The sequence below is a fragment of the Pseudomonas sp. BP01 genome, from assembly GCF_022760795.1.
GTDB lineage: Bacteria > Pseudomonadota > Gammaproteobacteria > Pseudomonadales > Pseudomonadaceae > Aquipseudomonas > Aquipseudomonas putida_Q.
Map to the genome: position 1 here is coordinate 57,672 of NZ_JAFBKA010000019.1, position 57,503 is coordinate 115,174.

Annotated in this window: 48 protein-coding genes and 1 tRNA gene (1 of these 49 only partly in view); 19 read left to right on the forward strand and 30 right to left on the reverse strand. The window is 62.6% G+C overall.

Going from position 1 to position 57,503, the window contains the following annotated elements; translation table 11 throughout:
• Positions 1-144: 144 nt before the first annotated feature.
• Both JOY50_RS17980 and JOY50_RS17985 read left to right on the forward strand, forming a co-directional pair.
• Complete coding sequence (locus tag JOY50_RS17980) at positions 145-1,425, forward strand: aspartate aminotransferase family protein (RefSeq protein ID WP_132843024.1); 1,281 nt, start codon at positions 145-147, stop codon at positions 1,423-1,425.
• Between the two features lie 152 nt (positions 1,426-1,577).
• Entirely contained in the window at positions 1,578-1,736 is a 159-nt protein-coding gene (locus JOY50_RS17985) for a YqaE/Pmp3 family membrane protein (protein ID WP_003177654.1), read from the forward strand.
• 32 nt (positions 1,737-1,768) lie between these two features.
• Here the strand turns inward: JOY50_RS17985 and JOY50_RS17990 are convergent, their stop codons facing one another.
• From JOY50_RS17990 to JOY50_RS18030, 9 genes are all read right to left on the reverse strand, one after another.
• A complete protein-coding gene (locus JOY50_RS17990) occupies positions 1,769-3,592 on the reverse strand; it encodes a S9 family peptidase (protein WP_132843026.1) in 1,824 nt (607 codons plus the stop codon).
• The gene (gene pqqE / locus JOY50_RS17995; RefSeq protein WP_132843028.1) at positions 3,558-4,718 is read right to left on the reverse strand and encodes a pyrroloquinoline quinone biosynthesis protein PqqE; all 1,161 of its coding nucleotides are present in this window, start codon (positions 4,716-4,718) and stop codon (positions 3,558-3,560) included. The genes JOY50_RS17990 and pqqE overlap by 35 nt, the downstream gene beginning before the upstream one ends.
• The gene (pqqD, locus tag JOY50_RS18000) at positions 4,690-4,965 is read right to left on the reverse strand and encodes a pyrroloquinoline quinone biosynthesis peptide chaperone PqqD (RefSeq protein WP_132843030.1); all 276 of its coding nucleotides are present in this window, start codon (positions 4,963-4,965) and stop codon (positions 4,690-4,692) included. The genes pqqE and pqqD overlap by 29 nt, the downstream gene beginning before the upstream one ends.
• Complete coding sequence (pqqC, locus tag JOY50_RS18005) at positions 4,962-5,717, reverse strand: pyrroloquinoline-quinone synthase PqqC (RefSeq protein ID WP_012270176.1); 756 nt, start codon at positions 5,715-5,717, stop codon at positions 4,962-4,964. Before pqqC ends, pqqD begins: the two co-directional genes overlap by 4 nt.
• A gap of 155 nt (positions 5,718-5,872) precedes the next feature.
• The gene (gene pqqB, locus JOY50_RS18010) at positions 5,873-6,784 is read right to left on the reverse strand and encodes a pyrroloquinoline quinone biosynthesis protein PqqB (protein ID WP_063424396.1); all 912 of its coding nucleotides are present in this window, start codon (positions 6,782-6,784) and stop codon (positions 5,873-5,875) included.
• A gap of 79 nt (positions 6,785-6,863) precedes the next feature.
• Positions 6,864-6,935, reverse strand: coding sequence for a pyrroloquinoline quinone precursor peptide PqqA (pqqA, locus tag JOY50_RS18015; protein WP_008365141.1), 72 nt, complete (start codon positions 6,933-6,935; stop codon positions 6,864-6,866).
• A gap of 170 nt (positions 6,936-7,105) precedes the next feature.
• Positions 7,106-9,394 carry a pyrroloquinoline quinone biosynthesis protein PqqF gene (gene pqqF, locus JOY50_RS18020; protein WP_243055596.1) on the reverse strand — a complete coding sequence of 763 codons (2,289 nt, stop codon included), beginning with the start codon at positions 9,392-9,394 and terminating at the stop codon, positions 7,106-7,108.
• Between the two features lie 143 nt (positions 9,395-9,537).
• Complete coding sequence (locus tag JOY50_RS18025) at positions 9,538-10,332, reverse strand: carbon-nitrogen hydrolase family protein (RefSeq protein ID WP_132843035.1); 795 nt, start codon at positions 10,330-10,332, stop codon at positions 9,538-9,540.
• 14 nt (positions 10,333-10,346) lie between these two features.
• On the reverse strand, positions 10,347-12,029 hold the full coding sequence (locus JOY50_RS18030) for an NAD(P)/FAD-dependent oxidoreductase (protein WP_132843037.1): 1,683 nt from the start codon (positions 12,027-12,029) through the stop codon (positions 10,347-10,349).
• 341 nt (positions 12,030-12,370) lie between these two features.
• Between JOY50_RS18030 and JOY50_RS18035 the strand changes: the two genes are divergently transcribed.
• Positions 12,371-12,535, forward strand: coding sequence for a hypothetical protein (locus JOY50_RS18035; RefSeq protein ID WP_238342125.1), 165 nt, complete (start codon positions 12,371-12,373; stop codon positions 12,533-12,535).
• Between the two features lie 4 nt (positions 12,536-12,539).
• Here the strand turns inward: JOY50_RS18035 and JOY50_RS18040 are convergent, their stop codons facing one another.
• Entirely contained in the window at positions 12,540-13,001 is a 462-nt protein-coding gene (locus tag JOY50_RS18040) for an Lrp/AsnC family transcriptional regulator (RefSeq protein WP_012270181.1), read from the reverse strand.
• Between the two features lie 159 nt (positions 13,002-13,160).
• Here JOY50_RS18040 and JOY50_RS18045 point away from each other — a divergent pair, with 159 nt between their 5' ends.
• On the forward strand, positions 13,161-13,727 hold the full coding sequence (locus JOY50_RS18045) for a serine acetyltransferase (RefSeq protein ID WP_132843042.1): 567 nt from the start codon (positions 13,161-13,163) through the stop codon (positions 13,725-13,727).
• On the opposite strand, the gene JOY50_RS18050 is transcribed toward JOY50_RS18045, so the two are convergent.
• The 7 genes from JOY50_RS18050 to rpsU all read right to left on the reverse strand — a co-directional run bounded on the left by JOY50_RS18050 (position 13,704) and on the right by rpsU (position 26,495).
• Positions 13,704-14,996 (reverse strand): carbohydrate porin, encoded by a 1,293-nt coding sequence (locus JOY50_RS18050; protein WP_132843044.1) that lies wholly within the window; start codon positions 14,994-14,996, stop codon positions 13,704-13,706. The genes JOY50_RS18045 and JOY50_RS18050 overlap by 24 nt on opposite strands.
• A gap of 117 nt (positions 14,997-15,113) precedes the next feature.
• Positions 15,114-17,471, reverse strand: a complete 2,358-nt coding sequence (locus tag JOY50_RS18055; protein ID WP_243055597.1) for a membrane-bound PQQ-dependent dehydrogenase, glucose/quinate/shikimate family — start codon at positions 17,469-17,471, stop codon at positions 15,114-15,116.
• 601 nt (positions 17,472-18,072) lie between these two features.
• A tRNA-Ile gene (locus tag JOY50_RS18060) sits at positions 18,073-18,149 on the reverse strand.
• A gap of 16 nt (positions 18,150-18,165) precedes the next feature.
• A complete protein-coding gene (locus JOY50_RS18065; protein ID WP_132843046.1) occupies positions 18,166-21,909 on the reverse strand; it encodes a bifunctional diguanylate cyclase/phosphodiesterase in 3,744 nt (1,247 codons plus the stop codon).
• A gap of 166 nt (positions 21,910-22,075) precedes the next feature.
• The gene (gene rpoD, locus JOY50_RS18070; protein WP_019471277.1) at positions 22,076-23,926 is read right to left on the reverse strand and encodes an RNA polymerase sigma factor RpoD; all 1,851 of its coding nucleotides are present in this window, start codon (positions 23,924-23,926) and stop codon (positions 22,076-22,078) included.
• A gap of 67 nt (positions 23,927-23,993) precedes the next feature.
• Complete coding sequence (gene dnaG, locus JOY50_RS18075) at positions 23,994-25,976, reverse strand: DNA primase (protein WP_138736506.1); 1,983 nt, start codon at positions 25,974-25,976, stop codon at positions 23,994-23,996.
• A gap of 303 nt (positions 25,977-26,279) precedes the next feature.
• A complete protein-coding gene (rpsU, locus tag JOY50_RS18080; RefSeq protein WP_003255575.1) occupies positions 26,280-26,495 on the reverse strand; it encodes a 30S ribosomal protein S21 in 216 nt (71 codons plus the stop codon).
• 204 nt (positions 26,496-26,699) lie between these two features.
• On the opposite strand from rpsU, the gene tsaD reads away from it, so the two are divergent.
• The gene (gene tsaD, locus JOY50_RS18085; RefSeq protein WP_132843050.1) at positions 26,700-27,725 is read left to right on the forward strand and encodes a tRNA (adenosine(37)-N6)-threonylcarbamoyltransferase complex transferase subunit TsaD; all 1,026 of its coding nucleotides are present in this window, start codon (positions 26,700-26,702) and stop codon (positions 27,723-27,725) included.
• 17 nt (positions 27,726-27,742) lie between these two features.
• On the opposite strand, the gene plsY is transcribed toward tsaD, so the two are convergent.
• Positions 27,743-28,312 carry a glycerol-3-phosphate 1-O-acyltransferase PlsY gene (gene plsY / locus JOY50_RS18090; protein WP_019471280.1) on the reverse strand — a complete coding sequence of 190 codons (570 nt, stop codon included), beginning with the start codon at positions 28,310-28,312 and terminating at the stop codon, positions 27,743-27,745.
• A gap of 74 nt (positions 28,313-28,386) precedes the next feature.
• On the opposite strand from plsY, the gene folB reads away from it, so the two are divergent.
• Entirely contained in the window at positions 28,387-28,743 is a 357-nt protein-coding gene (gene folB / locus JOY50_RS18095) for a dihydroneopterin aldolase (protein ID WP_019471281.1), read from the forward strand.
• Positions 28,734-29,243: a 2-amino-4-hydroxy-6-hydroxymethyldihydropteridine diphosphokinase gene (gene folK, locus JOY50_RS18100; RefSeq protein ID WP_019471282.1), complete on the forward strand. Its 510-nt coding sequence runs from the start codon at positions 28,734-28,736 to the stop codon at positions 29,241-29,243. Before folB ends, folK begins: the two co-directional genes overlap by 10 nt.
• Before the next feature lie 109 nt (positions 29,244-29,352).
• Here the strand turns inward: folK and JOY50_RS18105 are convergent, their stop codons facing one another.
• The 11 genes from JOY50_RS18105 to JOY50_RS18155 form a co-directional block, all read right to left on the reverse strand.
• The gene (locus JOY50_RS18105; protein ID WP_132843052.1) at positions 29,353-30,459 is read right to left on the reverse strand and encodes a multifunctional CCA addition/repair protein; all 1,107 of its coding nucleotides are present in this window, start codon (positions 30,457-30,459) and stop codon (positions 29,353-29,355) included.
• A 55-nt stretch (positions 30,460-30,514) separates the two neighbouring features.
• On the reverse strand, positions 30,515-32,083 hold the full coding sequence (locus JOY50_RS18110) for a SpoVR family protein (protein WP_019470206.1): 1,569 nt from the start codon (positions 32,081-32,083) through the stop codon (positions 30,515-30,517).
• Positions 32,080-33,354: a YeaH/YhbH family protein gene (locus JOY50_RS18115; RefSeq protein WP_019470207.1), complete on the reverse strand. Its 1,275-nt coding sequence runs from the start codon at positions 33,352-33,354 to the stop codon at positions 32,080-32,082. Before JOY50_RS18115 ends, JOY50_RS18110 begins: the two co-directional genes overlap by 4 nt.
• A 131-nt stretch (positions 33,355-33,485) precedes the next feature.
• Positions 33,486-35,408 (reverse strand): PrkA family serine protein kinase, encoded by a 1,923-nt coding sequence (locus JOY50_RS18120; RefSeq protein WP_016497703.1) that lies wholly within the window; start codon positions 35,406-35,408, stop codon positions 33,486-33,488.
• Between the two features lie 284 nt (positions 35,409-35,692).
• Complete coding sequence (glpE, locus tag JOY50_RS18125) at positions 35,693-36,025, reverse strand: thiosulfate sulfurtransferase GlpE (protein WP_019470208.1); 333 nt, start codon at positions 36,023-36,025, stop codon at positions 35,693-35,695.
• A 14-nt stretch (positions 36,026-36,039) separates the two neighbouring features.
• Positions 36,040-36,906 carry a symmetrical bis(5'-nucleosyl)-tetraphosphatase gene (locus JOY50_RS18130; protein ID WP_132843055.1) on the reverse strand — a complete coding sequence of 289 codons (867 nt, stop codon included), beginning with the start codon at positions 36,904-36,906 and terminating at the stop codon, positions 36,040-36,042.
• Positions 36,906-37,286 carry a Co2+/Mg2+ efflux protein ApaG gene (gene apaG / locus JOY50_RS18135; protein WP_019470210.1) on the reverse strand — a complete coding sequence of 127 codons (381 nt, stop codon included), beginning with the start codon at positions 37,284-37,286 and terminating at the stop codon, positions 36,906-36,908. Before apaG ends, JOY50_RS18130 begins: the two co-directional genes overlap by 1 nt.
• Before the next feature lie 205 nt (positions 37,287-37,491).
• Positions 37,492-38,292, reverse strand: a complete 801-nt coding sequence (gene rsmA, locus JOY50_RS18140) for a 16S rRNA (adenine(1518)-N(6)/adenine(1519)-N(6))-dimethyltransferase RsmA (RefSeq protein ID WP_132843057.1) — start codon at positions 38,290-38,292, stop codon at positions 37,492-37,494.
• A complete protein-coding gene (pdxA, locus tag JOY50_RS18145) occupies positions 38,289-39,278 on the reverse strand; it encodes a 4-hydroxythreonine-4-phosphate dehydrogenase PdxA (protein ID WP_132843059.1) in 990 nt (329 codons plus the stop codon). Before pdxA ends, rsmA begins: the two co-directional genes overlap by 4 nt.
• Positions 39,275-40,594: a peptidylprolyl isomerase SurA gene (gene surA, locus JOY50_RS18150; protein WP_243055598.1), complete on the reverse strand. Its 1,320-nt coding sequence runs from the start codon at positions 40,592-40,594 to the stop codon at positions 39,275-39,277. Before surA ends, pdxA begins: the two co-directional genes overlap by 4 nt.
• Positions 40,575-43,379 (reverse strand): LPS-assembly protein LptD, encoded by a 2,805-nt coding sequence (locus JOY50_RS18155; protein ID WP_243055599.1) that lies wholly within the window; start codon positions 43,377-43,379, stop codon positions 40,575-40,577. The genes surA and JOY50_RS18155 overlap by 20 nt, the downstream gene beginning before the upstream one ends.
• A 130-nt stretch (positions 43,380-43,509) precedes the next feature.
• On the opposite strand from JOY50_RS18155, the gene JOY50_RS18160 reads away from it, so the two are divergent.
• From JOY50_RS18160 to JOY50_RS18170, 3 genes are read left to right on the forward strand one after another with little or no spacing between them, the layout of a single operon-like run.
• Entirely contained in the window at positions 43,510-44,529 is a 1,020-nt protein-coding gene (locus JOY50_RS18160) for an aminoglycoside phosphotransferase family protein (protein ID WP_019470215.1), read from the forward strand.
• Positions 44,526-45,197: an N-acetylmuramate alpha-1-phosphate uridylyltransferase MurU gene (gene murU, locus JOY50_RS18165; RefSeq protein WP_243055600.1), complete on the forward strand. Its 672-nt coding sequence runs from the start codon at positions 44,526-44,528 to the stop codon at positions 45,195-45,197. The genes JOY50_RS18160 and murU overlap by 4 nt, the downstream gene beginning before the upstream one ends.
• A gap of 1 nt (position 45,198) precedes the next feature.
• On the forward strand, positions 45,199-45,966 hold the full coding sequence (locus JOY50_RS18170; protein WP_132843121.1) for a TerB family tellurite resistance protein: 768 nt from the start codon (positions 45,199-45,201) through the stop codon (positions 45,964-45,966).
• A 138-nt stretch (positions 45,967-46,104) separates the two neighbouring features.
• Here the strand turns inward: JOY50_RS18170 and JOY50_RS18175 are convergent, their stop codons facing one another.
• Complete coding sequence (locus tag JOY50_RS18175; protein ID WP_132843065.1) at positions 46,105-47,103, reverse strand: alpha/beta hydrolase family protein; 999 nt, start codon at positions 47,101-47,103, stop codon at positions 46,105-46,107.
• A 95-nt stretch (positions 47,104-47,198) separates the two neighbouring features.
• On the opposite strand from JOY50_RS18175, the gene JOY50_RS18180 reads away from it, so the two are divergent.
• The 9 genes from JOY50_RS18180 to trpE all read left to right on the forward strand — a co-directional run.
• Positions 47,199-49,586, forward strand: coding sequence for a PAS domain S-box protein (locus JOY50_RS18180; RefSeq protein WP_132843067.1), 2,388 nt, complete (start codon positions 47,199-47,201; stop codon positions 49,584-49,586).
• 7 nt (positions 49,587-49,593) lie between these two features.
• Entirely contained in the window at positions 49,594-50,226 is a 633-nt protein-coding gene (locus JOY50_RS18185; RefSeq protein WP_192902526.1) for a response regulator transcription factor, read from the forward strand.
• A gap of 297 nt (positions 50,227-50,523) precedes the next feature.
• Positions 50,524-51,648, forward strand: a complete 1,125-nt coding sequence (locus tag JOY50_RS18190; RefSeq protein WP_132843071.1) for an ABC transporter ATP-binding protein — start codon at positions 50,524-50,526, stop codon at positions 51,646-51,648.
• Positions 51,649-51,688: 40 nt separating this feature from the next.
• Positions 51,689-52,723 (forward strand): ABC transporter substrate-binding protein, encoded by a 1,035-nt coding sequence (locus JOY50_RS18195; RefSeq protein WP_132843074.1) that lies wholly within the window; start codon positions 51,689-51,691, stop codon positions 52,721-52,723.
• 202 nt (positions 52,724-52,925) lie between these two features.
• The gene (locus JOY50_RS18200; RefSeq protein WP_132843076.1) at positions 52,926-54,173 is read left to right on the forward strand and encodes an ABC transporter permease; all 1,248 of its coding nucleotides are present in this window, start codon (positions 52,926-52,928) and stop codon (positions 54,171-54,173) included.
• An 11-nt stretch (positions 54,174-54,184) separates the two neighbouring features.
• Positions 54,185-55,012 (forward strand): ABC transporter permease, encoded by an 828-nt coding sequence (locus JOY50_RS18205; RefSeq protein ID WP_016497719.1) that lies wholly within the window; start codon positions 54,185-54,187, stop codon positions 55,010-55,012.
• Between the two features lie 240 nt (positions 55,013-55,252).
• Positions 55,253-55,927: a ribulose-phosphate 3-epimerase gene (rpe, locus tag JOY50_RS18210; RefSeq protein ID WP_132843078.1), complete on the forward strand. Its 675-nt coding sequence runs from the start codon at positions 55,253-55,255 to the stop codon at positions 55,925-55,927.
• A complete protein-coding gene (locus JOY50_RS18215; protein WP_132843081.1) occupies positions 55,924-56,742 on the forward strand; it encodes a phosphoglycolate phosphatase in 819 nt (272 codons plus the stop codon). The genes rpe and JOY50_RS18215 overlap by 4 nt, the downstream gene beginning before the upstream one ends.
• 69 nt (positions 56,743-56,811) lie before the next feature.
• Positions 56,812-57,503, forward strand: the 5' end (the start) of a protein-coding gene (gene trpE, locus JOY50_RS18220) for an anthranilate synthase component I (RefSeq protein WP_243055601.1). Its footprint extends 790 nt past the window's final position; the window shows 692 of its 1,482 coding nt (coding positions 1-692); the start codon lies at positions 56,812-56,814; the stop codon falls past the right edge of the window.

A 57,503-nucleotide genomic window follows, 5' to 3' on the forward strand; every position in this document is an offset into this window, starting at 1 on the left:
CGCCGTATTCCAACGGGTTACAGCGGTCATTAGGCCGATTGTTACCCCGGATGAAAAACACTTTTGATAGGCAAGGCAAAATATCGAGTGTCGGCACCAAGACCGCACCGTAGCCGCCCTTTACCGTGATTGGTTGGAGCCCTGATGAACCTGTTCAACCTGCGCCGCTCGGCCCCTGCCGCTGTCGCCGAGCCCAAGCGTGCGCCGGTGATGGTGCCGCAGGCTGATGAGTTGTCGCGTGATCGCCTGATGCCCAGCGCCGAACGTGCAGCGCAAGTGTTCGTGCGTGGTCAGGGCTCGTGGTTGTGGGACAACGAAGGGCATGCCTACCTGGACTTTACCCAGGGTGGTGCGGTCAACAGCCTCGGCCACAGCCCCAGTGTGCTGATAAAAGCGCTGGGCAACCAGGCCCAGGCGCTGATCAACCCGGGCTCGGGCTTCCACAGCCGTGGCCTGCTGGGGTTGGTGAACCGCCTGTGCCAGAGTACCGGCAGCGAGCAGGCCTACTTGCTGAACAGCGGTGCGGAAGCCTGTGAAGGTGCGATCAAGCTGGCGCGCAAATGGGGCCAGCTGCACCGCAACGGCGCCTACCACATCATCACTGCCAGCCAGGCCTGCCACGGCCGCAGCCTGGGCGCGCTGTCGGCGTCCGACCCGTTGCCGTGCAACCGCTGCGAGCCTGGCCTGCCGGGCTTCAGCAAAGTGCCGTTCAACGACCTGGCCGCCCTGCACGCCGCGGTGGACTCACGCACCGTGGCCATCATGCTTGAGCCAATCCAGGGCGAGGCGGGTGTTATCCCCGCCACGCAGGAGTACCTCAAAGGTGTGGAAACGCTGTGCCGTGAACTGGGCATCCTGCTGATCCTCGATGAAGTGCAGACCGGTATTGGCCGCTGTGGCGCGCTACTGGCCGAGGAGCTGTATGGCGTGCGCGCCGACATCATTACCTTGGGCAAGGGCCTGGGCGGCGGTGTGCCACTGGCTGCCTTGCTCGCCCGGGGCACAGCATGCTGCGCCGAACCTGGCGAACTGGAAGGCAGCCACCACGGCAATGCGCTGATGTGCGCCGCCGGCCTGGCTGTGCTGGACACCGTGCTGGAGCCTGGCTTCTTCGCCCAGGTGCAGGATAACGGCCGCCACCTGCGTGAAGGCCTGAGCCGCCTGGCTGGGCGCTATGGCCAGGGTGAAGTACGCGGGCAAGGCCTGCTGTGGGCCCTGCAACTGAAAGAAAACCTGGCCAAAGAGCTGGTGGCAGCGGCCCTGCACGAAGGCCTGCTGCTCAATGCACCGCAAGCGGATGTGGTGCGTTTGTCGCCAGCGCTGACCGTGAGCAAGGGCAACATCGATGAAATGCTGTTGCGCCTGGCCCGCGCCTTTGCCCGCCTGCATGCCCAGCAGCAGGCCCGCCGCGAAGTACCGGCTTAGCGGTATAGCAAGACTGAGAATTCTACGAACCGTCTGGCGTTCCTGCGCATCGCCCCTGGCCTGTTTCATTCGGCCCGGGGCGTTTTTTTTTGCCTGTGGAACCTCTGTGGCGGGCGGCTAGTCTTTGATGTAACCCTTCAGGAGAGACTCGCATGGACTTTATTCGCATCATCATCGCCATTCTTCTGCCACCGCTGGGTGTGTTTCTGCAGGTGGGGTTTGGCGGGGCGTTCTGGCTGAATATTCTGCTGACCTTGCTGGGTTACATTCCGGGGATCGTGCACGCGGTGTACATCATCGCCAAACGGTGAGGCCATTGGGGCCGCAAAGCGGCCCCAAAATCTCAGCCCTCCAACACCCGGCAATAGAATTTCCACTCTTCTTCCAACGCATGCGCCAGGTTCTGAGCCTGGCGGAACCCATGCCGCTCACCCGCATAGAAGTGCCCTTCAGCCTCGATCCCGTTGGCCTGCAACGCCGCCAGCATGGCGCGGGTCTGCTCTGGCACCACCACCGCATCCAGCTCACCCTGAAAGAAAATCACCGGGACCTTGATCTGCCCTGCATGCAGCAGCGGCGTGCGCTGGCGATAGCGTTCGGCATCCTGCTGCGGGTCGCCGATCAGCCAGTCCAGGTAATCCCCTTCGAACTTGTGGGTGGCACGGCCCAGGGCAACCGGGTCGCTGACCCCGTACAGGCTGGCGCCGGCGCGGAACACGTCACGGAACGCCAAGGCGCACAGGGTGGTGTAGCCACCGGCGCTGCCGCCGCGGATGAACGCCTTGTGCTTGTCGACCAGGCCTTGAGCAGCCAGGTATTCGACCGCCGCGCAAGCATCGGCCACATCAGTCTCACCCCAGCGCAGGTGCAATGCCTGGCGGTATTCCCGGCCATAGCCAGTGCTGCCCCGGTAGTTCAGGTCGGCCACGGCAAAGCCGCGTTGGGTCCAGTACTGGATGCGTGGGTCCAGCACTGGATAGCAGGCCGACGTCGGCCCGCCGTGGATGAACACCACCAGCGGAGCGGCGCCTTGCGACTGCGCAGGCGGGTAGAAGAAACCATGGGCCTGCTCGCCGTCACTGCCATAGTGGATCGGCTGCGGCAGGCTGATCTGCGCTGCCGGCAGCATCTCGGCACCACCGGCCAGCACGCGGACCTCGTGGTTGCGGCGGTCAATGGCAATCACTGCCGGCGGGCTGATGGGCGAGGCGGCAATGGCATACAGGTGCTCGCAGTCCATGGCCAGGCTGCGGAAACGTGTGTAGGCACTGGCGTAACGCGCCATGCGGCCATCTTCAGCACGCAGCCCCAATTGCCCGAAACCGTCCTTGAACCAGCTGGCCAGGTAGCTTTGCGGCCCCAGCGCCAACCAGGTACAGGTGCCCAGTTGCCAAGGCGCAGCCGCGTGGTCGGCAAGCTCCGCAGGCAGCGCCTGCCAGTGGCCATCGACTTCACCCCAGGGCTGCCAGAAGCCGTTGCGGTCGGACAGGCAGTAGAGCCGGCCTTCTTCATCGAAGCGCGGCTGTTGCAGCGACTCATCATCGCTGGCCACGCACTGCGCGGGCCCCCAGTGGCCACTGCTGTCGCGTACGCGGCACATCAATCGGGTCAGGGTCCAGGGCTGTGCCGGGCGGTCCCATTCCACCCATGCCAGGCGTTGGCCATCGGCACTCACAGTGGGTGAGGCATAGAAATCGGCGCCCTCGGCCAGCACCTCGCGGCTGCTGTCACCCAACGCAACCAGACGATGCTCGACCTGCTCGGCATGGCGTTCCTCAACGGCCAGCACCTGACCATCGTGCCACTGCACATCGCCGTAGCGGCAGCTGGCATCCTGGGTCAGCGCACGCGGTGGCAAATCGTCCAGCGGCTGGGTGTAGACCTGTTGGTCCTTTTCGTTGACGAACACCAGCCCGTCGCCACCCAGGCAGAAGCTGCCACCGCCATACTCGTAGACCCGGCTGCGCACGCTGAAGCCATCCGGGGTCAGGCAGCGGGCCTGGTGGTACAGCCAGTGCCAGATACGGCAAGCACCGTCGGCGGGGCGAAATTCGACCCAGAACAGCCCGTCGGCACTGACTTTGAGTTCGGCGAAGTCGGTACCGGCGGCAACTGCCCGGGCCGCGCTGAATTCAGCCGCGGGCGATGACACGGGAGTTTCGATCATTGCGGAAGGTCATCTGTTCAATGGCGAGCTGGGCGGTTTCCGCCTCCTCGCGGGCCTTGAGGATGATGCCGTGGTCGACCGACTTGGCGCACACAGGGTCGGCGTTGCTGGCATCGCCGGTCAGCATGAAGGCCTGGCAGCGACAGCCGCCGAAGTCCTTTTCTTTTTCGTCACACGAGCGGCACGGTTCGCGCATCCACTCATAACCACGGAAGCGGTTGAAGCCAAACGACTCATACCAGATATGGTGCAGGTCGTGGTCGCGGACATTGGGGAACTGCACCGGCAGTTGGCGGGCACCGTGGCAGGGCAGCGCGGTGCCGTCCGGGGTGATGGTGAGGAACAGGTTGCCCCAGCCGTTCATGCAGGCCTTGGGGCGCTCTTCGTAGTAGTCCGGGGTGACGAAGATCAGCTTGCACGGGTTGCCCTCGGCCTTGAGCTTGTCCCGGTACGCGTTGGTGATGCGTTCGGCCCGCTCCAGTTGCTCTCGGGTTGGCAGCAGCCCCAGGCGATTGAGGTGCGCCCAGCCGTAGAACTGGCAGGTGGCGAGCTCGACGAAGTCGGCTTCCAGGGCAATGCACAGCTCGATGATGCGGTCGGTCTTGTCGATGTTGTGCCGATGGGTGACGAAGTTGAGCACCATCGGGTAGCCGTGGGCCTTTACCGCTCGGGCCATCGCCAGCTTTTGCGCAAAGGCCTTCTTCGAGCCGGCCAGCAGGTTGTTGACCTGCTCGTCGCTGGCCTGGAAGCTGATCTGGATATGGTCCAGGCCGGCCTTCTTGAAATCGGCAATGCGCGCTTCGGTCAGGCCGATACCCGAGGTGATCAGGTTGGTGTAGTAACCCAGGCGGCGGGCTTCGCCGATCAGCTCGGCAAGGTCCTGGCGCACCAGCGGTTCACCGCCGGAAAAGCCGATTTGCGCGGCGCCCATTTCCCGCGCTTCGGCCATCACCTTGAACCACTGTTCGGTGCTCAGCTCCTGGCCCTGGGCGGCAAAGTCCAGCGGGTTGGAGCAGTACGGGCACTGCAGCGGGCAGCGGTAGGTGAGCTCGGCCAGCAGCCACAGCGGCAGGCCGACCTCGGGCGTAGGCGGTACTTCAGGCGAGGACGATCCAGTGTTCGGCACGGGCCACCTCCATGAACTGCTCGATGTCATCGGCCACTTCCGGGACATCGGGGAATTGCTGTTCGAGTTCGCTGATGATTGCGGCCACGTCACGCTGGCCGTCGATCAGGCCACCGATCAGGCTGGCGCTTTCGTTGAGCTTGATCATGCCCTCGGGGTAAAGCAATACATGGCCCTTCTGCGCCGGCTCGTACTGGAAGCGGTAGCCAGGGCGCCAGTTCGGCACCTGCTTGCGATCAAGACTCATAGGGTGATCCCCTTGTGCCACACCCGGTCCTGGGTGACGGAGTGATAAGGAGGGCGGTTCAACTCGTAGGCCATGCTCATGGCGTCGAGCATGCTCCAGAGGATATCCAGCTTGAACTGCAGGATCTCCAGCATACGCTCCTGGCCCGCGCGGGTGGTGTAGTGCTGCAGGGTAATCGCCAGGCCGTGCTCCACGTCACGCCGGGCCTGGCCCAGGCGGGTGCGGAAGTACTCGTAGCCGGCCGGGTCGATCCACGGGTAGTGCTGGGGCCAGCTGTCCAGGCGCGACTGGTGGATTTGCGGGGCGAACAGTTCGGTCAGCGAGCTGCTGGCCGCTTCCTGCCAGCTGGCGCGGCGGGCGAAGTTGACGTAGGCGTCCACGGCAAAGCGCACGCCGGGCAGTACCAGCTCCTGAGAGCGCAGCTGATCTGGGTCGAGGCCGACGGCCTGGCCCAGGCGCAGCCAGGCTTCGATGCCACCGTCCTCGCCGGGTGCGCCGTCGTGGTCGAGCAGGCGCTGGATCCACTCGCGGCGCACTTCGCGGTCCGGGCAGTTGGCCAGGATCGCGGCATCCTTCATCGGGATGTTGACCTGGTAATAGAAGCGGTTGGCTACCCAGCCCTGGATCTGCTCACGGGTGGCGCGGCCCTGATACATCGCCACGTGGTACGGGTGATGGATGTGGTAGTAGGCGCCCTTGGCGCGCAGGGCCTGCTCGAATTCGGCAGGGGACATTGGCAGTGCGTCGCTCATTCGGCTGGCTCCTGTAAAGCTGAGTCTCGGCTCGATCCCTGTGGGAGCGGGTTTACCCGCGAACACCGGCGAAGCCGGTGCCATACACTGTGTTGGATTCTTCGCGGGTGAACCCGCTCCCACAGGGGGACTGTATTGCTTGTGCGATCTGGGTGTTACAACTCGATGCTCATGCCATCGAAGGCCACTTCCACACCGCGGCGCAGGACTTCGGCGCGCTCGGGGGAGTCTTCATCGAGAATCGGGTTGGTGTTGTTGATGTGGATAAGTACCTTGCGCTGGCGCGGGAAGCCGTCGAGCACTTCCAGCATGCCGCCAGGGCCGTTCTGGGCCAGGTGACCCATCTCGCGGCCGGTGCGGGTGCCCACGCCACGGCGCTGCATTTCGTCGTCTTCCCACAGGGTGCCGTCGACCAGCAGGCAGTCGGCACCGTGCATCATCGCCAGCAGCTTTTCGTCTACCTGGCCCAGGCCTGGGGCATAGAACAGCTTGCCGCCGGTGCGGGTGTCTTCGACCATCAAACCCAGGTTATCGCCCGGGTGCGGGTCGAAGCGGTGCGGGGAGTAGGGCGGCGCGGCGCTACGCAGCGGAAACGGGGTGAACTTGAGGTTTGGGCAGGCGTCGATCACGAAGCTGCCTTCCAGCTCGATGCGGTTCCACTGCAGGCCACCGTTCCAGTGGCTGAGCATATTGAACAGCGGGAAACCGGTGGTGAGGTCCTGGTGGACCATGTCGGTGCACCACACCTGGTGCGGGCATCCCTCACGCAGGCTGAGCAGGCCGGTGGTGTGGTCGATCTGGCTGTCCAGCAGGACGATGGCGTTGATGCCGGTGTCGCGCAGCGCCCGGGCCGGCTGCATAGGCGCAAAGGCCTGGAGCTGGGCGCGGATGTCGGGCGAGGCATTGCATAGCACCCAGTGCACGCCGTCGTCGGACAGGGCGATGGACGATTGGGTGCGCGCCGTGGCCCGCAGGGTGCCGTCACGGTAGCCCTTGCAGTTGACGCAGTTGCAGTTCCACTGCGGGAACCCGCCACCGGCGGCGGAGCCGAGAACCTGGATGTACATGGCCACTCTCTATGCAAAAAACCGTGTCGTAAAAACGAAAACGCCCCGGCGGGCCGAGGCGTTGAGGCGCAAGCCTGGCTTAGCGGCTTGCGAAGTACATGGTGACTTCGAAACCGATACGCAGGTCAGTGTAAGCAGGTTTGGTCCACATGGAATTACTCCTTCCGAATGAGGGTTGGGTTGCTCAGCTACTACTTGGGTACCGCCATGGGCCGGCAGTTCCCTGAAACTGGGATTGCGCTATATTACAAGAAAAATTTGTACCGAAAGGTTAATTATTCGAAAAGGGCCGTTGCAGTTGGCGTAACAATCGGAGGTTGTTCACTGCCATTCAAGGGCTGGCGCGGCAGCGTTGGCCAAGCAGAGCCAAGGGCAATCCTTATCGAGCAGGGTGCCCAGCAGCTGGTCCAGATCCGTCTGCCGCGTCTTCAAGATAGCCCCGCGCAGCTCATCCAGCGTGCCGGGTTGTGTAGCCAAGTGTGTCTGCCATGCCCATTCGGCAACCTCGGCGTTGGCCATGGCGGGCTCGTCGAACTGCCCCGCCAAGGCCAGGCGAGCGCCCGGATCCAGCGTGATGCCTTGACGCAGGAGGGCAAGCAGGTGCTCGAGAATCTGCGCCTGACGGGTATGCGGCGACTGCACGCCGAACAGGAGGCCGCCAACGCCCTCGACCTGACGAAAGGTACTGAATACCGCGTAGCCCAGTTGCAGCTCTACCCGCAGCCGTTGGTAAACCGGCCCTTGCAGCAGTTGCGCGAGCAGCCGCCCGCTGGCTTCGCTGGCTCCAGGTAGCGGGCAGAACAGCAGCAATGCGTGCTCACTACCCGGCACGTCGGCGTGCTGCCAACGGTGTCCGGCCCATGTGGGCAGGGGACCAGGCAACGCGCCTTGCCCAGGGCAGTGCAGCAACGCAGCCCCCAAGGCGGCCAGAGCAGCATTGTCGAAGCCCGTGGCAAGGCCATGCCAGTGGGCGTGCTGCCACAGGCTGTCGAGTTGCGACTGCGTCGGCATCCCGGCAGGCGCATTTGCGGGTTGGGCGCCCAGTACCGCGTCGGGCAGTTGCTTGAGCAAGGCCCTGATCGGGATCAGTGGTGGTGGCGTCGCCGTGCTGGGCTGCCAGCAACTGGTTGCTGGCTTGAGCATCAGGGCCAAGGCCTGCTCCACTGCCCGAAGCACAGCTGCCGGTTGCCCGGCGCAGCGCAATTGCCAGTATTCGCCAACGGCACTGAACAGCAGTTGCACCGACGCGCGCTCGCAGCGCTCCTGCAGTGGCGCCAGCGCCTGTTCCTGCACGCCCTGCAAGCGCTGGCGCAAGGGCGAAGGCACGTGCCAGCGCAGGTAAAGCGCGGCGTACTGACGAGTCCCAGGCAGCAGGTTGCTGGTCTTCAGGGCCTCCGGTAGAGGTTGCGTGGGCGCATTGGGTAAATCTGCCATCAGCAAGGGGTCGACCGGGGGCAGTTGCCACTGCCCATGCGCTTGGCCCGGCAGGCCCTTGAGCAGTGAACTGAGGGCTTGCAGGCCTTGCGCGTCGAGGTTGGCGAACGGCTGGCCCGTGCTGTCCCGTCGGGCCAATTCAAGCGCGCCGGCGTTGCGTTCGCGGCTGCGCTGCAGCAGGCCGAATGCGTGGTTCATCTGCTCAAGGTCGGCCTGGCGGATGAAGCTGAACCAACCTTGCAGCAGGGCATCTGCTTCGTCCGTGTTGGCGCTTGCGCTGAGCTGCAGGTCGATGTGCCAAAGTAACTGCCCGGCGAAGCTGTAGAGCATCTCGGCCTTGAAGCTTTGCAGCCAGCCACGTTGGCGCAGCGCATGCAGCCAGGTACCTGGGCGGTTGTCGTCCAGGCAACTGATCAGTAGCTCAAGGGCCTGCTCGGTACCTGCCGGGAGCTTTTCATGGGTGAACACCAGGCGCGCGTTCGGTGGCGACAGTGGTGGCGGCAGCGTTTGTGGCGCATGCGTGCCCGTTACGAACAGGCTGGCATGCTGCCTGCCCAGCTGTTCCAGTTCATCCAGCGACTGTGGGCCACACAGGCTCAGGGTCATCTGGCCGCCCTGGTAATACCGTTGGTGAAAGCCTTCGAGGGCGTGCTGGAAGGCAGGGTTCTGCAAGGCCAAGGTATGCCGGTTACCGGCGTGAAAAGCGCCTAGCGGATGGCCTGGCGACACCGATTGCAGCAAGGCGAACTGCTGCTGAGCCTGCGGGTTGCGCGACCAGGCAATGAACTCGGCGTGGATCACTTCGCGTTCGCGGCGTTGGCGCTCGATGCCCAGGTCCGGTTCGGCCAGCATCTGGCACAGGCGCTCAAGGCCCCCGGCCAAGGCATTGGTCGGTACTTCGAAGAAAAAATCGGTGGCGCGTTCCCGGGTGCTGGCGTTGACCTGGCCACCGAGGGCCTGGACGTAGCGCATCAGGCCGTCGTCCAGGGGAAACCGCGCGGTGCCGAGGAAGAAAAGGTGTTCGAGGAAGTGGGCCAGGCCGGGCCATTGGGCGGGAGCGTCATGGCTGCCTGCGTGCACCCGCAATGCGGCGGCCGAGCGCTTCAGGCGCGGGGCGTGGCGCAGGGTCAGCTGCAGGCCGTTGGCGAGGGTGAGGTGGCGGGTGGTGTCAGGCATGGGAACTCCGGGCAGGTGTTCATGCTAACCCATTTGTGTGAGCAGGCCTGGCCTCTTCGCGGGTGCGCCCGCTCCCACAGGTATGGTGTGGCTTGCAGACTGACACGCATCCTGTGGGAGCGGGCAAGCCCGCGAATGGGGCGTCAGCGTTTACGCAGGTGCAACGCCTGGCGCAGGTCTGTCAGGTAAGGAAATGCCTCCCGCCCCTGCACCACCCGCTCGTGCTCCAGTTCCGCCAGCAACAGGCATTCATCCCGCCCGGCCATGGCCAGCAGGCTGCCATCCGGGCCGATGATGCTGCTCTGCCCGCAATACTGGATCTCGTCTTCCGAGCCGCAATAATTGGCATACACCAGATAGCACTGGTTTTCCTGCGCCCGCGCCCTCACGGTCACCTGGCAGATGAAGTCGTACGGGGTCATGTTCGCCGTTGGCACCAGGATCAGCTCGGCACCGTCCAGCGCCAGGCGTCGGGCGTTCTCCGGGAACTCGATGTCGTAACAGATCAGCAGGCCGACTTTCCAGCCGTCCAGTTCCACCACCGGGAAGTGGTCTGGGCCTGGGCTGAACATCGAGCGGTCCAGCTCACCGAACAGGTGGGTCTTGCGGTAGTTGCTCAGGCTGCGCCCGTGCGCGTCGATCAACTGCACACTGTTGTAGATCGCCCCATCATCACCACGCTCGGGGTAGCCATAGACGATCGCGATGCGGTGCGCCTGGGCTATTTCCACCACGTCCATCGCCGCCGGGCCATCGTCGGCTTCGGCCAGCCGCTCGACCTGGGCCAGGCCGATGTTGTAGCCGGTCAGGAACATTTCCGGGCACACCAGCAGCTGAGCGCCGCGATCGGCTGCCAGCTGCGCCTGGTGGCGCAGCCGTTGCAGGTTGCCGGGCACGTCCAATGGCTGGGGGGCGCCCTGGAACAGAGCAATCCGCATGGTGCCTCCTTGTATCAGTCTGCCAGGGCGATCGGGCCGATCTCGTCAAACACATCGCCCGGGCCGGGGTTGTCCGGGTGGGTCTGGCCACCGAAGTGGTTCATGATACCCCACACCGCATTCAGCGACGTTTGCACTGCTCCTTCCACCCACGCCGGGGTCCACGACACGTCGTCACCGGCGATGAACATGCCGCGCTGCTCGGCGGGCATGTCCTGCTGCATGAAGTGCGCGTACATGCGCTGGTTGTAGCGGTAGTGGCCCGGCAGTGCGCCCTTGAAGGCGCCGAGGAAGTGCGGGTCGGCCTCCCAGGATATGGTGATCGGGTCGCCGATGATGTGCCCGGCGATATCGGTCTTGGGGTAGATCTTCTTCAGCGCATCCAGGGCCAGTTGCACGCGCTTTTCCACCGGGTGCGGCAGCATCTTCAGCGCGTCGCTCATCCAGGCGTAGGACAGGCAGATCACCCCCGGCTTGTCGTCGCCGTTGTCGAACAGGTAGGTGCCGCGGGTAAGACGGTCGGTGAGGGTCATGCTCATCAGGTCGCGGCCGGTTTGCGGATCCTTGTCCTTCCAGAACGGCCGGTCGACCATGACGAATGTCTTCGACGACTGCATGTAGCGGGTGCGGTCCAGGGCCATCCACATTTTCTGCGAGAACAGCGATTCCTCGCAGTCGATCTGGGTGGTCAGCAGCCAGGTCTGGCAGGTGGCGAGCACGGCGCCGTAGTGCCGGGTGTCGCCCCAGTTGTCGGTGACCGCCAGGCGGCCATCGGCGGCACGGGCAATGCGCTTGACCCCGGTGCGCGGCGCGCCGCCATGCAGGCCGCTCAGGCTGGTGCCCTCCGGCCAGTGGGCGCAGCGCTCCGGCACATGGCGCCAGATACCTTGCGGCACCTGCTCCACACCGCCGACGACCAGGTGTTGGTGGTCGTCGCAGTTGGTCATCACCACGCGGAAGATTTCCAGCATCGAGTTGGGGAAGTCCGAGTCCCAACCGCCGGTGCCAAAGCCGACCTGGCCGAACACTTCGCGGTGCTGGAAGCTCAGTTTGGCGAACGAGCGCGAGGTGGCGACGAAATCGTAGAAGGTGCGGTCATCCCACAGGGGAACCAGCTTGTTCCACAGTTCTTTCAGGCGCGGTACATCCCGGTCGCGGATGGCTTGCTGGATGTCGGCGAACTGGGCGCCGCTTTCCAGGGCATCGGCCCAGGCGTCAGCCACTTCGTGGAACAGCTTGGGCAGGTCGGTGGTTTTTTCGGCGTAGTAGGTCTGGCCTTCCAGGTCGATCACTGTACTGCCCGAGGCCGGGGTCAAGGGGTTGGGGAAGGGCTTGGTTTCCAGGCCCAGCTTGTCCACATAGTGGTAGAAGGCGGTGGACGACACCGGGAAGCGCATGCCACCAAGTTCGGCGATGATCCCGTCGGTGCCGTTGAAGGCTTGCGAACGCAGCCGGCCACCCAGTTTGGAGGCCTCGTACACCACCGGCTTCAAGCCCAGCTTCATCAGCTCGTAGGCGGCCACCAGGCCGGCAATACCGGCACCCACGATGGCCACTTCTTCACCCTGGCGCTCGGCTGGAATGCTGCCCAGGCCTGCGGGGTGTTCCAGCCAGTCGTCGAAGGCGAAGGGGAAGTCCGGGCCGAAGATGGTGATGGGCTGCTTGCCGTCGGCGGGGTGGCGGTTTTTCTTGTTCATGAAGTGACCTTGCCAGAGGGGCTGCGCGAGGAGCGGAGCCTGAGTATAGGAGATGCCTGGCGGTCATTTTAGGGAGTGGGGTGTTCGTAATTAAGGTTCAGAGTGGTGTCTGAATGCATGTTGTTTCGTCGAAATTATAACAGTGAGGTTATTTATGACGAAGCGCTTGTCTTGAATCTAAGTGGTGCCTGTGAGATCGAGCGCCGCCCGCGCGGCGCTCGATCTCACAGGCTGACCAACCTGTAAAGCTCCAACCCACCGCTGAAAGAACCTTCTGCAACTGCGAATCCAGCCACCCGCCGTTATTCGCCATCCGCCCCGGCATCGACGCCGCAGACGCCTTGGTCCACGCCTGCCTATTGGCCCGAGGCCTCAACCAGATCGTCACCGACTACGCTCAGCACCATGCCCCCGAGCGCAGCCGTGACATCGTCTGCTCGATGCAGCATTCTGCCGAGAGCCTTTCGGCGATTCTGGAGGGACTGCTCGACGGGCAGGAGGCCTGATTGATCAGAGCGGCTGACCGCGATCCACCTTGCTGCTGAGAATGATCGACGTGGTGGTCTTCTCCACCCCGTCGACACTGCCGATCTGGTCGAGCAGCTGGTCCAGTTGCTCGGGCGAGTCTGTACGCAGCCAGGCCACATAGTCGAATTCGCCGCTTACCGCACACAGCTGCTGCACCTGGCCCATGGCACTCAGGCGCCGTACCACTTCCTTCCCGGAGCGCGGCTGCACCTTGATCCCCACGTACGCTTGCAGCCCGCCACCTATCACACTCTGACCCAAGCGCACGCCATAGCCTGAGATGACCTTGTTCTTCTCCAGCCGTTCCAGGCGCGAGTTCACGGTGGTGCGGGCGATGCCCAGCTGGCGCGCGAGGGTGGCGACGCTTTCGCGGGCGTTGATTTGCAGCAGGGCGATCAGCTGGCGATCGATTTCATCCAGCGTGATGGAGCGGGAATCCGACATGGCGAGTCTCTACGGTTGGCCTGCTAGCCTAGCCAGCGAGTGCCAATCAGGGCAAGGCCGGGCACAGCTGACCAATCCCACTCGCTCCTACAGCGACCGCGCTGGCCTGGTGGCTGTGCCTTCGGCATGATGAAGCGCCAGTCCAACGGGAAACTCAGCGTGAACCTCGACCACTTGCTCGAATGCTGGCGACTGGAAGTCTCCAACAAGAAAAGGCCAGGACGCCGTACCAGCCTGCTGTTCAACGTGCTGCGCCGTGCACGCAAGGACAACAAGCTGCGCTTTCTCTTTGCCTTCCGCCTTGCCCAATACCTCGACGCTCGCGGTGGCCTGGCCCGGCGTCACGCCCAGCGCATGCAGCAGCGGCTCAACCTCAAGTACGCGGTGGACATCGACATCGGCGCACAGATTGCGCCCGGCCTGCGCCTCGCGCACCTGCCGGGGGTGGTGATTACCCGGCACGTGAGCATCGGGCGCAATTTTTTTGTTCGGCAGAACTGCTCGATCGGCATCAAGACCCTCGGCTTGGCGGAATACGCGCTGCGCATTGGCGACAACGTGAGCATGGGCGCCAACAGTTGCATCGTTGCCGACCGTATCGAGATTGGTGACGACGTGGTGATCGGAGCGATGTCGCTGGTTACGCGGGACATCCCGGCTGGCATGACGTTCTACAACCCGCGGCAGGTCGAGATGCGCCTGTCAGAAGGTCATCTTGATCTGTAAGCCCGCCGCCAGCGCATTACCTCTTTGTTTGCCAAAGAAAGCCCCTGGCTCGATGTAGTACTGCAGGTCCGGGCGCAGCAGTAACCACGGTGTTACTTGTGCACCATAGTTGAGTTCCAGCACTTGCTCGCCGCTATCTAGGCCGGCAACGACGGCAAAGTCTTCTGTGGGGGCGGCAGCAGCTTCCTGCGTATCCCGCGTGCGCGGGTTGATGACGGCGCGGCCATAGCCGAAAGAAATGGCGTCATGCGGGCGGCTGGCAAACGGCTTCTGTTTGACCAGGCCCAGCGAGTACCAGCGGCGCATTGGCGAGGTCGCGGCGTTACTGGTGGCGGCTTGCCCGAACAACCTCAGGACACTGGCCGGGTCCTGTTCATCACGCCAGATTGCCTGGTCGACAAGCAGGTAAGCGCCGGTGCGGCTGCTGCTTTTGCCAGTGCCGCCAATCTTGGGGTAGTCGGACGTGTCGTAGTACCAGCCAGCTTTGTACTGGCCATCGAGAAATGCACGGTTATTGAAGATCGCCTCCAGTGGCAGGATCGCGCCCGTGGTGCCGTTGCTGGGCATGGCGAACGCTTTGGAGACGCGAGCGTTGTAATCCGGGTTTACCTGGAACAGTGCCGTCTGCAGCGTTAGCGACGGGTTTACGTCATAGCGCAACTCGCCACCCCAGTGTGCTGTCGGGTAGTTGCCCCAGCCACTGCCGCTGGACATGGTAAGCGGATGGGCACAAAAACCGGCACTGACAAAGTTTGCCAGGATCGGCATGCCGCCGAAATCGGTACCCATGACCATGTAGCCGACTTTGGCGGACAGGTCTGGCGAAAACAGATTGCGTTGGTAACTCAGTTCAGTCAGCCGAGTGTATTCGCCCCCGTAGATTTCTTGCGCGGACATGCGATTGCCAATCAGGTCTTCCGTGGCGCTATGGCCGCGGCGATCGTTGATCAGCACTTGCACGCGCCCGGCATCTGGAATGTCGAGCAGTTTGCTCAAGTCGAACTGAGCGCCCAAACGTATCTGTTGGGCATAGCGGGTACCGCGCTTGATACCGCCATGCAGGTTGGAAAGGGTTTCCGAGGTGTAGTCGCCCGTCAGCTTTATGCCCTGGTCTGCCAGCTTCTGGCGCTGCCCGCCCCAGTTGCCGGTGAGTGTAGGTTGGGTCATCAGGTTGGGAGTATCGGCCAGTGCGCAGGACACAGGCAGAAGGCAGAGAGACAAACCGCTGCACAGGCTGCTGGTCAGCGCGGCGCGGAAGGGTAATGACATTTTGGGCGGGCTCCCTTGCTTGAGAAATGGTTGAGCAGTTCAGGCATTTGCGTGATGGGCCATTGGCAGAAAAAAATCCCCGCGAGCGGGGATTTTTCGTCATGCAGCAACGAGCCGTTACGGCTTGATGCTGTCAGGCAGGGCATAGGCGATGATGTAGTCGCCCACATCTGGCGAATGGCTCATGCCGCCCGCAGAGATCACCACATACTGCTTGCCGGTCGCGGGGGACTTGTAGATCAGCGGTGCTGCTACGGCACCTACTGGCAAGCGGGCCTTCCACACTTCCTTGCCGGTGGCCGAATCGAGGGCGCGCAGGTAGTAATCCTGGGTGCCAGCGAAGAACACCAGGCCCGATGCAGTCGAGGTTGGGCCGCCAAGTGTCGGCATACCCAGCGGGATCTGCATGTGTGTCTTGATACCAAGGGGCCCGGTATCCTGAACCGTGCCCAGTGGCACCTGCCACACCAGCTTCTGGGTATTGAGGTCAATGGCGCTCATGCTGCCAAAGGGTGGCGTATTGCAAGGCACGCCCAGCGGAGACTGGAGGATGTCGATTTTTACACCGCCGTAGATACCCGCGACCTGTGGGCGGATAGTGCCCATGAAGCCAGGTACCTCATCGGTCGACACTTTGTATTTGCGGGTGTTTTCCTTGGGCACCAACGACATGCGCAGCGGCATGCGCATGTCATTGACGAACATCATGCCGGTGTTTTCATCAATCGAAATGCCACCCCAGTTCATGCCACCCAACAGCCCGGGCCATTCGATGTACGGCTTTTCGGTAGGCGGCGTGAACGGGCCGACGTACACCGAGTCCTTGAACATGATTCGGCAATAGAGCTGGTCGAACGTGGATACGCCCCACATCGACTGTTCGGTCAGCGGATCTGCGCCAATCACTGGCATGCCAGCCGAATAAGGTTGGGTTGGTGACAGGTGCTCGCCTTCTGCAGCCGGTGACGTCGGAACCGGGCGCTCCTGCACTTCAGTGACTGGCTGGCCTGTGCGGCGGTCCAGCACGAAGATGTGGCCGGTCTTGGTGGTCTGGATCAGCACCGGGGTCTTCACCCCTTGTGCGTTCTTCATCTCGTAAAGCACGGGTTGCGAAGGCAGGTCGTAGTCCCAGACATCATGATGGACGGTCTGGTAAACCCACTTGGCCTTACCTGTGGAAGCGTCGACCGCGACAATGGCTGTACCGAACTTTTCTTTCACCTGGTTACGGTCGCCGCCCCAATAGTCAGGTGGGCCATTACCGGTGGGCAGGTAGACCAGGTTCAGTTCTTTGTCGTAGGTGGGAATGGTCCATACGTTAGGTGTTTCAAGCGCGAACTGATGGTCAGCCGCTGCTGTGTCCGTGCCCTCGGTCGCACCGACATCCCAGGCCCATACCAGCGCGCCAGTCAGCACATCGAATGCACGCACGGCACCGGAAGGCTCGCCGGCAACGATGTCACGCACCCAACCACCCACCACCGTGAGGTGGCCCATGACTACAGGCAGAGAGGTAGGGTGGTAGCGCTTGCTGTTTTCCGTTGGCCCCATGCCTTTCTTGAGGTCGACGTAACCGGCCTCGCCGAAGTTGGGGCACAGGGCGCCGGTGTGTGCATCCAGGGCAAACAGCCGGGCATCGACCGACGACACCAGGATGCGCTGGCGGCATTGCTGCTCGCTGGCGTGAGAGGCTTTTACCTCGGCGCTCAGGCTGTTGTCGCTATCAATGTCGTAATAGCCTACGCCACGGCAAGTTACGTGCTCTGCGCTTTTGGCGTGTGGGTCGAACTTCCAGAGGGGTTTGCCGCTATCGCCATCAAGCGCAGTGATCAGGTTTTCCGGTGTGCACGAGTACAGGACGTTGCCGATCTGCAAAGGCGTGTTCTCGTCGACACCAGCACCTGCACCCGTGGTTCTGCGGTCGGTGCGGTAGGTCCAGGCAACTTGCAGGTCCTTCACGTTTTCCGGGGTGATTTGGGTGTAGGGGGCAAAGCGGGTCCCCGAGGCGTTACGCCCGAAGAACTCCCAGTTTTCCGGGGCTGTGGACATTGCGTCCGCGTTTGGCTGGCTGGCTGCTGCAATCGGGTTCGAAATGCCGCCATGCGGGAAGAAGGCAGCGACGAACGTGGCGATCAATGCCAGAAACACGGCAAAGCCGCAGCGATTGGCAGCTCGGCGTGTGGCCGAAGCGGTGTTGGGCAGTGCAGCACCCACCCACAGGCTCAGGGTCAGGATGATGGCTGGAACGACCAGGCGGGGCAGCAGTTGCCAATAGCTGAACTGGCCCACCTCGTAAAATGCCCAGGCGCAGGTAGCAAGGAATATCAGGACGGAAATTACAATGCTTATGCGCTTGCGCAGGAATACCAGTACGGCCAGCACAGCGTAGGCAAGTCCCGCTAGCAAGTAGTAACTTGAACCGCCCAGTGCCAGAAGTTTGGAGCCGCCGTAAATCAATGCCACCGCTACACCCATTACAAGTAGCGAAAAAAGCAGTCGCGCGGCATTGCTTAACGAGCGCCTCCCGGCGTTGGAACAATTGTCATCCGTCATAGTTGTGTAAGCTCAGTTGGTGAGTACATGGCTGTTCCCTCAGGGTGCGAGCAAGCAGGCCAGGAAGTGGGCCGTTTTCAGTTGTTGCAGGTGGTGCGTACTAGAACGCGGTGCACGGTTGCGCCAAAGGCAAAGTTCGCCATGGACGTCAGTGCGATAGAAGGCATGCCAATGATCCTGGCTGCAGGTAAGCACGGTGGTGTTCCGTGGTGGTTTAAAACAAAGTTTGACGAGGCGTTCGGTACCCGGTGCCGGGTAGAGCATGTTGGCGTTGTTTTTAGTTTAAAGCGCTGTACGGACCGGATAAATCAAGCAGGCTGGAAAAGAGTATTTTTGAATTGGTAACAATTTGTGTGGGCCGCTGCTGTCGCCCTCGGCGCGCGGATGCCGGAGTGGATTTTCGCCAAGCTGCTTCACCGGCCGTTTTTGCAGGGAGCACTTAGTCAGAGTGGCGTGGTCTTGGAGAGCCCTGGAGGCAAGAAGCGAGAACGAAAAAGCCGCGCATTTGCGCGGCTTTCGTATTTGGTGGGCCCACACGGACTCGAACCGTGGACCAAAGGATTATGAGTCCTCTGCTCTAACCAACTGAGCTATAGGCCCTCAGTAAGTGGCCGGATTATAACGAGGGTTTCGCACCAGTGCCATCTGAAAGATCCGATAGTGCTATGCGAAGAAACGTTGCCGCGAACTCGCCTGGCGGCAGCGGCAGGCTGACGATGTAGCCCTGGATCTGCTCGCAGCCTTCGGCCGCCAGGAAGCGTTGCTGAGCCTGGTTTTCCACGCCCTCGGCAATGATGGTCAGTTGCATGCTGCGGCCCAAGGCAATGATCGCACGGGCGATGGCGGCGTCGTGCGGGTCGTCGGGCAGGCCGCGGATGAACGATTTGTCGATCTTGAGAATGTCCAGCGGCAGGCGCTTGAGATAGCTCAGCGATGAATAGCCGGTGCCGAAGTCGTCGATGGCCAGTTGCACGCCCAGTTTTTTCAACTGGTACAGCACGGCCAGGGCTTCTTCAGCCTGGCTCATGATGAAGTTTTCGGTGATCTCAAGCTGCAGGTCGCCCGCCTTGAGCTGGTGGTGCTTGAGCAACTGCTCGATGCGCCGGGCCAGGTGAGGCTGGCGTAGCTGGGCGCCGGCGAGGTTGATCGACAAGGGGCCGAAGGGTTCGTAGTGCTGCTTCCAGGCCTGCATCTGCCGGCAGGCTTGTTCCAGTACCCAGTCGCCGAGCTGGAGGATAGTGCCGTTCTCCTCCGCCAGGTGGATAAAGTGCTCCGGAGGCACTTCACCAAAGGTCGGGTGGCTCCAGCGGATCAGCGCCTCTGCGCCGACCAGGCTCTGCGTCTTGAGGCTGAGCTTGGGCTGGAAGCACAGGCTCATTTCGTTGCGTTCGACGGCACGGCGCAGCTCATGCTCCAGGGCGATACGCTCGCTGGCCTGGGCGGTGAGGTCGCGGGTGTAGGCTTCGACGCGGTTGCGGCCCTTGGCTTTGGAGCGGTACATGGCAGCGTCGGCGTTGCGGATCAGCGTGGCAACGTCGGTACCGTCCTGTGGATAAAGGCTGATGCCGATGCTGGCGCTGGTGAAGAACTCGTGCTCACCGGCCTGGAACGGGGCGATGAAGCAGGCCAGCAGCTTGTTGGCGATGGTACTGGCGTCACTGGGCTTGTGCAGGCCCGGCAGCAGGATGATGAACTCGTCGCCGCCCAGGCGGGCCACGGTGTCGACGTCACGCACCTGCTCCTTGAGGCGCTGGGCAATGCCCTTGAGCAGCAAGTCGCCGACCGGGTGGCCGAGGCTGTCGTTGATGTGCTTGAAGCGGTCGAGGTCGAGGAACAGCACCGCGCCCTGGCGGTTGGACACCTGGGCGCAGGTGAGCACGGCCTGCAGGCGGTTCTCGAACAAGGCCCGGTTGGGCAGGCCGGTCAACGGGTCGTGGTGGGCCTGGTAGTCGAGCTTGGCCTGGGCATGCTTGAGGCTGGAAATGTCGGCGAACACGGCAACGAAGTGAGTGATCTCGCGTTCGCTGTTGCGTACGGCGCTGATGGTCAGCCAGCCGGGGTACAGTTCGCCGTTCTTGCGCTTGTTGTAGATCTCGCCTTGCCAGTGGCCCTCGGCGGTCAGCTGGTGCCACATGGCGGCATAGAAGGCGCTGTCGTGCTGGCCGGAGGCAAGCAGGCGCGGGGTCTGGCCGAGGGCTTCGATCTCGCTGTAGCCAGTGATTTCGCTGAAGGCGCGGTTGACGGCACTGATGCGCTGGTCGATGTCGGTGATCAGCACGCCTTCGGCGGTGTTCTCGAACACGGTGGCGGCCAGCTGCAGTTTTTCCTGCATCAGGTGGCGCTCGGTGATGTCGCGGGCGATGGTCAGCATGCAGTCGACGCCGCCAATCGGCAGGGGCCTGGCGGAGAGCTCGCACAGGCGGATCTGCCCGTCGCTGCGGCGGATGTGGCAGGTGAAGTCACGCACGAAACCGTCACGGTTGAGCTGGTCGACCATGCGTTTGCGTTCGTTGAGGTCGACCCAGATACCCAGGTCCAGCGAGGTCTGGTCGATGGTCGGATTGAGGTCGTAGCCGGTCAGGCGGCAGAAGCCTTCGTTCACCTCAAGCAGCAAACCGTCGCTCTGGCGTGACAGCAGCAGGCCGTCGGGCGAGGCGTGGAAAGCCTTGGCGAACTTTTCTTCTGAGGTTTGCAGCTGCTGCTGGGTCTCCTTGAGCTGGCTGATGTCGCGTACTGCCACTACCAGCGCGGGGGTGCCGTCCAGTTCGAACGTTTCGGCCGAAGTCAGGCCGGTAAAGAGTTGGCCGTTGCTGCGGCGGAAGCTCATTTCCAGGTTACGGATACCGCCCTGGTGCAGGCGCTCGAGCAGCGGCGGGCCGGAGCCTTCGACGCCCCACAGGTTGAGGTCGGTGGCGCTGCGGCCAAGCACCTGGTCCGGGGTCATGCCAATCTGCTCTTCGAAGGCTTCGTTCACCTCCAGCAGGCAGCCGTCGCTGTGGCGGGCGATCAGCAGAATGTCGGGGCACTGCTGGAACACCGAGGCAAACTTTTGCTCGGAGAGGCGCAGGGCGTCCTCGGTGCGCTTGGTTTCGCTGATGTCGATCATCAGCCCGCGCATCACCGGCTGGGGCCCGTGTTCGATCATGCTGACGATGTTGCGTACCCACAGGGGCTGGCCGTCTGCCCGTATCACCCGATAGTCCAGGCTATGGTCGCGCCCGGCTGCGGTTTCGCTGTCGCAGTAGGCCTGGGCCCAGAGGGCGTCCTCCGGGTGCAGGATGCTGCGCCAGAACCCCGGTTTGAGCCATTCGCTGAGCGGGTAGCCAAGCAAGTCTTCGGCATGCGGTGAGACATAGCTGTAGGTGAAGTCGTTGGCGTCGGCTTCCCAGGCGATGGCGGACAGGCTCTCGACCAGGCCGCGGTAGTGGTACTCGCTGCTGCGCAGCTCCTGCTCCAGGGCGATGCGCCGGGAAATTTCCGAGCTGAGGCGGCGGTTGATACGGATGACCACGGCCAGAACGGCCATCAGCAACAGCACCGTTGGCAGGCCATACACCAGCAGGTCGGACCAGAACATGCGTTGGTCGACCACATTGCCCACCCAGCGCTGCTGGATCTGGCTGATTTCGCTGCTGCTCATGTCAGCCATTACTTTGTCGAGAATGCCGACCAGCACGTTCTTGTCGCGGGGAACGGCCATCGCCAACTGGTAGCGGTAAGGCGTTTCGCCGCTGACGTAAAGGCCGTCGAGCTTGAGTTGGCGCAGGCTCCAGATACTGGACGCCAGGTCACCGACCACGGCGTCTACCTGGTCGGTGGCCAGGGCCTGCAGTGTGGAGCTGACGTTGGGCATGGCCACCAGGTTGAGATCCGGGTGGTGGGTACGCAGCAGCTCGTGCGGGGCGTAATTCTCGACCACGGCGATTTTCAGCCCGTACAGGTCATCCAGCTTGCGCGGTTGTGCGCCGCCTTTGTGGGCGAGGATGACAATAGGGAAGTCGAGGTACGGACGTGTGAAGGCCAGGTAGCCCTGGCGTTCGGGGGTGGACATGATGCCGGGCAGCAGGTCGATGTGGCTTTCGCGCGCCTGCGCCAGCACCTCGGTCCAGCTGCTGGGTTCGACCGGTTTGAGCGTCACGCCCAGGCGTTGCTGGATCGCAGCGATGTAATCGGCGGCCAATCCCTGGTACCGGCCCTCCTGGTCGCGAAACTCGAACGGTGGCCAAGAGGCGTCAATGCCCAGGCTCAGCTGCGGGTGGGCAGCCAACCAGGCTTTTTCCTCGTCTGTCAGGGTCAGGGCGCCGGCCGTCGTGTTCCACAAAACCAGGAGCAGCAACAGAATGGCCGGCATAAGTGGCATAGCAGCCTCGCATTCTTGGGGTCTGACGTCGAGTGTAGACGGGCATTGCGGCAGGTGCAGGGGGAAACGTGGGCCCTTTTGTCAAATACAACAGGGCCTTGCAGGGATGGCGGCAGAGCGCGACAGGCAGAAAAGAAAAACCCCGGCCTGGGCCGGGGTTTTGTCATCACTCGTCGAGGAAGGAGCGCAGATGCTCGCTGCGAGTCGGGTGGCGCAGTTTGCGCAACGCCTTCGCTTCGATCTGACGGATCCGCTCACGCGTTACGTCAAACTGCTTGCCCACCTCTTCGAGGGTGTGGTCGGTGTTCATGTCGATACCGAAACGCATGCGCAGCACCTTGGCTTCGCGTGCAGTCAGGCCCGAGAGCACGTCACGGGTGGCTTCCTTGAGGCTTTCGACCGTGGCTACATCAATCGGGGACTGCATGGTCGAGTCCTCGATGAAGTCGCCCAGGTGCGAATCTTCGTCGTCACCGATCGGGGTTTCCATGGAGATCGGCTCTTTGGCGATCTTCAGTACCTTGCGGATCTTGTCCTCAGGCATTTCCATGCGCTCGCCCAGCTCTTCCGGGGTCGGTTCGCGACCCATTTCCTGCAGCATCTGGCGGGAAATACGGTTGAGCTTGTTGATCGTCTCGATCATGTGCACCGGAATACGGATGGTGCGTGCCTGGTCGGCGATCGAACGGGTGATTGCCTGACGGATCCACCAGGTGGCGTACGTCGAGAACTTGTAACCACGACGGTATTCGAACTTGTCCACCGCTTTCATCAAGCCGATGTTGCCTTCCTGGATCAGGTCGAGGAACTGCAGGCCACGGTTGGTGTACTTCTTGGCGATAGAGATCACCAGACGCAGGTTCGCCTCGACCATTTCTTTCTTGGCGCGGCGGGCCTTGGCTTCACCGATCGACATGCGACGGTTGATGTCCTTGATCTCGGCAACGGTCAGGCCGGTTTCGGTCTCAAGGTCGATCAGCTTCTGCTGGCAAGCAACGATGGCGGCGTCCTTTTCACCCAGGGCGGCAGCCCATTTGGTGTTGCGCTTGGCCAGGTCACCGCTCCAGGTCTGGTCGGTTTCGTTGCTTGGGAACATGCGCAGGAAGTCGGCACGTGGCATGCGGGCATCACGCACGCAGAGCTGCATGATGGCGCGTTCTTGCTGACGCAGACGGTTCAGTGCATCACGAACACGCTCTACCAGAACCTCGAACTGCTTGGGCACCAGCTTGATCGGCATGAACAGGTCGGCGAGGGCTTGCAGGGCCTCGATGCTTTCCTTGTGGCCACGACCGTTCTTCTTCACGACCTTGACGGTCGCCTGAAGCTGGTCGGATACCGCACCGAAACGCTGGGCTGCGACTACCGGGTCCGGACCGCTCTCGGTCTCTTCCTCGTCGTCACTGCCTTCGGACTCTTCCTCTTCGTCGTCGGACTCTTCCTTCGCGGCTGCGGCCTTGGCGCCAGGAATCGGCACCTCTTCGGTCGGCGCGGCGATGTTGTCGTCAGGGTCGATGTAACCGCTGAGCACGTCGGACAGACGGCCACCCTCGGTGGTGACGCGGTCATATTCGCCGAGAATGTAATCGACAGTACCCGGGAAATGGGCGATGGCGCCCATCACCTCACGGATGCCTTCCTCGATACGCTTGGCGATTTCGATTTCGCCTTCGCGGGTCAGAAGCTCGACTGTACCCATTTCGCGCATGTACATGCGCACCGGGTCGGTCGTGCGGCCGATATCGGTTTCAACTGCCGCCAACGCAGCAGCGGCTTCTTCGGCCGCGGCTTCGTCGGTGTCGGCTTCCGCCAACAGAAGGGCATCCGCATCCGGAGCACTCTCGAATACGTTGATCCCCATGTCGTTGATCATGCGGATGATGTCTTCCACCTGTTCAGGATCTGAAATATCCTCAGGCAGGTGGTCGTTGACCTCCGCGTAAGTCAGGTAGCCCTGCTCACGACCGCGGGTGATCAACTCTTTGATACGAGACTGCTGTTGCGCTTTTCCGGACATAACACCCTATCCACTGAAGGTCTTGGCGGGCAAAAAACAAGCCGAGGATTATACCCGAGCATGGGCCTCACGCGCCAGATGAGGTCGGCGTTTGTGCGGGAACATTCCGGCTCAGCAGGGCGAGAAGCTGGGTTTTTTCCTCGCTGGTCAATTCACTTTGACGTGATTTCCTGAGCAGTTGTTCCAGGCTGCGCTCGCGTTGGCGGGCGGACAAGCTAGTTATAGTGTCGAAAAACTGTTGTTCAAGGTTGTCGGCCACGATCAGCCATTCCTTTTCCGCCAGGGCCCGCAGCAGGCGGCCCTGTTCGGTGCCATGCCAACGTGCGATCAGCTGCATTGAGCTTAGCCCAGGATTTTTCTGTGCGGCTTCGATCAATGCCACCAACAGCTGGCTGTACAGGTGTTCTTCGTCGGCAAAGTGGCTGGCATCTTCTACCTTGCCGGCCAGCAACGGGTGATGCAGCAGGGTGCGCAGGGCAGCCAGGGTGGGCGGTTCGACCGGGGCTGGCACACGCGGTGGTGCTTCGTCACGTTGCTGCCAGGGCTTGCCGCCCTTGCGGTTCTTGTCCCAGGGTTTGTCGCTCCACTGCTTTTTGCCACCGCCCTTGTTCGGCTTCCACGCCTGTTCCTGCTGAACGGGGGCGAAGTCGTGCTGCGGCATGTCGCCGTAGTCAGGGGTATAGCTGGCCATGGCGTCGTAGTCGTAGCCAGGGTCGTAGTCCGGCACACTGCTGGCTGGCGGAGCTTGTTGCGCCAGTTGCTCGACCTGCTGCGGGTCCAGACCGGTGATTTCCTTCAGGCGGTTGCGCATCAGTTGGCGCAGGTTGGCACCGGGGATCTTTTCGATCAACGGTGCGGCCAGGGTCGCCATGTGCGCCTTGCCTTCCAGTGATCGCGGGTCGGCTTCAACGCCCAGTTGCTCGAAGAAGTAGTCGGCCAGCGGCTGGGCGTGCTGGTTGATGCGGGCCCTGAAGGCATCGGTGCCTTCGGCGCGCACCAGGCTGTCCGGGTCTTCGCCTTCGGGCAGGAACAGGAAACGCGCACGGCGGCCATCCTGCAGGTTGGACAGCGTCGATTCCAGCGCACGCCAGGCGGCCTTGCGCCCGGCCTGGTCGCCGTCGAAGCAGAACAGCACGCTGGGCACTACCCGGAACAGGCGCTTGAGGTGCTCTTCGCTGGTGGCGGTGCCAAGGGTGGCCACGGCATTGCGCAGGCCCTGTTGAGCCAAGGCTATGACGTCCATGTAGCCCTCGACGACGATGATCTCGTCGAGGTTGCGGTTGTGCTTGCGCGCCTCGTACAGCCCGTACAGTTCCTGGCCTTTGTGGAACACCGGGGTTTCCGGGGAGTTCAGGTACTTGGGCTTGTCGTCGCCCAGTACCCGGCCGCCGAAGGCGATGATACGCCCGCGGCTGTCGCGAATGGGGAACATCACCCGGTCGCGGAAACGGTCGTAGCGCTTGCCGCTTTCGGCGTTCTCGATCAGCAGGCCGGCATCGATCATCACCTTTTGCTGCAGGGTGTCGGCACCGAGGTGCTTGAGCAGGTTGTCCCAGCCGGGCGGGGCGAAGCCCAGGCAGAAATCGCGGGCGATCTCCCCGGACAGGCCGCGGCCCTTTAGGTAATCCACTGCGGCCTTGCGGGTCGGGTGGCTGCGTAGGGCCTGGCGATAGAATTCCGAGGCGGCGTCCAGCAGCGGGTACAGCGGCGAGTCGGTTGGCTGGCGAGGTTTCTGGTCGCGGCGGCCTTGCTCGCGGGGTACTTCCATGCCTGCGGCGCGGGCCAGTTCTTCGACAGCCTGGGGGAAGTCCAGGTTGTCGTGGTCCATGACGAAGCCAAGGGCGTTGCCGCCGGCACCGCAGCCGAAGCAGTAGTAGAACTGCTTGTCGGGGCTGACCGTGAAGGAAGGGGTCTTCTCCTTGTGGAACGGGCAGCAGGCGGAGTAGTTTTTGCCGGTTTTTTTCAGCTGGACGCGCGAACTCACCACGTCGACGATGTCGAGGCGGTTGATCAGGTCGTCAATGAAACTCTGGGGAATCAGCCCGGCCATGGCAGTCTCGTCATCTGGGAACTGGCAAGTCTAATCGCTCACGCGCCGAATAGGGCGAGTGCTGATTGGGGAAGTGCGAGGGAATGTGTGCTCGTCGCCAGCCCCTAAGGGCCCGTCAGTCGGACGTGCACGTCTGGTCATACAGCAAGAAGGACCAGCTCTGACGTTTCAGGCAGGTTGCCCATGTGCAGTTCGCATGAAGCTTGTGCAGGGCCTTGAGCTAGCTGCTCAAGTTTGAAACGACCGCTGCCATCGCCCGGTGGTTAACCGGGCAGGGCAGAAGCTTTGCGTAGAACGCCTGTATTAGTACAGACGAACGGCGCGGCGCTGTTCGCGCTGAACTTTCTTGGCGTGACGCTTAACAGCAGCAGCTGCTTTGCGCTTACGCTCGGCGGTCGGCTTCTCGTAAAACTCGCGGCTACGAACTTCAGCCAGTACACCGGCTTTTTCGCAGGAGCGCTTGAAACGACGCAGAGCTACGTCGAAGGGTTCGTTCTCTTTAACTTTGACGGCTGGCATCCAGGGCTACCTTAATTCATTACCGGGGTAGACGTGCTCCTGGCAAAACAAAGGTGTGCTGGAGAACGTCGGTTTTCAAGGGTTGCGGATGTTAACCCTTAGCAAGCCGGAATGCAAAGCCTCTGATCGAAAACCGCTGGTCGGCATGCAACACGGGGACTATCATGCGCGCCTTCGAATTCAGCCCCCACAAGGGACGAACCCATGCTAGTACTGGGATTGGAAACATCCTGCGACGAAACTGGCGTCGCATTATACGACAGCGAGCGCGGTCTTTTGGCCGACGCACTGTTCAGCCAGATTGACCTGCACCGCGTGTTTGGCGGTGTGGTGCCCGAGCTTGCCTCGCGAGACCACGTAAAGCGCATGTTGCCGCTGATCCGCCAGGTGCTGGAGGAGGCCGGTTGCGTCGCCACCGAGATCGACGCCATTGCCTACACCGCGGGTCCTGGCCTGGTCGGCGCATTGCTGGTGGGCGCCTCCTGCGCCCAGGCGCTGGCCTTTGCCTGGGACATTCCGGCGATTGGCGTGCACCACATGGAAGGCCACTTGCTGGCGCCCATGCTGGAACAAAACCCACCTGAGTTTCCGTTCGTCGCTTTGTTGGTTTCAGGCGGCCACACCCAGCTGGTACGCGTCGATGGCATAGGTCAGTACCAGCTGCTGGGCGAGAGCTTGGACGATGCCGCGGGCGAAGCGTTCGACAAGACCGCCAAGCTGATCGGCCTGAACTACCCCGGCGGCCCGGAAATCGCGCGCCTGGCCGAGCAGGGGGTACCTGGGCGCTTCGTGTTCCCGCGGCCAATGACTGATCGCCCAGGGCTGGAATTCAGCTTCAGCGGCCTCAAGACCTTTGCCCTCAACACCTGGCAGCAATGCAAGAACGCTGGCGACGACAGTGAGCAAACCCGTTGCGACCTGTCCCTGGCGTTCCAGCAGGCGGTGGTGGAGACTTTGACCATCAAGTGCAAGCGGGCGCTCAAGCAGACCGGCCTCAAGCGCCTGGTCATCGCGGGTGGCGTGAGTGCCAACAAGGCTTTGCGCGCCTCCCTCGAGGACATGCTCGCCAGCATCAAGGGCAACGTGTACTACGCGCGCCCGCAGTTCTGTACCGACAATGGCGCGATGATCGCGTACGCCGGTTGCCAGCGCCTGTTGGCCGGGCAGCAGCAGGACCTGGCGATCAGCGTGCAGGCGCGCTGGCCGATGGAGCAGTTGCCGCCGCTGTAGCGTTTGAAGCCGAACGGTCAGAAGTGCCGTTCGCGCCCCGCGAACAGGTCGCGCAGGTTTTTGCGGTGGCGCCATACGATCATCACGGTCAGCACGGTGATTGGCAGCAGGGCTTCGGGCTCGCGCCAGGCCAGTAATGGCAAGGTCAGTGGTGTGGCAACAAGTGCTGCCAGCGAGCTGGTGCGGGTGAGGTAGAAGGTCAGCAGCCAGGCGCCGATAGCCAGCAGTGCGGCCGGAAAATACAGGCCCATGAGCATGCCGGCAGCCGTCGCCACGCCCTTGCCGCCCTGAAAGCGGAAGTACAGGGGGAACAGGTGGCCCAGCACCGCGCATACGCCCACCCAGGCCTGCGCATGCAGGTCCAGCTCGGCAAGGCGGGCGAGCAATACCGGCAAAAGGCCCTTGCACAGGTCGCCAAGCAGGGTCAGGATCGCCAGTTTACGGCCTGCCAGGCGTAGCATGTTGGTGGCGCCGGCATTGCCTGAGCCGCTGGAACGCGGGTCCGGGCTGCCCGAGAGGCGGCTGAGGAGAATGGCGAAGGACAGCGAGCCGAGCAGGTAGGCGAACAACGCCAGTAACCAAAACATGCTAACTATTCCGGGCGAGGACGCCCTGATTCTAACGGCGCCAGTCGCCCTTGTCGTGCTGTGGAGAGAAGTGCTTGGACAGAGTGTTCATCGAAGGCCTGGAAGTCGATACCGTCATCGGTGCCTATGACTGGGAGCGGGATATTCGCCAGTGCTTGCGCCTGGACCTGAGCTTTGCCTGGGACAACCGCCCGGCCGCAGCGGGTGACGACCTGAGCCTGGCGCTGGACTATGCCAGCGTTTCGGCGCGCATCCAGGCGTTTGCCGAGCAGGCGCGTTTCGAGTTGGTGGAAACCTTTGCCGAGCGCCTGGTAGCGACCTTGATGGAAGAATTCCACATCCCTTGGGTGCGGTTGAAGCTGACCAAGCCGGGTGCGGTTCCGGCGGCCCGTGGCGGTGTGGGCGTGGAGATCGAGCGCGGATGTCTCTGAGCACGGTTTACCTGGGCCTTGGCAGCAATATCGACCGTGAGGCGCATTTGTGTGCCGGGCTCGATGCATTGGCGGGCATCCTCACCGACATGCGTTGCTCGCCGGTGTTCGAAAGCCAGCCGGTGGGGATCAAGAGCGGGCCGTTCATCAATTTCGTGGTGACCGGGCAAACCGCACTGCCGCTGATCGAACTGGACCGTCGGCTGAAGTTCATCGAGGCCGACAATGGCCGTTACGCGCCGGACCGCAAAGGGCTGCCGCTGGATATCGATGTGCTGATGTATGACGATCTGCACGGCACCTTCGATGGGCTGGTGCTGCCCCGCGCCGAGATCCTGAAGAACGCTTTCGTGCTGTGGCCGCTGTCGTTGCTGGCCCCTCAGCTGATGCATCCGGGCGCGGGCAAGACCATGGCCCAGTTGTGGCAAGAGGCACAGATTGACCAGGTACTGGCCCCGGTCGCCTTTGAGTGGCGCGGGTTGCAGCTGACTCCCGCTTAAGCCTGTTCCGGCCCTTTCGCGGCTAAAGCCGCTCCCACAAGGACAGCGCAGGTTTCGCGCCCACGCTGTACCTGTGGGAGCGGCTTTAGCCGCGAAGGGGCCGGTATGGTCAGCCGAGTTGGTAAGCCTCAAGTGCTTTCAGCCGCTCAGCCTTGAGTGCTTCGCCCAGTGCCTGGCCCGTCAGCCCGGCCTGCACCAGCGGCTTCACCTCCACCGCTCGCGCGGCCGCTGCTGCGCCTCGCAGGTAATCGGCCTGTGGATAACCCTGCTTGCCATCGCCCAGCGCCGCCATCTCGCAAACGACCACAAAATCGTCAAACCGCTGCGGCCGTCGGTACACATCGAACTTTTGCAACAGCTCCAGCAGTGCCGTGGCAGGCAGTTCCAGCGCCTGATTGGCCTGCGCCAGGCATTCGCCTGTCAGCAGGGCCAGTTCCTGGCATTCCCGTGGCGCCTTCAGGCGCTGGTTGACGGCTTTGATCGATGCGGGAGCCAGCCCGCGCAGCAGGCAGGCCCAGCGCACGTGCAGGGGCTGTTCATGCGCCGCTGCCTGCTCCAGCGCCGCCAAGGCCTGGGCATCGCCAACTAGCTCAGGCAGCAGGGCCTGCAGGGCGTCGCAATCGCGCAGCACCTGGAAGAACACCTGGGGCTGTGCCTCCATCAGCGCCCGCTCGATTTCCTTCCAGCTGCGCTCGGCAGTCAACGCCTGCAACTCGCCAGAGGCGCTGATCTGGCGCATCAGTTCCAGCGTTTCTTCGGCAACCCGAAAACCCAGCGGTGCATACCGGGCTGCAAAGCGCGCTACGCGCAAAACACGCAAGGGATCTTCGGCAAATGCCTGAGAAACGTGGCGCAAAATTCGATTATCTAGATCGTCTTGGCCATGGTGGGGATCGTACACTGTGCCCGCTTCGTCCTCGGCCATCGCGTTGATGGTCAGGTCACGGCGGATCAGGTCTTCTTCCAGGGTGACGTCAGGGCTGGCGTGAAAGGTGAACCCGCCATAACCGCGCCCGCTCTTGCGCTCGGTACGAGCCAAGGCGTATTCCTCGCCGGTTTGCGGGTGCAGGAACACCGGAAAGTCGGCGCCCACCGGCCTATAGCCTTTGGCGTGCATTTCTTCGACGGTGGCGCCTACCACCAGCCAGTCAATATCACTGACGGGGCGGCCGAGCAGGCGGTCGCGCACGGCGCCGCCGACTTTGTAGATGTGCATGTGCAGCTCTCCATAACTGCCGACAGGATAACCCGTCGGCCGTTATGGCGGTGCACTAGAGGTGGTGAATGACAGCCAGGTCCATGCGCCCGTAGTCTGCGCTTTCGCCGTGCTCGCCACGGGGTGGCATGTGGTGGGTTTTCATCACTTGCTCGCCCTGCACGGTTTCCAGGTGGATATCGAAGCCCCACAGGCGATGCAGGTGCTTAAGCACTTCCTCGGTGGAGTCGCCCAGCGGTTTGCGGTTGTGTTGCTGGTGGCGCAGGGTCAGCGAACGGTCGCCGCGACGATCGACGCTCCAGATTTGCACGTTCGGTTCACGGTTACCCAGGTTGTACTGCGCGGCCAGCAGTTCACGAATCACCCGGTAGCCGGCTTCATCGTGAATGGCGGGCACCAACAGGTCGTCGCGCTGGTCGTCATCGAGGATGCTGAAAAGCTTGAGGTCACGCATTACCTTGGGCGACAGGTACTGCAGGATGAAGCTCTCGTCCTTGAAACTGCTCATGGCAAACTTGATGGTAGAAAGCCAATCACTGCCGGCAATGTCGGGGAACCAGTGGCGATCTTCCTCGGTCGGGTTCTCGCACATGCGCCGTATGTCGGTATACATCGCAAAGCCCAGTGCGTAAGGGTTGATACCGCTGTAGTAGGGGCTGTCGAAGCCGGGCTGGAACACCACGCTGGTGTGCGACGTCAAAAACTCCATCATGAAGCCTTCGGTGATCAGCCCCTCGTCGTACAGGTCGTTCATCAGCGTGTAGTGCCAGAAAGTTGCCCAGCCTTCGTTCATGACCTGGGTCTGGCGCTGCGGGTAGAAGTACTGGGCGATCTTGCGCACGATGCGCACCACTTCACGCTGCCAGGGTTCGAGCAGCGGTGCATTCTTCTCGATGAAATACAGGATGTTCTCCTGTGGTTCGGCGGGGAAGCGCCCCTCATCGCGTTCGTTGCCCCTTTCGGCGCTTTTCGGGATGGTGCGCCACAGGTCGTTGATCTGGCGCTGCAGGTGCTCCTCACGTTCCTTCTGGCGCCGCCGTTCCTCTTCTGCGGAGATGGGGTAGGGGCGCTTGTAGCGGTCCACGCCGTAGTTCATCAGGGCATGGCAGGAGTCGATCAGGTCTTCCACGGCATCTATGCCGTGGCGCTCTTCGCACTGGGCGATGTACTGCTTGGCAAACACCAGGTAATCGATGATCGAGCTGGCGTCGGTCCAGGTGCGGAACAGGTAGTTGCCTTTGAAGAAGCTGTTGTGGCCATAGCAGGCATGCGCGATCACCAGTGCCTGCATGCACATGGTGTTTTCTTCCATCAGGTAGGCGATGCAGGGGTCGGAGTTGATCACGATTTCGTAGGCCAGGCCCATCTGGCCACGGCTGTAGGACTTTTCTGTGCTGAGGAACTGTTTGCCGTAGGACCAGTGGTGGTAACCCAGTGGCATGCCGACCGAGGCATAGGCGTCCATCATCTGCTCGGCCGTGATCACCTCGATCTGGTTGGGGTACGTGTCCAGGGCGTAACGTTCGGCCAGGCGACCGATTTCCCGGTCGTAGGTCTGAATCAGCTCGAACGTCCACTCGGACCCGGTGGAAATGGGTTGGCGTCTCTGTGCTCTGGCGGTCATGTGGCTAACCTGCGCTGGAAGAGTTCACGGAAGACCGGGTAGATATCGCCGGCCGATACCAACTGCTGCTGGGCGAACGTGTCGGGGAAGGCTTCGCCGATGCGTTCGTATTCGTACCACAGCGCCTGATGCTCACGGGGGGTGATCTCGACGTAAGTGTAGTACTGCACGTGCGGCATGATCTGCTTGGACAGGATGTCGCGGCAGATCGGCGAGTCGTCGTTCCAGTTATCGCCGTCAGAAGCCTGGGCGGCGTAGATGTTCCAGTCGCTGGCCGGGTAGCGTTCGGCCATGATCTCCTGCATCAGCTTTAGCGCGCTGGAAACGATGGTGCCGCCGGTTTCCCGCGAGTAGAAGAACTCTTCCTCGTCGACTTCCCGGGCGCTGGTGTGGTGGCGGATGAACACCACTTCGATGCGGTCGTAGTTACGCTTGAGGAACAGGTACAACAGGATGAAGAAGCGCTTGGCGATGTCCTTGGTGGCCTGGGTCATGGAGCCGGACACGTCCATCAGGCAGAACATTACTGCCTTGGAGCTGGGGTTGGGCTGCTTGACCAGCAGGTTGTACTTGAGGTCGAAGGTGTCGAGGAAGGGCAGCCGATTGATGCGTGCCTTCAGGCGTTCGATTTCCTGTTCGACTTCCTGGATATCGGTGAAGTTGTCCGGCTCCTCGACCCGCAGGCGGTCGAGTTCCTTTTGTGCTTCGCGCAGCAGTGCGCGGCTGCTGCCGGTCAGGGCGATACGCCGGGCATGCGCCGAGCGCAAGGTGCGCACGATGTTGATGCGTGACGGGTTGCCCTCGTTGGCGATACCTGCGCGTACGGTCTTGAAGGTGTCGGTGCCGGTCAGGTGACGTTTGACCAGGTTGGGCAGTTCGAGGTCCTCGAACATGAATTCGAGGAATTCTTCCTGGGTGATCTGGAAGACGAAGTCGTCCATGCCGTCGCCGGAGTTGCCCGCCTTGCCGCGGCCTCCGCCGCCCCCACCACCACCTTGCGGCCTGGGGATATGTTCGCCGGCAGTGAACTCCTTGTTGCCAGGGTGCACGACGGTCTGTTTGCCGCCGCGACCGTGGTGGAGCACGGGTTCGTCGATGTCGCGCCCCGGAATGCTGATTTGCTCGCCATGCTCCATGTCCATGATGGAACGGCGGCTTACCGCCTCTTCGACGGCTTTCTTGATGTGTTCACGGTACCGCCGCAGGAAGCGCTGGCGGTTGACCGTGCTCTTGTTCTTGCCGTTCAGGCGTCGGTCTATAACGTAGCTCATGGTCCCTCCGGTAGCTGGGAACAGCTGCACGCTTCAAGCTACGGGCTCGCTGCACCTAAAGGCAGCAAGGCAGCTGCTGCCGCCCAAGGCTGGCTTGCCAGCGTTGGGCGCGCAGTGTGTAGCTTGTCGCTTTATTGCGATTTCCTGACCCGCAGGTACCATTCCGACAGCAGACGAACCTGTTTGTCGGTGTAGCCACGCTCCACCATGCGCGTGACGAAGTCGTTGTGCTTCTGTTGGTCTTCCTTGCTGGCCTTGGCGTTGAAGCTGATGACTGGCAGCAGGTCTTCGGTGTTGGAGAACATTTTCTTCTCGATCACCACCCGCAGCTTTTCATAGCTCAGCCAGCTCGGGTTCTTGCCATTGTTGTTGGCACGGGCACGCAGCACGAAGTTGACGATTTCGTTGCGGAAATCTTTCGGGTTGCTGATGCCGGCCGGTTTCTCGATCTTCTCCAGCTCTTCGTTGAGGGCGATGCGGTTGAGGATTTCGCCGGTCTCCGGGTCGCGGTATTCCTGGTCCTGGATCCAGAAGTCGGCGTACAGCACGTAGCGGTCGAAAATGTTCTGGCCGTATTCGCTGTAGGACTCCAGGTAGGCGGTCTGGATTTCCTTGCCGATGAACTCGATATAGCGCGGTGCCAGGTACTCCTTCAGGTAGCGCAGGTAACGCTCGCGCACTTCGGCAGGGAACTGTTCCTGTTCGATCTGCTGCTCAAGCACATACAGCAGGTGCACGGGGTTGGCCGCAATCTCGTGTGGGTCGAAGTTGAAGACTTTGGAAAGGATCTTGAAGGCGAAGCGGGTCGACAGGCCGTTCATGCCCTCGTCGACGCCTGCCGAGTCGCGGTACTCCTGGATCGACTTGGCCTTGGGGTCGGTGTCCTTGAGGTTCTCGCCGTCGTAGACGCGCATCTTCGAGTAGATGTTGGAGTTCTCTGGCTCCTTGAGGCGCGAAAGTACCGTGAACTGGGCCAGCATCTTGAGGGTGTCGGGCGCGCAATGGGCCTTGGCCAGCGAGCTGTTGATCAGCAATTTGTCGTAGATCTTGATCTCATCGCTGACGCGCAGGCAGTACGGCACCTTGACGATGTAGATCCGGTCGATGAACGCCTCGTTGTTCTTGTTGTTGCGGAACGTGTGCCACTCCGATTCGTTGGAGTGGGCCAACAGGATGCCGGTGTAGGGAATGGCACCAAGCCCCTCTGTACTGTTGTAGTTGCCTTCCTGAGTGGCCGTGAGCAGTGGGTGCAGGACCTTGATCGGCGCCTTGAACATCTCGACGAATTCCATCAGGCCCTGGTTGGCCCGGCACAGCGCGCCCGAATAGCTGTAGGCATCGGCGTCGTTCTGCGGGAATTCCTCAAGTTTGCGAATATCGACCTTGCCCACCAGGGCGGAAATGTCCTGGTTGTTCTCGTCGCCCGGTTCGGTCTTGGCGATGGCAATCTGGTTGAGGATCGACGGGTACAGCTTGACCACTTTGAACTTGCTGATGTCGCCGCCGAACTCCTGCAGGCGTTTGGTGGCCCAGGGCGACATGATGGTGTTCAGGTAGCGCCGCGAGATGCCGTACTCCTCCTCGAGGATGGCCCCGTCTTCGGTGGCGTTGAACAACCCCAGGGGCGACTCGAATACCGGCGAGCCCTTGATGGCATAAAACGGGACCTTTTCCATCAGCTGCTTGAGTTTTTCGGCCAGCGACGATTTACCGCCGCCCACCGGGCCCAGCAGATAGAGGATCTGTTTCTTTTCTTCCAGGCCTTGGGCGGCGTGGCGGAAATAAGAAACGATCTGGTCGATGCACTCTTCCATGCCATGGAAGTCGGCAAAGGCCGGATAGCGGCGGATAACCTTGTTGGAGAAGATGCGCGACAGCCTGGAGTTGGTAGAGGTGTCGATCAGCTCTGGCTCACCTATGGCCAGCAACAGCCGTTCGGCCGCCGATGCGTAGGCACTGCGATCCCCTTTGCACAGCTCGAGGTACTCCTGCAGCGAGAGTTCTTCCTGGCGCGTGGACTCGAAACGTTGTTGGAAGTGGCTAAAAATACTCATGACGTCACCTCGCTCGATACGTGGAGACGACGCCGGATCAGTCAGCTGATGCTGGCATGCAACCGGTTTTGCCGGCTGCTGTATACCCCCCAGAACACCCTGTAACGCTACCGATGACCCGCACGCCGGTGTACCGGCTCTCCCCTTTTTCTGGATGGCCTGCGCTTAAGAATAGTTGGTTATCGGTAAGTTCAAGGCGGCGGGGCGGAGAAGTTGCGAACGACCGTTCGTCAGATAAGCCGCAAGCCCGCACAGGGCGCGGGCTGCAGTAAAAATGAAAATATTTATTCGGCGGCGCCTTGGGCGGTCTCGGCCGGGTAGGTGGCGCGCCACAGTTCAAAGCCGCCGTCCACGCTGTACACGTCGGAAAAGCCCTGGCCGACCAGGTAGGCGGCAGCGCTCTGGCTGGAGTTGCCGTGGTAGCAGACCACCAGGGTAGGTGCGTCGAGGTCGGCGCTGCGGATGAAATCGGCAACCGAATGGTTATCCAGATGCCGGGCACCGGTGATGTGGCCGGCGGCGAAGGCTTGCGAGTCGCGAATGTCGACGACGACCGCACCTTCTTGCTTGCGAAGCTCCAAGGCCTGCTCGGGAGGGATGCGCTTGAATTCGCTCATGGGTACTACTTCCTTCAGGTGTGGACGTTGAGTGTAGTGGGTTGTGCCGGCTGGCGCAGGGTGCCGTCGTCGGCGCAGTCACAGCGGTGGTATTCGCCGCTGTCGACGTTGTACAGGGTCATGGCGCCGCCCCACACGCAGCCGGTGTCCAGGGCGATGACGCCTGGCTCGTTGACGCGGCCTTCGAGGGCGGCCCAGTGGCCGAAGATGATCTTTACATGCCGCGAGCGGCGGTCCTTGTGAGCAAACCAGGGCTTGTAACCCTTGGGCGCGGTGCCCAGGCCTTCCTTGCTCTTGAGGTCGAGTTTGCCCTCGGCGGTGCAGAAGCGCATGCGTGTGAAGTAGTTGGTAATGACCCGCAGGCGTTCGATACCGGTCAGGTTCTTGCTCCACTTGTTCGGTTCGTTGCCATACATGCCGTCGAGGTACAGCTTCAGGCGGCCATCGTCGCGCAGTACTTCTTCCACCTCTGCCGCGAGACCGAGGGCCTGGCCCAGCGTCCATTGGGGGGGGATGCCGGCGTGCGCCATGGCAATGCCGCGTGCCTCGTCGTAATGCAGCAGTTTTTGCTGGCGCAGCCAGTGGAACAGCTGATCGGCGTCCGGTGCTTCGATAACCTCGCGTAGCGTGTCGCTTTTCTTCAGGCGCTCGACGTTGTGCCAGGCAGCCAGCAGGTGCAGGTCATGGTTGCCCAGCACGCAGACCAGCGACTGGCGGATCGAATACAGGAAGCGCAGGGTTTCCAGTGATTCGGGGCCGCGGTTGACCAGGTCGCCGACCAGCCACAGGCGGTCGACGGCCGGGTTGAAACCGACACGGTCGAGCAGGCACTTGAGGGGTTGCAGGCAACCCTGCAGGTCACCGACGGCGTAGGTTGCCATCAGTGCAGCGCCCCGGGCACCGCGAGGCGGAAGGGGGCGATCTCGGCGTCGAAGCGCTTACCGTCTTCGGCGAACATCTGGTAACTGCCCTGCATGGTGCCCACCCGGGTGGTGATTACCGCACCGCTGCTATAGGTGTGGCTCTGGCCCGGGTCGATGTTGGGTTGCTGGCCAACCACGCCGGAGCCGCGTACTTCCTCCACCTCGCCATCACCATTGGTGATCAGCCAGTGGCGTGACAGCAGCTTGGCCTTGAGCGAGCCATTGTTCTGCACGGTAATGGTGTAAGCGAAAGCGAAACGACTGTTTTCGGGGTCGGATTGTTCTTTCAGGTAGCGGGTCACGACGCTGACGTCGATCAGATAGCGAGGATCGGACATGCAATGGCCTTGGGCGAGCTGACGCAATAATGCAGTCTAGGCCATTGGGAGGGGGGAGGGCTAGCGGTGTGGGGCTTGCGGCCTTTGTCGTCAGCGCCGGCCTCTTCGCGGGTGAACCCGCTCCCACAGGGATTGCACAGTATTTGAAGGCTGTGGCGTACTTGTGGGAGCGGGTTTACCCGCGAAGAGGCCGGTACAAGCGATATCAGGCTTGCTGATCAGCCAGCTGGTCAGCCAGGCGCACAAAGGCGGCCAGGTCCAGCTGTTCGGGCCGCAGGCTGCCATCCACGCCGGCGGCCTCGATGGCCGCGCTGTCGAGCAGGCCTTTCAGGGTATTGCGCAGTGTCTTGCGCCGCTGGTTGAAGGCTTCGCGAACGACGCGCTCCAGCAGCAGGTGGTCCTTGGCCGGGAACGGCAGCACTTCGTGCGGCACCAGGCGGACAATGGCCGAGTCCACTTTCGGCGGCGGGTTGAAGGCGCCAGGGCCCACGTTGAACAGGTGTTCGACGCGGCAGTGGTACTGCACCATGATCGACAAACGCCCCCAGTCCCCACCGCCAGGGCCAGCGGCCATGCGCTCGACCACTTCCTTTTGCAGCATGAAGTGCATGTCGCGGATCAGCCCGGCATGGCTGAGCAGGTGGAAGATCAGCGGGGTGGAAATGTTGTAGGGCAGGTTGCCCACCACCTTGAGGCTGCGCGGTGGCACGCCCAGCTGGTTGAAGTCGAACTTCAGGGCGTCGCCCTGGTGCAGGCGGAAGTTGGAGCGGTTAGCAAACTTGTGCTGCAGGATCGGCACCAGGTCCTTGTCCAGCTCCACCACGTCCAGTTGTGCACCGCTGCCCAGCAGGCCTTCGGTCAGGGCGCCCTGGCCCGGGCCGATTTCCAGCAGGTGTTCGCCGGCCTTGGCGTTGATGGCACGCAGGATGCGGTCGATGATGCCGGCGTCGTGCAGGAAGTTCTGGCCGAAGCGCTTGCGTGCCCGGTGTTGGTATTGCTCGTTCATGGTCGGTTCTCGGCCATCTGGTAGGCGGTTTCCAGCGCGACGCGCAGGCTGCCGGTGTCGACGTTGCCGGTGCCGGCGAGGTCCAGGGCGGTGCCGTGGTCGACCGACGTGCGGATGATCGGCAGGCCCAGGGTCACGTTGACTGCAGCGCCGAAACCTTTGTACTTGAGTACAGGCAGGCCTTGGTCGTGGTACATCGCCAGCACCGCGTCGCAGTGCTCCAGATATTTGGGGGTAAACAGGGTATCGGCCGGCAGCGGCCCGCGCAGGTCCATGCCTTCGGTGCGCAGGCGGGCCAGGGTCGGCTCGATGATGTCGATTTCTTCGCGGCCCAGGTGGCCGCCCTCGCCCGCGTGCGGGTTGAGGCCGCACACCAGTATGCGGGGGTTGGCAATGCCGAACTTGTCGCGCATGTCGGCATGCAGGATACGGGTTACACGTTCGACGCGCTCGGCAGTGATGGCGTCGGCAATATCACGCAGCGGCAGGTGCGTGGTTACAAGGGCCACGCGCAGGCCGCGGGTGGCCAGCATCATTACCACCTGCGCGGTCTGGGTCAGCTCGGCAAGGAACTCGGTATGCCCGGAGAAGGCGATACCGCTTTCGTTGATCACGCCCTTGTGCACAGGGGCGGTGATCATCCCGGCAAAATGCCCATCGAGGCAGCCTTGCCCGGCGCGGGTCAGGGTTTCCAGCACGAACGCCGCGTTGGCTTTGTCGAGCTGGCCTGGCACTACCGGGGCTGCAAGAGGGGTATCCCACACGTACAGGCTGCCCGCGGGTGCCGGCTGGTCGGGCCATTGGCCCGGGGCGACTGGCAGCAGGCTGACGGCCAGCCCCAGCTGCGTGGCCCGCTCGGCGAGCAGGTCACGGCTGGTGATGGCGATCAGGGGGTGGGGCTGGGCGTCTGCGGCGAGCAGCAGGCACAGGTCGGGACCTATGCCGGCAGGCTCGCCAGGGGTGACGGCGAAGCGCTGGGGCTTCACTGGGCGGCCTGGTCAGCGCCAGGCAGCTTGATTTCAACGTAGGCTTCGTCGCGAATCTGGCGCAGCCAGGTTTGCAGCTCTTCGTCGTACTTGCGGTTGCGCAGGACGCTCTGGGCCTGTTGCTCACGTGCCTGTTCGGTGCTGTCGGTGGCGCGGCGGCCCAGCACTTCCAGAACGTGCCAGCCGTACTGGGTCTTGAACGGTTTGGTCACTTCGCCTTGCTGGGCGTTGGCCATCTGCTCGCGGAACTCCGGTACCAGGCTGTTCGGGTCTACCCAGTTGAGGTCGCCGCCGTTGAGCGCCGAACCCGGGTCTTCCGAGAAGCTCTTCGCCAGCTCGCCGAAGTCTTCGCCGTTCTTTATGCGATCGTACAGGCGCTCGGCCAGTTGCTCGGTGGCCGCTTCGCTGCGGATCTCACTTGGCTTGATCAGGATGTGGCGTACATGCACTTCGTCACGCAGCACGTTCTCGCTGCCACCGCGCTTCTCCTCGAGCTTGAGGATGATGAAGCCGTTGGGGATGCGAGTAGGCTGGGTGATTTCACCGACCGGCATGCTACTGAGCATTTTGGCGAAGTCTGGTGGCAGCTGGCCGGCTTTACGCCAGCCCATCTCGCCGCCTTCCAGGGCGTTTTCGCTGGCCGAGTTGGCAATCGCCATCTGGCCGAAGTCGGCGCCCTGGCGCAGCTGCTGGTACACGTCACCGACCTTGCGCGCTGCCTTCTGGATATCATCCGCGCTGGCGGCTTCCGGGGTCGGGATGAGGATGTTGGCCAAGCGGTACTCTTCCGACATCTGCATCTTGCCCATGTCGGAGTTGAGGAAGTTCTTCACTTCCTGCTCCGACACCTGGATGCGTTCGGCCACACGGCGCTGACGCACGCGGCTGATGATCATCTCGCGCTTGACCTGCTCGCGAGCGTCATCGAACGACAGGCCGTCACGGGCCAGGGCGGCGCGGAACTGGTCCAGGGACATGCCATTGCGCTGGGCAATGGTGCCGATGGCCTGGTTCAGCTCTTCGTCGGTGATGCGGATGCCCGAACGCTCGCCGATCTGCAGCTGCAGGTTCTCGACGATCAGGCGTTCCAGCACCTGCTGTTCCAGAGCGCTGGTCGGCGGCACGCCGCCGCCGCGCTTGGCGATGGTTTGCTGCACCTCATGCACGCGCTGGTTCAGCTGGCTTTGCATGACCACGTCGTTGTCGACGATGGCCACCACGCGATCAAGAGGTTGTACCGCGGCATGCACCGCGCCACTCAGCAAAGCGGCGCCCAGCAACACTGGGCGCAGACGATCAATAAGCTTGGTCTTCACGTTCACGGTAACCTTGAATGCCTTGGTCGAGGAAAGATTCGACCTTGTTGCCCACTACGCCACCGAGGCCTTTCAGAACGATCTGAAGGAAGATGCCGTGGTCGCCTTTTTCGTTCTGCGGAAGCGCCTGGCTGAAATCGTCGTAATCGATCCAGTAGCGGTTGATCAGGCGCAGCTTCCAGCAGCAGTTGTCGTATTCGAAACCACCCATGGCTTCCAGGGTGCGGTTGCGGTTGTAGTCATGCTGCCAGCGGGCGATGACGCTCCACTGCGGAACGATCGGCCAGATGACCGAGAAGTCATGCTGCTGGATCTTGTAGTAGTCCTTGATGTAGTTCGGGTCGCCCGGTGTGCCGTAGTCGCCACCGCCCACTTTCCACGTGCCCGTGGTCGAGTCGTAGGCAATGGTGTCATTGCGGTAGCGATAGCCAAGGTTGACCACCTTGTTCGGGTTGTCTTCAGGCTGGTAGTGGAACATCGCGCTGCCCGAGCGGGTGCTGCGGCTGTCCGGGTCCCAGTTGAAGTCCGAATTGAAGCGCCAGTCGCGGTTGAAGTAATAGTTGTACACCAGCGCGTATGGCGACACATCGGACTGTGCATCCTTGCGGTCGCGGTAGTCGATGCCCGGCAGCTGGACCTTGCGGTCCTTGAAGTAGTAGGCCTGGCCGATGCTGAAGTTCTGGCGCTCGAAACCGTTGTCTTCGATCCAGCGGGTGGTCACACCCAGCGAAAGCTTGTTCTCGTCGCCGATACGGTCCGGACCGCTGAAGCGGTTGTCTCGGAACAGCGAGTCGTAGCTGAAGAGCGTCTCGCTGGTGTCAAACAGAGGGATATCAACCTGGTCCTTATACGGAACGTAGAGATAGAACAGGCGCGGTTCGAGTGTCTGCTTGTAATTCGTTCCGAACAGGGATGTGTTGCGGTCGAAGTACAGGCCACTGTCGACACTAAAGATAGGAACATCACGGTCTTGATTGCTCTTGAAGTCGCCGTACAGAGGAATCTTACCGGGCTCCGTGATCAAATCGTTCTTGCCCTTGCTATCCAGGTCAAGGTCGTAGTGGGTGTACATGTATTTAAGCTTCGGCGTGATGTAGCCGTAGCTTGCTTCCATGGGCAGGCTCATGGAAGGGGCGACGTTCAGGCGGGTACCGTTGGCACGAGCCACGCCGAAGATGTTCTCGTCGAGACGTCGGCCTGGGATCCCGGCGCTGGAGTCGGGATTGCCGTCCTTGTCGAGAACGAAGTCGTCTTTCAGGTCGCGATCAAAGCGAACGGCTTCAGTTTCGTAACCAAAGTTCAAACCGCCTGGCTGGTAAGGCAGCGTGCCATTGAGTGTGAGCTGCGGCAGGCGATCATACGGCGTGATCTGCGAAATGGTGGCCATCTCGTAGGCGTGCACGTTCAAGCGTGCCGTGTAGCTGTCGCCACGCCACGTCAACGCACCTTGCTGGTCAAGGAGGTCCTTGCTTTCAACGCCGATCTGGTCGGATTCCAGGTCCTGGAAGTAGAACGGGTCGCTGATGTCGGTGTAGTTCACCTCGGTCATCAGGCGCTCGTCCAGGCCACCCTTGTGCTGCCAGTTGACCATCCAGCGCTGTTCTTTGTAGTCAGTCTGGTCTTTGCGGTCGTCGTCCTTGTCGTTCAGGTACGCGCCGCCAAACTGGCCTTCGCTCGAAGGCGTCAGGTAGCGGAACTCGCCTTCCATCAACAGGCCGCGTTTGGTCATGTAACGCGGGTACAACGTGGCGTCGTAGTTGGGCGCCAGGTTGAAGTAGTACGGCGTGACCAGCATGAAGCCGGTGTCGCTGCTGGTGCTGAACGATGGCGGCAGGAAGCCGGACTGGCGACGGTCGTCGATCGGGAAGTAGATGTACGGTGTATAGAACACCGGGAAATCCTTGACCCGCAGCGTAACGTTGGTCGCGGTGCCGAAACCGGTGGCCGGGTTCAGGGTGATGTTGTTGCCCTTCAACTGCCAGGCGTTGCTGCCCGGTTCGCAGGTGGTGTACGTACCGTCCTTGAGGCGGATGATGGCGTTTTCGCCACGTTTGGCGTACAGGGCACTGCCGCGGATGTGCGACTTGTGCATCACGTATTCGGCGTTGTCGACCTGGGCTTCGCCGGTGTCGAGCTGGATCTGTGCCTCGTCACCGACCACCAGCGAACCGTTGTCACGGATCTTGACGTTGCCCTTGAGCTCGCCACGGTTTTCGGTCTGGTAGAGGTTGGCCTCGTCGGCCTCGGCCTGCATGCTGCCCTGGCGCATTACCACGTCACCGGCGAGAGTAGCGATCTGCTGCTCCTGCTGGTACTTGGATACCTTGGCGTTGATGTAAGTCGGCGACTCATCCTTCGGCGTGGTATCGGCCATGCCCGGGCGGGTAGGCTCGATATAGGCGCCGCCGCAGTACGGGCCGGTTTCGGCCAGCTGCGCGGCGGTGAGTTTTTCACGCGGCACCCAGTCCAGGTGGCTGTAGTCTTCGCTGCGCGATTTCAGGCCACGGCCTTTGGCCTCGGTGACCAGCATCGGCCGGTCTGCGGTGTCGGCTTCGCTCGCGGCTTCTGTGCCAGAGCTGACGGCCGCACCTTCGTGCACCGGGCGCGGCGGCAGGTTGTTGACTGGCGCTTTGGGCTTGCAGTCCCAACCACCGGAGGCGGACACTTGGCAGTCGAACTGTTCGGCTGCCACTACGTATGAGGTGGCCAGAGGTTGCAGGGCCAGCAGACCGCCGGTTACCAGCAACGGAAACTTTCTACGAAACGCGGGGGATTTCAATGCCATCTTATTAGTCCGGGCTTCCTGCGTGCCATCTGCCCGCGTGTGGGGCCGCACGCCTCTCGATGGTCTGAAAAAGATGCTGGATAATAAAGCATGACCCGCTTGACGGCTAGGGCCGTCGGAGACCCTTGTAATGCCTGAACACGATGTACGCCTGCAACAACTGACGGTCTGGCTCGATGAGCAGCTCAATGATCTTTTCCGCAACAACGCCTGGGGCGAAGTGCCCGCGGGCAGCCTGACCGCGGCCAGCAGCGACGCCAGCTTCCGCCGCTACTTCCGCTGGCAGGGCGCGGGCCACAGCTTCGTGATCATGGACGCACCCCCTCCGCAGGAAAACTGCCGACCGTTCGTCGCCATCGACCACCTGCTAGCCAGCGCTGGTGTGCATGTGCCGCTGATCCATGCCCAGGACCTGGAGCGGGGCTTCCTGCTGCTGGGGGATCTGGGCCACCAGACATACCTTGATATTATTGATGCGGATAACGCCGATGGCCTGTTTGCCGACGCCATCGAGGCCTTGTTGGCCTTCCAGCGTCTGCCAATGGATGCGCCGCTGCCCAGCTACGACGACGCCCTGCTGCGCCGTGAAGTAGAGCTGTTCCCCGAGTGGTACGTGGGGCGTGAGCTTGGGCTGGCCTTGAGCGAAGCGCAGAAAGCCACCTGGCAGCGCGTCAGCCAACTGCTGATAGACAGCGCGCTGGCGCAGCCCAAGGTGCTGGTGCACCGCGACTACATGCCGCGCAACCTGATGCAGAGCACCCCCAACCCCGGTGTGCTGGACTTCCAGGATGCGGTGTACGGCCCGGTCACCTACGACATCACCTGCCTGTTCAAGGACGCCTTCCTCAGCTGGCCGCAGGCACGGGTCGAAGCCTGGCTGCGAGACTACTGGCAGCGGGCAAAGGCGGCCGGCATCCCGGTACAGGGCGACTTCGAAGCATTCCAGCGTGCCAGCGACCTGATGGGGGTGCAGCGCCACCTGAAAGTCATCGGCATTTTCGCCCGCATTTGCCACCGTGATGGCAAGCCGCGCTACCTGGGCGACGTGCCGCGTTTCTTCGCCTATATAGAAGAAGTGATCGGCCGCCGGCCCGAATTGGCGGAGCTGGGTGAGCTGATTGCCGAGTTGCAGGCCGGAGCGCGTGCATGAAGGCAATGATCCTGGCAGCGGGCAAAGGCGAGCGCATGCGCCCGTTGACCCTGCATACCCCCAAGCCACTGATCCCGGTCGCCGGCCAGCCGCTGATCGAGTACCACCTGCACGCCCTGGCGACGGCGGGTGTTACCGAGGTGGTGATCAACCATGCCTGGCTGGGCCAGCAGATCGAAGATCACCTGGGCGATGGCAGCCGCTTCGGGCTGAGCATTCGTTATTCACCCGAGGGCGAGCCGCTGGAAACCGGTGGTGGCATCTTCAAGGCCCTGCCATTGCTGGGTGACGCGCCGTTCCTGCTGGTTAACGGCGATGTCTGGAGCGACTACGACTTCACATGCCTGCAGGCCCCTCTGCAAGGCCTTGCTCACCTGGTACTGGTCGACAACCCTGGCCATCACGGCCGCGGTGACTTTCGCCTGGTGGGCGAGCAGGTCGTCGATGGCGATGATGCTCCAGGCACGCTGACCTTCAGTGGCCTTTCGGTGCTGCACCCGGCACTGTTCGACGGTTGCCAGGCCGACGCCTTCAAGCTGGCGCCGCTGCTGCGTCAGGCCATGGCAGACGGCAAGGTCACTGGCGAGCACTACCGTGGGCACTGGGTGGATGTTGGTACGCCTGAGCGCCTGGCCGAGGCTGAGCGCTTGATTGGCGAGCGCGCCTGACATGTGGTGGCCAGGCACGCTGATTGGTGTGAGTGCCGGTTTTGCTGTTGCCAGCATTCCGGGGGCCTTGCTCGGCGGGTTGCTTGGGCAGGCCCTGGACCGCCGCTTGCGCTTGCAAGGCTGGGAAGACATGCGCGAACGCCTGGGCGGTCGCTCGGCCTTGCGCGACGACGAGTTGCTGTTCGTGATGCTCGGGCGCCTGGCCAAGTGCGATGGCCGGGTGGCTGAGCAGCATATCCGCCAGGCGCGCCAGGAGATGGTGCGCCTGGACCTGGCCGAAGCGGCCCGGCTGCGGGCGATAGCCGCGTTCAACCGCGGCAAGGCGGGCAAGGACCGGCTGGGCAGCCATTTGCGCCGCATTCGCCAGCAGCCGCATGCGGCTGAAGGCACCCTGCGCGCCTGTTGGCGCATGGTCTGGGCCGACGGCAAGATGGGCAACAAGGAGCGTGAGCTGCTGCTGGACTGGGGGCAGAAGCTGGGCCTGAGCCGGCGCCAGGTGCAGGCGATGTCGCTGGAGTACGAGCCACGCAAGGCCGCCGGAACGGAAGGGGTGGCCATGACCTATGCCGCAGCGTTGCGCTTGCTTGCAGTTGAGGCGGACACGGAGACGGACAAGGTCAAGCAGGCGTATCGCCGGCTGGTGAGCCGGCATCACCCGGACAAGCTGGCGGGTACCGGTGCCAGCGAGGCGCAGGTGCGTGAGGCGACCGAGCGTACCCGTGAATTGCATCAGGCCTATGCCATGATTCGTAAGCGGCGGGGCCTGTAACAAAACGGGGCCGCTGTGCGGCCCATCGCGATGCAAGGCCGCTCCTACACGTTCGCGCAAAGCCCGAGGGGTGCGCAGTACTTGTGGGAGCGGCCTTGTGTCGCGATGGGGGTGCCCGGCACCCCCATCGATTTCAGCTCAACCCTGAGGGCTCATCCATCCCCGTACCCGGCGGAACAACTGCTCTTGTTCCGCGGCCTTGTTCCCCGGCATGGCAATCAACGACAACTGCCGGTACTGGCTGTCCTTCTGCCGCTTGCTGGCCTGCAGGCGCTGTTCGGCCGCGTTGCGGTCGCTGCTGCGGGTGACGTAATAGATATCCGCTGTCGGCACCTTCAAGGTCGGCGCCAGGCTTTCCAGGTCATGCTCAACCCGCGCCGGTGTCTGTGCGGCGACCATCACCAGCTTTTGTACCTGAGGTGGCTGCTTCTCGCTCAGGTAGCGGGCCGCCCAATACGCACCGCTACCATGGCCGATCAGCACGATGCTGCGGGCGTTGTGTTGCTGGGCGTACGCCACGGCGGCATCCAGGCGGGCGAAGATACGCTCGGCATCTGCAGGGTCCGCCTGCTCGCTGGCCTGTTCGGCGTCAGTGCTTTCTGCCGCATCGGCATCGGCCGCCGTGGCCTGGGCGACGTTGGCATTGGCATCGGCCGGCACATCCTTGGCAGGGGCGCTTTCGCCTTGGTCTTTCGCAGGCTCGGCAGGCGGTGTGGCTTCGACCCGTGCTTGCGGGCTGTCGGCGAGCAGGTCGGGCAGGCTGACGCTCAGGCTGTGCCAGCCGACATCCGGGAATTTCTGCCGCAGTGGGCCGACCGCATTTGGCCAGTCGGCGGTCTCGCCTGCACCGGGAATAATGATGACTGCCCCTTGCGGGTCGTTGTCATTGGCGGGTTTCCAAAGTGCCAGGAAGCTGTCGGCACCGGCCTGCAGGGTCTGCTGCTCGGCCTTGGGTACAAGCCGTTCCAGCGCCTGGGCATCTTCCTGGCTGCGCTCCAGCAGGGGCGGGCGCGAGGCTTGGGCGGCTGGAGCCTCGGTGGTGGTGGGTGGTTTTTCGGCATCGGCGGCCAAGGCGCCGAGTGGAAGGATCGAGGCCAGGCAGCACATTGCCAGCGTCGTGCGATAAAGTGTGGACATGAGTCAACCCAGGGCCAGAATGATACCGGCAGCCTAATAGTATTTGCCCGTGACGGCCATGCTGCATGGCCGCCTTTGCCAAGACGAGCGTTTAGATGAAGCGAGTGCGTCGCCTGTTGGTTATCGGCTGCTTGTGGCTGCCCTTGATTGCATTGGCCCGGCCCGAGGCAGTGCCCACCGTTACCCTGGAGCCTGCGCAGCAGCAGTGGCTGGACGCGCACCGCAGCTTGCGCGTCGGCCTGGTGCTGCAGGCGCCCTACGCCCAGTTCGACCGGCGCCTGCAGCAACTGTACGGGGCCAACGTAGAACTGGTGAACAGCCTGGCGCAGGCGCTGCGCCTGGACCTTACCTGGCGCAACTTCAGCGACCAGGCCAGCCTGGAACATGCCCTGCATAGCGGCGAAATCGACTTCGCCCCCGGCCTTACCCAGACGCCGGCCAGCCTGCGGCTGTGGCTGTTCAGCGACCCGTACATGCGCGTGCCGCAACTGGTGGTGGGGCCGCGCACCGGCGCCATGGCCGTGGAGCTGGAAAAGCTTGAAGCCGAGCAGCGGGTGGCAGTGCGCATGCCCAGCCAGCTGGCCGATTACCTGCGCGGCAACTACGGCAACCTCAACTTGCAGGGGGTGCCCAACGAGCGTGAGGCATTGCAACTGGTGGTAGGTGGCCAGGCCGGTTTCGCGGTGCTGGATGAAGCCCAGCTCAGCCGCTTGTCACGTGAGAGCGAATTCAGTGAGCTGGCGGTGGTCGGCGATATCGGCCTGCCGCAGCTGCTGCGTATCGGCTCGCGACGCGACTGGCCGCTGCTGGCCGATGTGCTCGAACGCGGCCTGCAGGCGCTGCCGGCCAAGGAGCTGGAGCAGCTGCACCAACGCTGGTTGCAGCCCAAATACCCACGCCTTAGCGAGTCGCCAGGCTTTTGGCAGAACCTGGCCTTGCTGTTCGGTTTGTTGCTGTTGTGTGCCTTGGCCACGCTGGTGTGGCAGCGCCGGCAGCAGCGCCAGCTGGAGCGCAGCCTGCTGACCACACGGGAAAGCCTGGTGGAGCGACAAGTGCGTGAAGAGGCCTTGCGCCTGAGCCAGTTCGCCATCGACCAGAGCACGGTGGGCATTCTCTGGGTCAACTGGGACAGCCACGTACGCTACGCCAACCATGCTGCCGAGCGCATGCTGGGTTATGGCGACGGCGAACTGCTGGAGCGGCCTTTGAGCGCTTTCGAGCCAAGCCTGACCATGGACCGCTGGCTGGAGTTGTGGAAAGGCGCCCGCACCGGGGAGGGCGGTGTCGGCCAGTTCGAGGCACAGTGCCGGCGGGCCGACCACAGCCTGCTCCCGGTCGAGCTATCACTAAGTTTTTTGCGCTTTCGTGATTCCGAATACCTGGTGGTCTACCTCGCCGATGTCACCGAACGCCACCGCGCCCTGGCGGCACTGCGCGAAAGCGAGGCGCGGCTCAAAGGCATTGCCGGCAACGTGCCGGGGCTGGTGTTTCGCCTGGAGCGTGACCCGGCCGAAGGCGAGCTGGAATTCCCCTACATCAGTGAGGGCAGCGAGGCGCTGGTGGGGTATGCACCGGCCGAGATCCAGCACCCACAGATGGGCTTGCGCAACCTGGTTCACCCCGAAGACCGCGCCGACTACCACCGGGTCCAGGACCTGGCCTTGGCCAGCGACCAGGACTGGTCCTGGCAGGGGCGCATCCTGACCCGTCAGGGTGAGCAACGCTGGGCTGACATCAAGGCCAGCACCCGGCGCCTGGCCAACGGCCAAGTGGTATGGGACGGTGTGGTATGGGACATCACCCAGGGTAAGCGGGCAGAATTGGCACTGGCCCGATCCCAGGAACAGTTGCGCGAGCTGTCGGCCCACCTGGAGAGCGTGCGCGAGGAAGAAAAGGCGCGCATCGCCCGGGAAGTGCATGATGAGCTGGGGCAGATGCTGACTGTGCTCAAGCTGGAAGTGTCGATGTGCGAGCTAGCGTTTGCCGAGCTGGACCCTGGGCTGAATGAGCGCCTGGCAAGCATGAAGCGCCTGATTGCCCAGCTGTTCCAGCTGGTGCGTGATGTTGCCACTGCCTTGCGTCCGCCGATCCTCGATGCCGGCATTGCCTCGGCCATCGAATGGCAGGCACGGCGCTTCGAAGCCCGCACGCAGATCCCCTGCCTGGTACAAGTGCCGGATAATCTGCCTGCATTGAGCGATGCCAAGGCCACTGGCCTGTTTCGTATCCTGCAGGAGGCGCTGACCAACGTGATGCGTCACGCCCAGGCGCACAGCGTGGAGATCGAACTGGTGCGTGAAGACGGGCAATTGCGCATGACGGTCAGCGATGATGGCCAAGGCTTTTGCCACGAGCAGACCCGGCCCACTTCATTTGGCCTGGTGGGTGTACGCGAGCGGGTGCTGATGCTGGGGGGCAGCATGGCGCTGGCCAGTGAACCAGGCGAAGGCACCAGCCTGAGTGTGGCCATTCCGTTGGAGTAGGAGAGCAATCGTGATTCGAGTACTGGTGGCCGAAGACCACACCATTGTCCGTGAAGGCATCAAGCAGTTGATTGGCTTGGCCAAGGACATGCAGGTGGTGGGGGAGGCCGGGAATGGCGAGCAACTGCTGGAAACCCTGCGCCACACGCCGTGCGAAGTGGTGCTGCTGGATATCTCGATGCCAGGTGTGAATGGCCTGGAGGCGATCCCGCGGATCCGTGCGTTGCACGATGCCCCGGCAATCCTGATGCTGTCGATGCACGATGAGGCACAGATGGCAGCGCGGGCGCTGAAGGCTGGTGCGGCGGGCTACGCCACCAAGGACAGTGACCCGGCACTGCTACTGACTGCGATTCGCAGGGTGGCGAGTGGCGGGCGTTATATCGATCCGTCGCTGGCCGACCGCATGGTGTTCGAAGTGGGCCTGACTGAGTCCCGGCCATTGCACACGCTGCTGTCGGAGCGGGAGTTTTCGGTGTTCGAGCGCCTGGCCCAGGGGGCCAACGTCAACGACATTGCCCAGCAGCTGGCGCTGTCGAGCAAAACCATCAGCACCCACAAGGCGCGCTTGATGCAAAAGCTGAAAGTGAACTCGCTGGCGGAGCTGGTGAAGTACGCCATGGAACACAAGCTGGTCTGATTGCGACATAGGCTTTTCGCCGCCTGCACCAGCCTCGTGTGGGAGCGGGTTCACCCGCGAAGAGGCCTGCCCAGGCACCTCACATGGCAGGCCTGGCCCTTTCGCGGGTGAACCCGCTCCCACAGGGGACAGTGTGATGCTCAGGACGAGTATTCAAATCCCGCCATTGTTGTAGGGCAATCCCTACAGCAAATCTTCCATCTGGATGATGGCATTCTCTCAGTGCCCCCGATTTTCGTGCGCTTGCGCCTCTTCTACTCTTTTGCCTACGCAGTCATCCAACAAGAAGGTGCAGGCATGAGCGAGGCGAAGTCGAACGCTGCAACCAGCGAAACGCTGGTCAGCTTCCGTGGTGTGCAGAAGAGCTACGACGGCGAGTCGCTGATCGTCAAAGACCTCAACCTGGACATCCGCAAGGGCGAGTTCCTTACCCTGCTTGGCCCGTCCGGCTCCGGCAAGACCACCAGCCTGATGATGCTGGCCGGCTTCGAAACCCCTACCGCCGGTGAAATTCAGTTGGCCGGCCGTTCGATCAACAACGTGCCGCCGCACAAGCGCGACATCGGCATGGTGTTCCAGAACTACGCGCTGTTCCCGCACATGACCGTGGCCGAGAACCTGGCCTTTCCGCTGAGCGTGCGCAACCTGAGCAAGACCGACATCAGCGAGCGGGTCAAGCGCGTGCTGAACATGGTCCAGCTCGATGCTTTTGCCAAGCGCTACCCCGGCCAGCTTTCCGGTGGCCAGCAGCAGCGTGTGGCCCTGGCCCGTGCGCTGGTATTCGAGCCGCAGTTGGTGCTGATGGACGAACCGCTCGGCGCGCTGGACAAGCAACTGCGTGAACACATGCAGATGGAGATCAAGCACATCCACCAGCGCCTTGGTGTGACCGTGGTGTACGTGACCCACGATCAGGGCGAAGCGCTGACCATGTCCGACCGTGTGGCGGTATTCCACCAGGGCGAGATCCAGCAGATCGCCGACCCGCGCACGCTGTACGAAGAACCTTGCAACACCTTTGTCGCCAACTTCATCGGTGAGAACAACCGCATCAACGGCACGCTGCTGGCCAGCGACGGCAAGCGCTGCCAGGTGCAGTTGCCGCGCGGCGAACGGGTCGAGGCGCTGGCGGTGAACGTCGGCCAGGCCGGCGAGCCGGTAACCCTTTCAATCCGCCCCGAGCGTGTGCGCCTGAATGGCCACAGCGAGAGCTGCGTCAACCGCTTCTCTGGCCGGGTGGCCGAATTCATTTACCTTGGCGACCACGTGCGGGTGCGCCTGGAAGTTTGCGGCAAGGCCGATTTCTTCGTGAAACAGCCGATTGCCGAGCTCGACCCGGCCCTGGCCGTGGGCGACGTGGTACCGCTGGGCTGGGAGGTGGAGCACGCCCGCGCGCTCGATCCGATTGCCGAAGCCCATTGATGGATTGCTTCACCAACCCTGTACTGTGGAGAGAATAAGAATGCGCAAGCAGTTGAAACTGACCGCCCTGGCCCTGGGGCTGTTCGCCGCTGGCCAGGCCATGGCCGCAGACCTCACCGTGATTTCGTTTGGGGGCGCCAACAAGGCTGCCCAGGTAAAGGCGTTCTACGAGCCATGGGAGAAGGCGGGTAATGGCAAGATCGTCGCCGGTGAGTACAACGGCGAAATGGCCAAGGTGAAGGCGATGGTCGACACCAAGAGCGTGTCGTGGAACCTGGTAGAGGTTGAGTCGCCAGAGCTGGCGCGCGGGTGCGATGAGGGCATGTTCGAAGAGCTCGACCCAGCCCTGTTCGGCAGCGAGGCCGATTACGTGCCGGGTGCCATCCAGCCTTGCGGCGTGGGCTTCTTCGTCTGGTCCACGGTCATGGCCTACAACGCCGACAAGCTCAAGACCGCACCTACCAGTTGGGCCGATTTCTGGGACACCAAGCAGTTCCCGGGCAAGCGTGGCCTGCGCAAAGGTGCCAAGTACACCATGGAATTCGCACTGATGGCCGATGGCGTTGCGCCCAAGGACGTCTACAAAGTGCTGGCAACCAAAGAAGGCCAAGACCGCGCCTTCAAGAAACTCGATGAGCTCAAGCCCAGTATCCAGTGGTGGGAAGCGGGTGCACAGCCGCCACAGTTCCTGGCCTCTGGCGACGTGGTCATGAGTTCTGCCTACAACGGGCGTATTGCCGCTGTGCAGAAAGAGAGCAACCTCAAGGTGGTGTGGAACGGTGGTATCTACGACTTTGACGCCTGGGCGATCCCTAAAGGCGCCAAGAACGTCGAAGAGGCGAAGAAATTCATCGCTTACAGCGTCAAGCCCGAGCAGCAGAAGATCTACTCCGAGAACATCGCCTACGGCCCGGCCAACGCCAAGGCCGTGAGCCTGCTGTCGGACGAGGTGAAGAAGGACATGCCGACCACGCCTGAAAACATCGCCAACCAGGTGCAGATCGACGTGGCCTTCTGGGCCGACAACAGCGAGCAGCTGGAGCAACGCTTCAACGCCTGGGCGGCGAAGAAGTAACAAACCGCAAAGCAGGGCCGCCATGCGGCCCATCGCCGGCAAGCCAGCTCCCACAGGGAGCGCGTAATCCCGCAAGCCAGTGCAGTACCTGTAAGGCCCAGGGATCAGAAATCTTGAGGCCGGTGCAGTACCTGTAGGAGCTGGCTTGCCGGCGATGGGCTGCACAGCAGCCCCATTTTCAGTTCGTATCGCGGAGTTCGCCATGGCCATTGCAGTGCCCCTCAACGAAGGCGCAGGTCCAAGTCTCAAGCAGCGCCTGAAACACGCCGAGCGGGTCAACCGCTGGAAGGCGCAGGCGTTGATCGCGCCGCTGGCGCTGTTTCTTCTGCTGGTGTTCCTGGTGCCGATCGCGGCGCTGCTGTACAAGAGCGTCGGCAACCCGGAAGTGGTCGCCGGCCTGCCACGCACGGTCGACATCATCACCCAGTGGGATGGCAAGAGCCTGCCGGGCGAGGAGGTGTACAAGGCGCTGAGCCAGGACCTGGCCGAGTCGCGCAAGAACCAGACCCTTGGCGACCTTTCCAAGCGCCTGAACATGGAACTGGCCGGCTACCGCAGCTTGTTGACCAAGACCGCCCGCGCACTGCCATTCAAGGCAGAGCCTGCCTCTTATAAAGACGCCCTGCAGGCCGTCGACGAGCGTTGGGGCGACCCGGCCTACTGGCAGGCGATACGCCGCAATACCAGTACGGTGACCTCGTTCTACCTGCTGGCTTCCGTGGACCACCGCATCGACGACCTGGGCGAGCTGGCCAAGGCCACGCCGGACCAGGCCATTTACCTGGATATCTTTGCCCGCACCTTGTGGATGGGTGTGGTGATTACCGCCATCTGCCTGGTGCTGGCTTACCCGCTGGCCTACCTCTTGGCCAACCTGCCGACCCGGCAGAGCAACCTGCTGATGATTCTGGTGCTGCTGCCGTTCTGGACATCGATCCTGGTGCGGGTGGCGGCGTGGATCGTGCTGCTGCAATCGGGTGGCCTGATCAACAGCGCCCTGATGGCCATGGGCATCATCGACCAGCCGCTGGAACTGGTGTTCAACCGCACCGGTGTGTACATCTCCATGGTGCACATTCTGCTGCCGTTCATGATCCTGCCGCTGTACAGCGTGATGAAGGGCATTTCGCCCAGCTATATGCGTGCCGCGATTTCGCTGGGCTGCCACCCATTCGCCAGCTTCTGGCGGGTGTACTTCCCGCAGACCTACGCCGGTGTTGGCGCGGGCTGCCTGCTGGTGTTCATCCTGGCCATCGGCTACTACATCACCCCGGCGCTGCTGGGTAGCCCGAACGACCAGATGGTCAGCTACTTCGTGGCTTTTTACACCAACACCAGCATCAACTGGGGCATGGCCACCGCACTGGGCGGGCTGTTGCTGCTGGCTACCGTGCTGTTGTACCTGATCTATAGCTGGCTGGTCGGCGCCAGCCGCCTGCGCCTGAGCTGAGGAGCCTTGTCATGCTGAGCCCATACATGTCGCCCGTGGAGCGGGTCTGGTTCTACAGCCTGCGCATTCTTTGCGGCCTGGTTCTGCTGTTCCTGATCTTGCCGGTGCTGGTGATCGTGCCGCTGTCGTTCAACAGTGGCAGCTTCCTGGTGTACCCGCTGCAGGGCTTCTCGCTGCAGTGGTACCAGGACTTCTTCGGCTCGGCCGAGTGGATGCGGGCGCTGAAAAACAGCATCATCGTCGCCCCGGCGGCCACGGTATTGGCCATGGTGTTCGGCACCCTGGCGGCCATTGGCCTGACCCGTGGCGATTTTCCCGGCAAGTCGCTGGTGATGGCGCTGGTGATTTCACCGATGGTGGTGCCGGTGGTGATCATCGGTGTGGCCAGCTACCTGTTCTTCGCTCCGCTGGGGATGGGTAACAGCTTTACCTCGCTGATTCTGGTGCATGCGGTGCTGGGTGTGCCGTTCGTCATCATTACCGTGTCGGCAACCTTGCAGGGTTTCAACTACAACCTGGTGCGGGCGGCAGCCAGCCTGGGTGCGTCGCCCTTGCTGGCCTTCCGGCGGGTGACCTTGCCGCTGATTGCGCCCGGGGTGATCTCGGGGGCGCTGTTCGCCTTTGCGACGTCGTTCGACGAGGTGGTGGTGACGCTGTTCCTGGCCGGGCCGGAGCAGGCGACCCTGCCGCGGCAGATGTTCAGTGGTATCCGCGAAAATCTGAGCCCGACCATTGCTGCTGCGGCGACCTTGCTGATTGCGTTCTCGGTGGTGTTGCTGCTGACCCTGGAGTGGTTGCGTGGGCGCAGCGAGAAGCTGAGAACCCAACAGCCGGCCTGATTTTCTGGCGTCTGCGCTGGCCTCATCGCCGGCAAGCCAGCTCCCACAGAGATCTCTAAAGGACCCTGCATCTGATAAGGCCTGTGGAGAACCCTGTGGGAGCTGGCTTGCCGGCGATGAGGCCAGCTCAGGCAGTGCAAGGCTCTTGGGTATCGGTTGCGATCATGTGATACCAATCAGCCCTCATCCGTTCGCCTGGGTTACAATGCGCGCCACCGTGATTCTGCCAACAGGTGCGCCATGCAGCCCTACGCTATTGCCCCCTCCATCCTCTCCGCCGATTTCGCCCGCCTGGGTGAGGACGTCGACAAGGTATTGGCTGCGGGGGCCGACATCGTCCACTTCGATGTCATGGATAACCACTACGTTCCCAACCTGACCATTGGCCCGATGGTCTGCACCGCTCTGCGCAAGTACGGTGTTACCGCGCCGATCGACGTGCACCTGATGGTCAGCCCTGTCGACCGCATCATCGGTGACTTCATCGAAGCCGGCGCCACCTACATCACCTTCCACCCGGAAGCCTCGCAGCACGTCGACCGTTCGCTGCAACTGATCAAGGACGGCGGCTGCAAGGCCGGCCTGGTGTTCAACCCGGCCACCAGCCTGGACGCCTTGAAGTACGTGATGGACAAGATCGACATGGTGCTGCTGATGAGCGTCAACCCAGGCTTTGGCGGGCAGAAGTTCATCCCTGGCACCGTCGACAAACTGCGTGAGGCGCGTGCGCTGATCGACGCCAGTGGCCGCGATATCCGCCTGGAAATCGACGGTGGCGTCAACGTCAACAACATCCGCGAGATCGCTGCCGCTGGCGCCGACACCTTCGTGGCCGGTTCGGCGATCTTCAACGCACCGGACTACCAGGAAGTCATCGCCAAGATGCGCGCCGAGCTGGCTCAGGCCCGCCCATGAGTGGCTTCGAGCAGCTGTTCCCGGGGACGCTGCCCAGGCTGGTGATGTTCGATCTGGACGGTACCCTGATCGATTCCGTGCCAGACCTGGCCGCCGCCGTGGACCGCATGCTGCTCGAACTGGGGCGCCCGCCCGCGGGCCTTGACGCCGTACGCCACTGGGTCGGCAACGGCGCCCAGGTGCTGGTGCGCCGGGCGCTGGCGGGTGGCATCGACCACGCCGCCGTGGACGACGCGCTGGCTGATCAGGCGCTGGCGCTGTTCATGGACGCCTATGCTGAAAGCCATGAGCTGACCGTGGTCTACCCCGGTGTGCAGGACACCCTGCGCTGGCTGCGCAAGCAGGGCGTGGAAATGGCGCTGATCACCAACAAGCCCGAGCGCTTCGTCGGCCCGCTGCTGGACCAGATGAAAATCGGCCGCTACTTCCGCTGGATCATTGGCGGCGACACCCTGCCGCAGAAAAAGCCAGACCCGGCGGCTTTGCTGTTTGTCATGCAGATGGCCAGCGTTACCCCGCAGCAGTCGCTGTTTGTCGGCGATTCGCGAAGTGACGTATTGGCGGCCAAGGCGGCTGGCGTGCAGTGCGTGGGGCTGACCTACGGCTACAACCATGGCCGGCCGATCCACGACGAATCCCCCAACCTGGTGATCGACGACCTGCGCGCATTGTTGCCCGGTTGCGCAGACCCGGCCACTGGGATAACGTTGGCCAACCTTCAAGCCTCACAAGACAGAGAGCCCACCGTGGTGGTTACTGGCAAATTCTGGATGAAAGTCATCAAGGCCCTGGCCCGTTGGCGTTGGCGCGCCTGACTTCAGCCTGCCGGCGCGTGCCGGCCCGTCCGTTTGCCTGACCTATTGCTGCTTGCCACGAGGCTACTCATGAACCGCGAAGAATTCCTGCGCCTGGCCGCTGCCGGCTACAACCGCATCCCCCTGGCCTGCGAAACCCTGGCCGACTTCGACACGCCGCTGTCGATCTACCTGAAACTGGCTGACCAGCCCAACTCGTACCTCCTCGAATCGGTACAGGGTGGCGAGAAATGGGGCCGTTATTCGATGATCGGCCTGCCGTCGCGCACCGTGATGCGTGTGCACGGCTACCACGTCTGCATCCTGCAGGATGGCATCGAGGTTGAAAGCCACGATGTCGAAGACCCGCTGGCGTTCGTTGAAACCTTCAAGGACCGCTACAAGGTTGCCGACATCCCCGGCCTGCCGCGTTTCAATGGCGGCCTGGTTGGCTACTTCGGCTATGACTGCGTGCGCTATGTGGAAAAGCGCCTGGGCGCCAGCCCCAACCCGGACCCCCTGGGCGTGCCGGATATCCTGCTGATGGTGTCCGATGCGGTGGTGGTGTTCGACAACCTGGCGGGCAAGATGCACGCCATCGTGCTGGTCGACCCGGCTGAAGAGCAGGCCTTCGAACAGGGCCACGCACGCCTGCAGGGCCTGCTGGAAACCCTGCGTCAGCCAATCACCCCGCGCCGTGGCCTGGACCTGAGCGGCCCGCAGGCTGCCGAGCCGGAATTCCGCTCCAGCTATACCCGCGACGACTACGAGAACGCGGTCGG

Excerpts from the sequence above, each read along its gene's own strand:
- rsmA (WP_132843057.1), bottom strand. The coding sequence starts at position 38,292 with ATGAACGAGCAATACCAACACCGGGCACGCAAGCGCTTCGGCCAGAAC.
- JOY50_RS18200 (WP_132843076.1), top strand. The coding sequence starts at position 52,926 with ATGGCCATTGCAGTGCCCCTCAACGAAGGCGCAGGTCCAAGTCTCAAG.
- pqqB (WP_063424396.1), bottom strand. The coding sequence starts at position 6,784 with ATGTACATCCAGGTTCTCGGCTCCGCCGCCGGTGGCGGGTTCCCGCAG.
- folK (WP_019471282.1), top strand. The coding sequence starts at position 28,734 with ATGTCTCTGAGCACGGTTTACCTGGGCCTTGGCAGCAATATCGACCGT.
- JOY50_RS18105 (WP_132843052.1), bottom strand. The coding sequence starts at position 30,459 with ATGCACATCTACAAAGTCGGCGGCGCCGTGCGCGACCGCCTGCTCGGC.
- JOY50_RS18050 (WP_132843044.1), bottom strand. The coding sequence starts at position 14,996 with ATGTCATTACCCTTCCGCGCCGCGCTGACCAGCAGCCTGTGCAGCGGT.
- JOY50_RS18130 (WP_132843055.1), bottom strand. The coding sequence starts at position 36,906 with ATGGCAACCTACGCCGTCGGTGACCTGCAGGGTTGCCTGCAACCCCTC.
- tsaD (WP_132843050.1), top strand. The coding sequence starts at position 26,700 with ATGCTAGTACTGGGATTGGAAACATCCTGCGACGAAACTGGCGTCGCA.
- JOY50_RS18055 (WP_243055597.1), bottom strand. The coding sequence starts at position 17,471 with ATGGGTGTAGCGGTGGCATTGATTTACGGCGGCTCCAAACTTCTGGCA.
- JOY50_RS18170 (WP_132843121.1), top strand. The coding sequence starts at position 45,199 with ATGTGGTGGCCAGGCACGCTGATTGGTGTGAGTGCCGGTTTTGCTGTT.
- JOY50_RS18175 (WP_132843065.1), bottom strand. The coding sequence starts at position 47,103 with ATGTCCACACTTTATCGCACGACGCTGGCAATGTGCTGCCTGGCCTCG.
- JOY50_RS17990 (WP_132843026.1), bottom strand. The coding sequence starts at position 3,592 with ATGATCGAAACTCCCGTGTCATCGCCCGCGGCTGAATTCAGCGCGGCC.
- JOY50_RS18110 (WP_019470206.1), bottom strand. The coding sequence starts at position 32,083 with ATGACCGCCAGAGCACAGAGACGCCAACCCATTTCCACCGGGTCCGAG.
- JOY50_RS18025 (WP_132843035.1), bottom strand. The coding sequence starts at position 10,332 with ATGCGGATTGCTCTGTTCCAGGGCGCCCCCCAGCCATTGGACGTGCCC.
- glpE (WP_019470208.1), bottom strand. The coding sequence starts at position 36,025 with ATGAGCGAATTCAAGCGCATCCCTCCCGAGCAGGCCTTGGAGCTTCGC.
- murU (WP_243055600.1), top strand. The coding sequence starts at position 44,526 with ATGAAGGCAATGATCCTGGCAGCGGGCAAAGGCGAGCGCATGCGCCCG.
- JOY50_RS18065 (WP_132843046.1), bottom strand. The coding sequence starts at position 21,909 with ATGCCACTTATGCCGGCCATTCTGTTGCTGCTCCTGGTTTTGTGGAAC.
- JOY50_RS17980 (WP_132843024.1), top strand. The coding sequence starts at position 145 with ATGAACCTGTTCAACCTGCGCCGCTCGGCCCCTGCCGCTGTCGCCGAG.
- JOY50_RS18155 (WP_243055599.1), bottom strand. The coding sequence starts at position 43,379 with ATGGCATTGAAATCCCCCGCGTTTCGTAGAAAGTTTCCGTTGCTGGTA.
- JOY50_RS18030 (WP_132843037.1), bottom strand. The coding sequence starts at position 12,029 with ATGAACAAGAAAAACCGCCACCCCGCCGACGGCAAGCAGCCCATCACC.
- JOY50_RS17985 (WP_003177654.1), top strand. The coding sequence starts at position 1,578 with ATGGACTTTATTCGCATCATCATCGCCATTCTTCTGCCACCGCTGGGT.
- JOY50_RS18180 (WP_132843067.1), top strand. The coding sequence starts at position 47,199 with ATGAAGCGAGTGCGTCGCCTGTTGGTTATCGGCTGCTTGTGGCTGCCC.
- JOY50_RS18190 (WP_132843071.1), top strand. The coding sequence starts at position 50,524 with ATGAGCGAGGCGAAGTCGAACGCTGCAACCAGCGAAACGCTGGTCAGC.
- JOY50_RS18120 (WP_016497703.1), bottom strand. The coding sequence starts at position 35,408 with ATGAGTATTTTTAGCCACTTCCAACAACGTTTCGAGTCCACGCGCCAG.
- JOY50_RS18160 (WP_019470215.1), top strand. The coding sequence starts at position 43,510 with ATGCCTGAACACGATGTACGCCTGCAACAACTGACGGTCTGGCTCGAT.
- dnaG (WP_138736506.1), bottom strand. The coding sequence starts at position 25,976 with ATGGCCGGGCTGATTCCCCAGAGTTTCATTGACGACCTGATCAACCGC.
- plsY (WP_019471280.1), bottom strand. The coding sequence starts at position 28,312 with ATGTTTTGGTTACTGGCGTTGTTCGCCTACCTGCTCGGCTCGCTGTCC.
- JOY50_RS18040 (WP_012270181.1), bottom strand. The coding sequence starts at position 13,001 with ATGTCGGATTCCCGCTCCATCACGCTGGATGAAATCGATCGCCAGCTG.
- JOY50_RS18195 (WP_132843074.1), top strand. The coding sequence starts at position 51,689 with ATGCGCAAGCAGTTGAAACTGACCGCCCTGGCCCTGGGGCTGTTCGCC.
- pqqD (WP_132843030.1), bottom strand. The coding sequence starts at position 4,965 with ATGAGTCTTGATCGCAAGCAGGTGCCGAACTGGCGCCCTGGCTACCGC.
- pqqC (WP_012270176.1), bottom strand. The coding sequence starts at position 5,717 with ATGAGCGACGCACTGCCAATGTCCCCTGCCGAATTCGAGCAGGCCCTG.
- JOY50_RS18215 (WP_132843081.1), top strand. The coding sequence starts at position 55,924 with ATGAGTGGCTTCGAGCAGCTGTTCCCGGGGACGCTGCCCAGGCTGGTG.
- JOY50_RS18115 (WP_019470207.1), bottom strand. The coding sequence starts at position 33,354 with ATGAGCTACGTTATAGACCGACGCCTGAACGGCAAGAACAAGAGCACG.
- rpe (WP_132843078.1), top strand. The coding sequence starts at position 55,253 with ATGCAGCCCTACGCTATTGCCCCCTCCATCCTCTCCGCCGATTTCGCC.
- rpsU (WP_003255575.1), bottom strand. The coding sequence starts at position 26,495 with ATGCCAGCCGTCAAAGTTAAAGAGAACGAACCCTTCGACGTAGCTCTG.
- apaG (WP_019470210.1), bottom strand. The coding sequence starts at position 37,286 with ATGTCCGATCCTCGCTATCTGATCGACGTCAGCGTCGTGACCCGCTAC.
- pqqF (WP_243055596.1), bottom strand. The coding sequence starts at position 9,394 with ATGCCTGACACCACCCGCCACCTCACCCTCGCCAACGGCCTGCAGCTG.
- rpoD (WP_019471277.1), bottom strand. The coding sequence starts at position 23,926 with ATGTCCGGAAAAGCGCAACAGCAGTCTCGTATCAAAGAGTTGATCACC.
- JOY50_RS18205 (WP_016497719.1), top strand. The coding sequence starts at position 54,185 with ATGCTGAGCCCATACATGTCGCCCGTGGAGCGGGTCTGGTTCTACAGC.